The sequence below is a fragment of the Commensalibacter sp. M0355 genome, assembly GCF_016101365.1.
GTDB lineage: Bacteria > Pseudomonadota > Alphaproteobacteria > Acetobacterales > Acetobacteraceae > Commensalibacter > Commensalibacter melissae.
The window spans coordinates 173014-230684 of sequence record NZ_JACFQQ010000001.1; the positions used below are offsets into that span (position 1 = coordinate 173014).

62 protein-coding genes (2 of these 62 only partly in view) are annotated in these 57671 nt (G+C 38.1%); 22 read left to right on the top strand and 40 right to left on the bottom strand.

From position 1 onward, the window contains the following. The 3 genes from H3T44_RS00800 to cydD form a co-directional block, all read right to left on the bottom strand. On the bottom strand, positions 1-138 hold the 5' portion of the coding sequence (locus H3T44_RS00800) for an OmpA family protein (protein WP_122123676.1). The gene continues 252 nt to the left of window position 1, outside the view; only the first 138 of its 390 coding nucleotides appear in the window; its start codon is at positions 136-138; the stop codon falls past the left edge of the window. 76 nt (positions 139-214) lie between these two features. Then, positions 215-1900, bottom strand: coding sequence for a thiol reductant ABC exporter subunit CydC (gene cydC, locus H3T44_RS00805; RefSeq protein WP_198195583.1), 1686 nt, complete (start codon positions 1898-1900; stop codon positions 215-217). Position 1901: 1 nt separating this feature from the next. Further along, positions 1902-3596, bottom strand: a complete 1695-nt coding sequence (cydD, locus tag H3T44_RS00810; protein WP_198195585.1) for a thiol reductant ABC exporter subunit CydD — start codon at positions 3594-3596, stop codon at positions 1902-1904. 264 nt (positions 3597-3860) lie between these two features. Between cydD and H3T44_RS00815 the strand changes: the two genes are divergently transcribed. Together H3T44_RS00815 and H3T44_RS00820 are read left to right on the top strand one after the other, a co-directional pair. Continuing rightward, positions 3861-5675: an ABC-F family ATP-binding cassette domain-containing protein gene (locus H3T44_RS00815; protein ID WP_198195587.1), complete on the top strand. Its 1815-nt coding sequence runs from the start codon at positions 3861-3863 to the stop codon at positions 5673-5675. A gap of 185 nt (positions 5676-5860) precedes the next feature. Then, on the top strand, positions 5861-6919 hold the full coding sequence (locus H3T44_RS00820; protein ID WP_198195588.1) for a tRNA-dihydrouridine synthase: 1059 nt from the start codon (positions 5861-5863) through the stop codon (positions 6917-6919). Positions 6920-7374: 455 nt separating this feature from the next. Here the strand turns inward: H3T44_RS00820 and H3T44_RS00825 are convergent, their stop codons facing one another. Next, complete coding sequence (locus tag H3T44_RS00825; protein WP_122123681.1) at positions 7375-8373, bottom strand: Gfo/Idh/MocA family protein; 999 nt, start codon at positions 8371-8373, stop codon at positions 7375-7377. A gap of 242 nt (positions 8374-8615) precedes the next feature. On the opposite strand from H3T44_RS00825, the gene secD reads away from it, so the two are divergent. Both secD and secF read left to right on the top strand, forming a co-directional pair. Beyond that, a complete protein-coding gene (gene secD / locus H3T44_RS00830) occupies positions 8616-10169 on the top strand; it encodes a protein translocase subunit SecD (RefSeq protein WP_198195589.1) in 1554 nt (517 codons plus the stop codon). A gap of 10 nt (positions 10170-10179) precedes the next feature. After that, positions 10180-11118 carry a protein translocase subunit SecF gene (secF, locus tag H3T44_RS00835; RefSeq protein ID WP_198185258.1) on the top strand — a complete coding sequence of 313 codons (939 nt, stop codon included), beginning with the start codon at positions 10180-10182 and terminating at the stop codon, positions 11116-11118. A 38-nt stretch (positions 11119-11156) separates the two neighbouring features. Here secF and H3T44_RS00840 read toward each other — a convergent pair whose 3' ends face one another. After that, a complete protein-coding gene (locus tag H3T44_RS00840) occupies positions 11157-11489 on the bottom strand; it encodes a hypothetical protein (protein WP_198195590.1) in 333 nt (110 codons plus the stop codon). 51 nt (positions 11490-11540) lie between these two features. Then, positions 11541-12011: a large-conductance mechanosensitive channel protein MscL gene (gene mscL, locus H3T44_RS00845; RefSeq protein ID WP_230880500.1), complete on the bottom strand. Its 471-nt coding sequence runs from the start codon at positions 12009-12011 to the stop codon at positions 11541-11543. Positions 12012-12209: 198 nt separating this feature from the next. Here mscL and rpmE point away from each other — a divergent pair, with 198 nt between their 5' ends. The 4 genes from rpmE to H3T44_RS00865 all read left to right on the top strand — a co-directional run bounded on the left by rpmE (position 12210) and on the right by H3T44_RS00865 (position 14948). Further along, a complete protein-coding gene (rpmE, locus tag H3T44_RS00850) occupies positions 12210-12437 on the top strand; it encodes a 50S ribosomal protein L31 (RefSeq protein ID WP_110438117.1) in 228 nt (75 codons plus the stop codon). A gap of 176 nt (positions 12438-12613) precedes the next feature. Continuing rightward, on the top strand, positions 12614-13282 hold the full coding sequence (locus H3T44_RS00855) for a DUF1013 domain-containing protein (RefSeq protein WP_155565557.1): 669 nt from the start codon (positions 12614-12616) through the stop codon (positions 13280-13282). A 2-nt stretch (positions 13283-13284) separates the two neighbouring features. Then, entirely contained in the window at positions 13285-13794 is a 510-nt protein-coding gene (purE, locus tag H3T44_RS00860; protein ID WP_155569328.1) for a 5-(carboxyamino)imidazole ribonucleotide mutase, read from the top strand. Positions 13795-13820: 26 nt separating this feature from the next. Continuing rightward, positions 13821-14948 (top strand): 5-(carboxyamino)imidazole ribonucleotide synthase, encoded by a 1128-nt coding sequence (locus H3T44_RS00865; RefSeq protein ID WP_198195591.1) that lies wholly within the window; start codon positions 13821-13823, stop codon positions 14946-14948. Here H3T44_RS00865 and H3T44_RS00870 read toward each other — a convergent pair. Then, positions 14911-15591 (bottom strand): RadC family protein, encoded by a 681-nt coding sequence (locus H3T44_RS00870; protein WP_198195592.1) that lies wholly within the window; start codon positions 15589-15591, stop codon positions 14911-14913. The two genes, H3T44_RS00865 and H3T44_RS00870, sit on opposite strands and share 38 nt — an antisense overlap. Before the next feature lie 136 nt (positions 15592-15727). Between H3T44_RS00870 and argH the strand changes: the two genes are divergently transcribed. Both argH and H3T44_RS00880 read left to right on the top strand, forming a co-directional pair. Beyond that, positions 15728-17128: an argininosuccinate lyase gene (argH, locus tag H3T44_RS00875; protein WP_232347466.1), complete on the top strand. Its 1401-nt coding sequence runs from the start codon at positions 15728-15730 to the stop codon at positions 17126-17128. Next, complete coding sequence (locus H3T44_RS00880; protein WP_162988590.1) at positions 17125-17274, top strand: hypothetical protein; 150 nt, start codon at positions 17125-17127, stop codon at positions 17272-17274. The genes argH and H3T44_RS00880 overlap by 4 nt, the downstream gene beginning before the upstream one ends. Before the next feature lie 4 nt (positions 17275-17278). Here H3T44_RS00880 and H3T44_RS00885 read toward each other — a convergent pair whose 3' ends face one another. After that, positions 17279-18031 (bottom strand): serine protease, encoded by a 753-nt coding sequence (locus H3T44_RS00885; protein WP_198195593.1) that lies wholly within the window; start codon positions 18029-18031, stop codon positions 17279-17281. Between the two features lie 132 nt (positions 18032-18163). On the opposite strand from H3T44_RS00885, the gene lysA reads away from it, so the two are divergent. Continuing rightward, the gene (gene lysA, locus H3T44_RS00890) at positions 18164-19489 is read left to right on the top strand and encodes a diaminopimelate decarboxylase (RefSeq protein ID WP_198195594.1); all 1326 of its coding nucleotides are present in this window, start codon (positions 18164-18166) and stop codon (positions 19487-19489) included. A 181-nt stretch (positions 19490-19670) separates the two neighbouring features. Here the strand turns inward: lysA and H3T44_RS00895 are convergent, their stop codons facing one another. Together H3T44_RS00895 and H3T44_RS00900 are read right to left on the bottom strand one after the other, a co-directional pair. Beyond that, entirely contained in the window at positions 19671-20354 is a 684-nt protein-coding gene (locus H3T44_RS00895) for a Fe2+-dependent dioxygenase (protein ID WP_110438124.1), read from the bottom strand. A gap of 26 nt (positions 20355-20380) precedes the next feature. Then, the gene (locus H3T44_RS00900; protein ID WP_232347467.1) at positions 20381-22681 is read right to left on the bottom strand and encodes a TonB-dependent siderophore receptor; all 2301 of its coding nucleotides are present in this window, start codon (positions 22679-22681) and stop codon (positions 20381-20383) included. Positions 22682-22962: 281 nt separating this feature from the next. Between H3T44_RS00900 and H3T44_RS00905 the strand changes: the two genes are divergently transcribed. The 7 genes from H3T44_RS00905 (at position 22963) to hpf (ending at position 28439) form a co-directional block, all read left to right on the top strand. Next, positions 22963-23379 (top strand): EVE domain-containing protein, encoded by a 417-nt coding sequence (locus H3T44_RS00905; RefSeq protein WP_198185249.1) that lies wholly within the window; start codon positions 22963-22965, stop codon positions 23377-23379. A 47-nt stretch (positions 23380-23426) separates the two neighbouring features. Next, positions 23427-24089 carry a ribonuclease D gene (locus H3T44_RS00910; RefSeq protein WP_198185248.1) on the top strand — a complete coding sequence of 221 codons (663 nt, stop codon included), beginning with the start codon at positions 23427-23429 and terminating at the stop codon, positions 24087-24089. Between the two features lie 88 nt (positions 24090-24177). Continuing rightward, positions 24178-25170 carry an SIS domain-containing protein gene (locus tag H3T44_RS00915; protein WP_198185247.1) on the top strand — a complete coding sequence of 331 codons (993 nt, stop codon included), beginning with the start codon at positions 24178-24180 and terminating at the stop codon, positions 25168-25170. After that, on the top strand, positions 25167-25940 hold the full coding sequence (gene lptC / locus H3T44_RS00920) for an LPS export ABC transporter periplasmic protein LptC (RefSeq protein WP_232347468.1): 774 nt from the start codon (positions 25167-25169) through the stop codon (positions 25938-25940). The genes H3T44_RS00915 and lptC overlap by 4 nt, the downstream gene beginning before the upstream one ends. A 5-nt stretch (positions 25941-25945) precedes the next feature. Continuing rightward, complete coding sequence (locus tag H3T44_RS00925) at positions 25946-26908, top strand: LptA/OstA family protein (RefSeq protein ID WP_198195595.1); 963 nt, start codon at positions 25946-25948, stop codon at positions 26906-26908. A 32-nt stretch (positions 26909-26940) separates the two neighbouring features. Beyond that, positions 26941-27720, top strand: a complete 780-nt coding sequence (lptB, locus tag H3T44_RS00930; protein WP_122123696.1) for an LPS export ABC transporter ATP-binding protein — start codon at positions 26941-26943, stop codon at positions 27718-27720. Between the two features lie 143 nt (positions 27721-27863). Next, entirely contained in the window at positions 27864-28439 is a 576-nt protein-coding gene (gene hpf, locus H3T44_RS00935) for a ribosome hibernation-promoting factor, HPF/YfiA family (RefSeq protein WP_198195596.1), read from the top strand. A gap of 58 nt (positions 28440-28497) precedes the next feature. On the opposite strand, the gene H3T44_RS00940 is transcribed toward hpf, so the two are convergent. Both H3T44_RS00940 and H3T44_RS00945 read right to left on the bottom strand, forming a co-directional pair. Beyond that, positions 28498-28764 carry a DUF1150 family protein gene (locus H3T44_RS00940; protein ID WP_110438132.1) on the bottom strand — a complete coding sequence of 89 codons (267 nt, stop codon included), beginning with the start codon at positions 28762-28764 and terminating at the stop codon, positions 28498-28500. Between the two features lie 62 nt (positions 28765-28826). Continuing rightward, on the bottom strand, positions 28827-29345 hold the full coding sequence (locus tag H3T44_RS00945; protein ID WP_198195598.1) for an Hsp20 family protein: 519 nt from the start codon (positions 29343-29345) through the stop codon (positions 28827-28829). A 212-nt stretch (positions 29346-29557) separates the two neighbouring features. Between H3T44_RS00945 and def the strand changes: the two genes are divergently transcribed. Genes def through truA form a run of 3 tightly spaced genes read left to right on the top strand, consistent with a single transcriptional unit; the run spans position 29558 to position 31812 of the window. Continuing rightward, positions 29558-30082 (top strand): peptide deformylase, encoded by a 525-nt coding sequence (gene def, locus H3T44_RS00950; protein WP_198195600.1) that lies wholly within the window; start codon positions 29558-29560, stop codon positions 30080-30082. A 21-nt stretch (positions 30083-30103) separates the two neighbouring features. After that, positions 30104-31033, top strand: a complete 930-nt coding sequence (fmt, locus tag H3T44_RS00955) for a methionyl-tRNA formyltransferase (protein WP_198195602.1) — start codon at positions 30104-30106, stop codon at positions 31031-31033. Next, positions 31033-31812, top strand: a complete 780-nt coding sequence (truA, locus tag H3T44_RS00960) for a tRNA pseudouridine(38-40) synthase TruA (RefSeq protein WP_198195604.1) — start codon at positions 31033-31035, stop codon at positions 31810-31812. Before fmt ends, truA begins: the two co-directional genes overlap by 1 nt. Here truA and H3T44_RS00965 read toward each other — a convergent pair. From H3T44_RS00965 to rpmH, 9 genes are read right to left on the bottom strand one after another with little or no spacing between them, the layout of a single operon-like run. Next, positions 31806-32453, bottom strand: a complete 648-nt coding sequence (locus H3T44_RS00965) for a hypothetical protein (protein WP_198195606.1) — start codon at positions 32451-32453, stop codon at positions 31806-31808. The genes truA and H3T44_RS00965 overlap by 7 nt on opposite strands. Beyond that, positions 32450-33583 carry a succinyl-diaminopimelate desuccinylase gene (gene dapE, locus H3T44_RS00970; RefSeq protein WP_198195608.1) on the bottom strand — a complete coding sequence of 378 codons (1134 nt, stop codon included), beginning with the start codon at positions 33581-33583 and terminating at the stop codon, positions 32450-32452. The genes H3T44_RS00965 and dapE overlap by 4 nt, the downstream gene beginning before the upstream one ends. Positions 33584-33611: 28 nt before the next feature. Beyond that, positions 33612-34460: a 2,3,4,5-tetrahydropyridine-2,6-dicarboxylate N-succinyltransferase gene (dapD, locus tag H3T44_RS00975; protein WP_198195610.1), complete on the bottom strand. Its 849-nt coding sequence runs from the start codon at positions 34458-34460 to the stop codon at positions 33612-33614. A 37-nt stretch (positions 34461-34497) separates the two neighbouring features. Next, positions 34498-35430, bottom strand: a complete 933-nt coding sequence (argB, locus tag H3T44_RS00980; RefSeq protein WP_155566917.1) for an acetylglutamate kinase — start codon at positions 35428-35430, stop codon at positions 34498-34500. A 24-nt stretch (positions 35431-35454) separates the two neighbouring features. Further along, positions 35455-36114, bottom strand: coding sequence for a ribosome biogenesis GTP-binding protein YihA/YsxC (gene yihA / locus H3T44_RS00985; protein ID WP_198195612.1), 660 nt, complete (start codon positions 36112-36114; stop codon positions 35455-35457). Between the two features lie 6 nt (positions 36115-36120). Further along, complete coding sequence (gene yidC / locus H3T44_RS00990; protein WP_198195614.1) at positions 36121-37890, bottom strand: membrane protein insertase YidC; 1770 nt, start codon at positions 37888-37890, stop codon at positions 36121-36123. A gap of 33 nt (positions 37891-37923) precedes the next feature. Further along, positions 37924-38151: a membrane protein insertion efficiency factor YidD gene (yidD, locus tag H3T44_RS00995; RefSeq protein ID WP_198195616.1), complete on the bottom strand. Its 228-nt coding sequence runs from the start codon at positions 38149-38151 to the stop codon at positions 37924-37926. Next, positions 38152-38508, bottom strand: coding sequence for a ribonuclease P protein component (gene rnpA, locus H3T44_RS01000; RefSeq protein WP_110438592.1), 357 nt, complete (start codon positions 38506-38508; stop codon positions 38152-38154). 56 nt (positions 38509-38564) lie between these two features. Continuing rightward, positions 38565-38699: a 50S ribosomal protein L34 gene (gene rpmH, locus H3T44_RS01005; RefSeq protein WP_110438144.1), complete on the bottom strand. Its 135-nt coding sequence runs from the start codon at positions 38697-38699 to the stop codon at positions 38565-38567. A gap of 371 nt (positions 38700-39070) precedes the next feature. On the opposite strand from rpmH, the gene H3T44_RS01010 reads away from it, so the two are divergent. Then, positions 39071-39301: a hypothetical protein gene (locus H3T44_RS01010; protein WP_232347471.1), complete on the top strand. Its 231-nt coding sequence runs from the start codon at positions 39071-39073 to the stop codon at positions 39299-39301. Here the strand turns inward: H3T44_RS01010 and gloA are convergent. The 19 genes from gloA to rpoZ all read right to left on the bottom strand — a co-directional run. Continuing rightward, positions 39298-39687 carry a lactoylglutathione lyase gene (gloA, locus tag H3T44_RS01015; RefSeq protein ID WP_198195619.1) on the bottom strand — a complete coding sequence of 130 codons (390 nt, stop codon included), beginning with the start codon at positions 39685-39687 and terminating at the stop codon, positions 39298-39300. The genes H3T44_RS01010 and gloA overlap by 4 nt on opposite strands. Beyond that, the gene (locus tag H3T44_RS01020) at positions 39688-40551 is read right to left on the bottom strand and encodes an LpxI family protein (protein ID WP_110438147.1); all 864 of its coding nucleotides are present in this window, start codon (positions 40549-40551) and stop codon (positions 39688-39690) included. Positions 40552-40558: 7 nt separating this feature from the next. Continuing rightward, positions 40559-41434, bottom strand: a complete 876-nt coding sequence (gene lpxA, locus H3T44_RS01025) for an acyl-ACP--UDP-N-acetylglucosamine O-acyltransferase (protein WP_155568217.1) — start codon at positions 41432-41434, stop codon at positions 40559-40561. Positions 41435-41519: 85 nt separating this feature from the next. Further along, positions 41520-41975: a 3-hydroxyacyl-ACP dehydratase FabZ gene (fabZ, locus tag H3T44_RS01030; RefSeq protein ID WP_347400847.1), complete on the bottom strand. Its 456-nt coding sequence runs from the start codon at positions 41973-41975 to the stop codon at positions 41520-41522. Between the two features lie 98 nt (positions 41976-42073). Then, positions 42074-43141: a UDP-3-O-(3-hydroxymyristoyl)glucosamine N-acyltransferase gene (gene lpxD, locus H3T44_RS01035; protein ID WP_110438150.1), complete on the bottom strand. Its 1068-nt coding sequence runs from the start codon at positions 43139-43141 to the stop codon at positions 42074-42076. Positions 43142-43167: 26 nt separating this feature from the next. Next, positions 43168-44019 carry an OmpH family outer membrane protein gene (locus H3T44_RS01040; protein ID WP_110438593.1) on the bottom strand — a complete coding sequence of 284 codons (852 nt, stop codon included), beginning with the start codon at positions 44017-44019 and terminating at the stop codon, positions 43168-43170. Positions 44020-44070: 51 nt separating this feature from the next. After that, complete coding sequence (gene bamA / locus H3T44_RS01045) at positions 44071-46494, bottom strand: outer membrane protein assembly factor BamA (RefSeq protein ID WP_198196095.1); 2424 nt, start codon at positions 46492-46494, stop codon at positions 44071-44073. 199 nt (positions 46495-46693) lie between these two features. Then, a complete protein-coding gene (gene rseP / locus H3T44_RS01050; RefSeq protein WP_198195621.1) occupies positions 46694-47800 on the bottom strand; it encodes an RIP metalloprotease RseP in 1107 nt (368 codons plus the stop codon). 25 nt (positions 47801-47825) lie between these two features. Beyond that, entirely contained in the window at positions 47826-48983 is a 1158-nt protein-coding gene (gene dxr, locus H3T44_RS01055; protein ID WP_198185237.1) for a 1-deoxy-D-xylulose-5-phosphate reductoisomerase, read from the bottom strand. Between the two features lie 45 nt (positions 48984-49028). Then, positions 49029-49907, bottom strand: a complete 879-nt coding sequence (locus H3T44_RS01060; protein WP_198195623.1) for a phosphatidate cytidylyltransferase — start codon at positions 49905-49907, stop codon at positions 49029-49031. Next, positions 49900-50673 carry an isoprenyl transferase gene (locus H3T44_RS01065; RefSeq protein ID WP_232342191.1) on the bottom strand — a complete coding sequence of 258 codons (774 nt, stop codon included), beginning with the start codon at positions 50671-50673 and terminating at the stop codon, positions 49900-49902. The genes H3T44_RS01060 and H3T44_RS01065 overlap by 8 nt, the downstream gene beginning before the upstream one ends. 25 nt (positions 50674-50698) lie before the next feature. Beyond that, on the bottom strand, positions 50699-51220 hold the full coding sequence (frr, locus tag H3T44_RS01070) for a ribosome recycling factor (RefSeq protein ID WP_155565942.1): 522 nt from the start codon (positions 51218-51220) through the stop codon (positions 50699-50701). An 87-nt stretch (positions 51221-51307) separates the two neighbouring features. Continuing rightward, positions 51308-52051, bottom strand: a complete 744-nt coding sequence (gene pyrH, locus H3T44_RS01075) for a UMP kinase (RefSeq protein ID WP_110438157.1) — start codon at positions 52049-52051, stop codon at positions 51308-51310. A gap of 115 nt (positions 52052-52166) precedes the next feature. Continuing rightward, positions 52167-53051 carry a GTPase Era gene (gene era, locus H3T44_RS01080; RefSeq protein WP_198195625.1) on the bottom strand — a complete coding sequence of 295 codons (885 nt, stop codon included), beginning with the start codon at positions 53049-53051 and terminating at the stop codon, positions 52167-52169. Then, positions 53051-53803 carry a ribonuclease III gene (gene rnc / locus H3T44_RS01085; RefSeq protein ID WP_198195627.1) on the bottom strand — a complete coding sequence of 251 codons (753 nt, stop codon included), beginning with the start codon at positions 53801-53803 and terminating at the stop codon, positions 53051-53053. The genes era and rnc overlap by 1 nt, the downstream gene beginning before the upstream one ends. Then, positions 53800-54660 carry a signal peptidase I gene (lepB, locus tag H3T44_RS01090; RefSeq protein ID WP_198195629.1) on the bottom strand — a complete coding sequence of 287 codons (861 nt, stop codon included), beginning with the start codon at positions 54658-54660 and terminating at the stop codon, positions 53800-53802. Before lepB ends, rnc begins: the two co-directional genes overlap by 4 nt. Before the next feature lie 69 nt (positions 54661-54729). Next, positions 54730-55152: a holo-ACP synthase gene (acpS, locus tag H3T44_RS01095; RefSeq protein WP_122123716.1), complete on the bottom strand. Its 423-nt coding sequence runs from the start codon at positions 55150-55152 to the stop codon at positions 54730-54732. Between the two features lie 16 nt (positions 55153-55168). Continuing rightward, the gene (locus H3T44_RS01100; protein WP_110438162.1) at positions 55169-57436 is read right to left on the bottom strand and encodes a bifunctional (p)ppGpp synthetase/guanosine-3',5'-bis(diphosphate) 3'-pyrophosphohydrolase; all 2268 of its coding nucleotides are present in this window, start codon (positions 57434-57436) and stop codon (positions 55169-55171) included. Between the two features lie 71 nt (positions 57437-57507). Then, a protein-coding gene (gene rpoZ / locus H3T44_RS01105; RefSeq protein ID WP_110438163.1) for a DNA-directed RNA polymerase subunit omega crosses the window boundary here: on the bottom strand, positions 57508-57671 show its end. Its footprint extends 244 nt past the window's final position; 164 of the gene's 408 nt are visible here — the last part of the coding sequence; the start codon falls outside the window, past its right edge — the gene reads right to left on this strand; it ends in the stop codon at positions 57508-57510.

Consider the following 57671-nt stretch of genomic DNA (forward strand, 5'->3'; position numbering starts at 1 on the left):
AGCCGAATCATCCAGATCCGTGGAAGCAAATGGAAAAAATACAACATAGGTTCTGTCATTCTTTTGCGTTAAAGAACCGGATTGGGAACATGCCCCCAACAAAATGGATGCTAGTAAAACAGGAACAAATCGACGCATTTAATTACTTTCTTTCAAGGCAACATTTTCAAATCAATATATAATATCAACAAGTAATAAAATATATAATTTTCTTTTATTCCGCAACTAGTTGTCCATTAGATAACCGCCATACCTCATCTATGTTTTCAACACCCGTTAAACGGTGCATTATCAAAATCACCGTTCGGTTGCCTGTTATCTGATTTAGGGTTTGAAAAAACGCTTTTTCAGTATCACCGTCTAATCCTGATGTTGGTTCATCCAAAAGTAAAATCGGGGCTTTTAGTAACAATGTACGTGCCAATGCAATCCTTCTTCCCTGTCCTCCGGAAACCTTTACACCACCCTCTCCAAGCCAGGTATCCAGTCCATCCGGCATCTCACGAACAACATTTGCCACTGCAGCATCAGAAAGGGCTTGCCACAAATCTTCCTCTGTCGCATCAGGGTTTCCAAGCAAAAGATTCTGACGAATTGTATCATCAAATAAATGGGTGTTTTGAGAAAGCCATGCTATTCGTTTGCGGACTGATTCATTATCAAACCAGTCAAGATTTTGATCAGCCAATGTTATTGAGCCCTTTGTTGGCTGAATGACCTTTAATAACAAGGCCGCCAGAGTGGATTTTCCCACACCGGATGATCCTATAATGGCAATTTTTTTTCCTTGTGCAATCGTCAGGTTCAAATTCTGATAAAACCATGGTTGTGAATCTCCCCAACGAAACGATACATTCCGAAACTTGATATCCCCGGTTTCAGGTGGAACTTTACCAGATTTAGAATTGTCTTCAACTTTTTTATTGTCATTAATATTTACAACTCTTATGGCGGCATTGACGATTTGACCTGCCAAACCTCCTGCCTTGCTCAAAGGAACGACCAATTCAAATGCTGTAATAGTCAGAAAAAGACAGAAAACCGTGTGAAAAGCGTTCAATCCATGAAAACCAATGTTCAATCCGCTCATCAATACAAATAAAACAGCAACTTGACCAAAAAAATATGCGATGACTCCTATTAACGCTACTTCCCTTGCCTGAATATATTGTTGATCAAAAAGTTCATTCTCATTTTTTTTGATTAATATGGAAACTCTACGTTCTGCTCCAAAGGCTCTTATTTCCCTTAAACCATGAATAAAATCCAGAACTGTTATTCTCAGCTGTGCCGTATCCTGAACAAGTTTTTTCCCTCTTTTCCGGGTTATAAAGCCCGCACCAAATGGGCATAAAAATGCAGAAATTCCATAACAAATCACGATAGATACAGCCAATGCCAAATTATAATGGGCTATAACTGTAAAAAGCACAAAAGATGTCAATATGGAACCGAAAAACGGTAAAATAAGACGCAAATATAATCCGTCCAATGTTTCAATATCAGAAACCAATCGGGATAATATATCCCCACTATGACGGAAACCCAATCCTGCCGCACTCCCCATAGCAAGTGTACGGAAAAACCATATCCTTAAGTCTGCTAAAGCATGAAACATGGCATTATGGGTAAACAATCTTTCCACATATCGCATAATCATGCGGGAAACCCCGACCATTTTTAAAAACAGTGAGCTGGTTATGATTGCACCCATAGCTGTCAAGGCAACCTTGCCCCCGGCAAAGCTCATTAAAGCCAATCCCAATAATACGGCTATCAAGGAGATAAAAATTCCAAAAAGTAAAGCGGGCAACCGTTTATACCATATCGAAAATATTGTTTTAAACGCTGCCGTCACGGAGGATTTTTCAGATCTGGTAATATCTTGAATATTTTGCATATTATCCTTCCTTCTGACAGGAAATTATAAATCCATGATTTAAATTGATGTGTATACCAGGCAATTTTTGCCCCTGTTCCGAATGAGTGGCCATAATGACTGTTCTATTTTCGGTCAGTTTCAACAATTGATTAAAAATATCCCTCTCCGTTTCGGGATCAAGATGAGCTGTAGGTTCGTCAAGCAATAATAATGGAGCGTTTTTCAGATATGCTCGTGCAATAGCAATTCTTTGGGCCTGACCACCCGATAACCCATAACCGTTTTCACCAATTACCGTATCAAGCCCATGCGGTAAATCTAACAAATATCGATCTATCGCCGCCGCTTCAATGGCTTGTTGAAATTCTTGCTCGGTTGCGGAGGGTCTGGCAAACATAATATTCTCACGAATAGTACCGCAAAAAATAACAGGTTTTTGTCCGATCCATGCCATTAATTTTGACAATGAAGCAGCCGAATATTCGGTAATATCCAATCCATTTACCAAAACCTGCCCCTCATTCGGCTTTATAAATCCGAGAATCATTTCGATAATGGTTGATTTTCCTGCACCAGACTGACCTATCAATAAAGCTCTTTCCCCTGCCTTGATGTCGAAATTCAGAGAATGTAATATACGACCTCTTTGAGCGTCCCAATGATAGGAAACATTTTTAAAGCTTATTTCCACTTTATCATTGAAAGGAATATCCTTTACATTGGTTGAAAATTCATTTTTGACAGGCAATTCAACAATAGATGCAGCCGTTCCGCCAAGTCGTGCCCTGTCCTGATAGGCCAGAGCCAAACTGCGTAGAGGACCAAAAAACTCCGGAATAATCAATAAAGTAAAGAGAATATGCGTGACAGGAATAGATTGTATTGAATGAATTTGGACAAATTGACTTCCATCCATCAACACTACCAGAATAATCGCGATAATCATCGCACAATCAATAGAGGCAGACGACAAGAAAGCTACCCGTAATATTTTCATCGTTATCTTACGCAATTCATCTGCTGATAATGCAAGTCTATTGGCCATGTCATCTGATCGACCAGCCAATACAATCGTTGCAATCCCTCTTACTCTATCAAGAAATTGAGCCTGCAAACGGGTCATTGCCAAAAATTGCTTTCTTGCAGCCATGGCTGCTCCAATTCCAAAAATTGCCTGTGCAATAGGAACCATCAAACCACATAAACCCATAATCAACGCTGACCATGGTTGAACTAAATACACGAAAAAAAGAATAAGTAGTGGTGAGACAATCCATAGAACCGATGCCGGCAACCATCGTGAAAAATAACCATCCAAAGATTCAACCTGATCAACCGCCAATGCTGTCAAAGCGCCACTTGATTGTCGCCTTAATATTGAAGGACCGATTTGCATAATATGATTGATAATCAAATTACGTAGGCGATGTCGTGCTTTAAGACCGATTTTGATCGTAAAGTCACCTTCCAAAAAAAATACGCATCCTTTGAGAAGCGATAGTAACAGATAAAATAATATCAGTATTGAAATTGGAAATTGTATTGGTATGGATGGGACCAAGATTTTTCCGATAATTTCAGCAATCACCCATGCCATACCGACAGCAATCAAACTTGAAAGCAATCCTAAAATTACAAGAGGGAAAATTGCCTTTTTGCCAATTTTCGTTTGTAATCTTGTCCAGTTTTTAATTTTTGTTTTTTTATCAGGCATATAATCCACTCTTTATCACGATAAAAAGATGCATTGGCAATTCAATCTGGGTAATTTACAATTTAAAAAGTAAAAAAAAATTATCAGATTATTCAAAATTTCAGTAATTTTATTTATTCCCAAATTTTTAAAAACAAAATCACTTTATTATCAAAATTTTGTCTATTTAATAAAAATATTTACATCTTCATATTTAATAAATATGTTTTAATATACAAATTTACTTATATAGCAAACATTCTGTAAACCACATTATCTCATTATATGTCATCCCCACTTTTGCTTATACAAAATCTTTCTTACAGTTTTGGAGGTCACCCCCTTTTTACCGACCTGAATTTCAATATTGCAAATAATGAAAAATTATGTCTGGTCGGTAGAAATGGATCAGGGAAATCCACCTTATTCAAAATTATAATGGGATTGCAAAATAGAGATTCAGGAAATCTTTTTATACAGCCTGGCACTACCATTCAATGCCTATCCCAAGAACCTGATCTTTCTTATTTCACAAAAACCATTGATTATGTTTGTTCAGAATTACCCAGTCCGGATGATTATTTTCGTGGGCGAATTCTGCTTGAGGCACTGGGATTAACTGGTAATGAAAATCCTGCACATCTATCAGGGGGTGAAACAAGACGCTGTGCACTGGCCAAGGTTTTAGCTCCAAGACCAGATCTATTACTGTTAGATGAACCCACAAATCATCTGGATCTTCCAACAATAGAATGGCTGGAATCTGAATTAAAATCTTTATCTTCTGCGGTTTTAGTGATCAGCCATGACCGTCGATTTCTGGATAATATGGCAAAAGGCATTATCTGGCTGGATAGAGGACAGGCAAGGCAACTTTCCATGAAATTTTCCGAATTTGAATTATGGAGGGAGAATTTTTTCGAACAGGAAGCACTGGAGTATCATAAGTTAAATCGTCAAATTGCAAGAGAGGAGGATTGGGTGCGTTACGGCGTTACCGCCCGACGCAAACGTAATGTTAGACGAATGGCGGAACTTTCAGAACTTCGTCTAAAAAGAAAAAACCATATACAGAATCCTTCCTTGGACACCCTACAATCAAGTGATGCAGAAAATTCCGGTAAAATTGTCATAGATGCAAAAAACATAACCAAATCCTATAATTCAAGAACAATCATAAATAATTTAAATTTACGTATTGTACGTGGAGATCGGCTTGGCATTATTGGTCCAAATGGTGCCGGCAAAAGTACGTTGCTGAAATTATTGACAGAGCAGGAACTGCCTGATCAGGGAGAAATCAAACTTGGAAGCAAACTTGAAATCAATTATCTAGATCAACACAGACAGATCCTTGATCCTGAAAAAACATTGGCAGAAACGCTTACACGTGGACGTGGAGATTATGTAGATATCGGAGGGGAAAAAAAACACGTTATCGGATATATGAAACAGTATCTTTTTCAACCAGAGCAAGCTAAAACACCCGTGAAGGTTTTATCTGGTGGAGAAAAAGCTCGATTATTGCTTGCTTGTGCTTTGAGCCAACCTTCAAACCTGATGATTCTGGATGAACCTACGAATGATTTTGATTTGGAAACGCTTGATTTGTTACAGGAAGTGTTGTCCACTTATAAAGGAACCCTTATTCTGGTCAGTCATGATCGAGATTTTCTTGATCGAATTGCCACTTCAGTTCTTGTAGCTGAAGGTAATGGTATCTGGACAGAATATGCCGGTGGATATTCTGACATGATGGCACTTCGTGAATATAAACAGGAAAATCTTATCAGGAAAACACAAAATAAATCGCAAAAACCAACATATTCAAAAACACCCATTAAACCAAAACCAAAAAAACTTTCATACAAAGACCAGTATGAACTGGATCATTTGCCAGAAAAGCTTCAGAAACTTCAAATCTCTATAATGCAGCTGAACCAACATCTCAATGATCCAGGATTATATCAGGAAGACCCTGATTTATTTGAAAAATTCACACGGCAATTACTGGATAAACAAAAAAAACAAGAAAAACTTGAGGAAAGATGGCTTGAATTGGAAATTTTGCAGGAGAATTTGAAATCAAATGATGAATAAAGTAATCCATTTAATCAGTAAATCCTGTAATTTTAAATTATTTGTTTTACCTGATTGAATTGTCTGTCATGACAGCCATATATTTTGTAATATGTTGTAGGAATGACATGAAATATCAAGCGACTTCCGGCTTTAAATATCAACAATTTGAAAATCACGTATAATTATAAGGAGGAACCCTGTTCATGGAAAATCATAGCCATCCATTTTACAATCCAAGGTTAAGTTATGAGGAAAACTACCAGAAAGGCCCTTTTGGAGATTTTACACAAAAACCGGAAATTTCTATTGTAAACCAACCTACTGTTCATTTTCTGGGAAATAAGATTAATCTACCATTCGGTATTCCCGCCGGACCTTTACTCAATGGCAAATATGTAAAGGCGGCACTGGACTGGGGATATGATTTGTGCGTTTATAAGACGGTCAGAACAAAAAAATATAAATGCCATCCCCTTCCCAATGTCTTGGCTGTCCATCCGGAACATAGACTTTCAGAAAATGTTGATACAGTATTAGCTGATCAAAATTATGATTTGCCTTTATCCATAACAAACTCTTTTGGTGTCCCTTCTTTTGATCCAGATATATGGCAACCTGACATGGAGGACGCAGTTAATTATGCAAAACCTGGACAGGTTGTAATCGGCAGTTTCCAGGGCACATTGGGTGTTACCAATCATATCGAGGAAAATTATGCAGAAGCGGCCCGTTTGGTCGATGAGACAGGTGTTCCCCTTCTAGAGGCAAATTTGAGCTGTCCCAATGAAGGGGTAAATAACCTTTTATGTTTTGATATTGATAAGGTTGAACGGATTGCCCACGCGATCAAGAATGCCGTACCAGATAAACCATTGATGCTTAAATTGGCTTATTTTAAAGATAACAAACTTCTTTATTCTTTTCTTGAAAGATTGGCTCCTATCGTTGACGGCTTTTGCGCAATCAACACCCTTTCGGCAAGACCTGTGACCTCTCAAGGTAAACAGGCTTTGGGAGGGGATCGTCCAACAGGAGGAGTTTGTGGTGATGCAATTCGTTGGGCCGGTGAAGAAATGGTTTCCCGCCTATATGAATGGAGAGCCAATCATAATGAAAAATTTGTCATTATAGGTGTTGGGGGAGTCAATAGCCCAGAACATTATCAAACATATCTTTCCCTGGGTGCTGATGCTGTCATGAGTGCAACCGGCGCAATGTGGAATCCTGCGCTAGCATTACAAATAAAAAAGGCGCTTCAATAATTTTTTACATTAAATCAAGTTATCAAAATAAAAATATTTTCGATAACTTGATTTAAAGGCTTCTCCTGTTAATTTTTCATTTATTTCAAAAACAACAACCTTGTATTATTATAAATGTCATTTAAGCTATATTATGACGATTTTACAGTTCATTTTTTAGTAAATGATTATGTAATATTATCCTGTTTAAAAATTTTAAAATATAATCCTAGATAGCATGAAATCATTTGCCACTGGATCATATCATTTTCACATCAATATTAATTTTTATGGAAAATTAATTGTGAAACTTCAAAAATTAATACTGCAAAACTTTTTATCATGCTGATCATTTCCGTCGATATGAAAAACACATTATTTACCATTTCTTCATAACAATTAGCACAAACCATCAAAACTGCTTTGTTAGATCATGATAAATTACAGAACTATATCCCTTTAAAGATATATTAATATTAAAAGCTATTTGTTTTAGAATTCAATAATCCAGAAACCTGCATTCGCTCTCTTGATTCTTTTATACTTTTGATCACCGCCAATGCTGCATTCAAAGCTCTTCGCCCCGCAACCCCATCCACGAGAACTGGTATTCCATCAAGACAGGATTTTACAAAAGCATGATGCTCAGCCTCCATATTATCATGATCTTTCCATTTCACCACTTCTCTTCTAAATCCATTGGTACCAGGTAAAGGCATACCCTTTTCTTTTCCAATCATGACCAATTGATTTTCCACAAAATCAGCCGATAAATACCCTTCTTCGGAAAAAATTCGCATTTTACGCTCAGTTTTTAAGGAAATACGACTGGCTGCAATGGTCGCAACGCATCCATTTTCAAAAGTAACCCGAGCATTTGCTATGTCTTCGAATTCTGATGTCACGGATGCACCCAACGCATCCACTTTTCGTATATGAGATGGTACGATAGCTAGAACAAGATCGAGATCATGGATCATTAGATCAAGAATAACAGAAACATCAACCCCTCTCGGCTTGAAAGGTGCAATTCGCATGGTTTCAATATATAAAGGCTTCTTTATACGTTCATGTATAACTTTCTGTTCCGCTGAATAACGTAAAAGATGCCCAACTTGCAAGACAAGTCCACGACTATTTGCCAGATCAATGAGATGATCAGCCTGATCAAGCGTTGAGGCAATCGGTTTTTCTATTAGAACATGCCTACCTTTTTCAAGGGCCTCAAGGGCCAATTCATAATGAAATTCGGCAGGTGCGGCAATAATCAAGGCATCACAAGATTGTAACAGCTGGTCAAGTGGCATATAGGGAACATTACCGGCTTCTTTTCCAACTTTTATTGCATTGCCAATTACTGGATCATAGATACCGATCAGATTTTCACGCTCTGCTTTAAAAGATTTTAAAGCATGAAAACGACCAAAATATCCCGCCCCAGCAATACCCACACGCAAAATCGACTGTTCTGCCATTTGTTTTCTCGCTTTATATTAAATTTAAACTTACAATTTTTCTTAAATTTGGATAGAAAATAAAATATTCTTAAACGTATTTAAACATTGTTTTTATTTATAATGCTATATATACCTTGCCATATAATAGTATTATAACCAAAACATATTGCATCGAATAACATGACAACGACCCTGTTGTTAAACGTTCCCTTTAACCATTTTCAGTCCATCGGGACAAAAAGGATTTAGTCGTTACTGCGATGATGTATTACAGTCGAACAAAACTTGCCCTGGTTTTCGCCACTTGTTTCATGGGGCTATTATTATGTTTACCCAATTTTGTTAAACATCCATCTTTTAAGATACCTTGGCATCAGATCCATCTTGGCCTTGATTTAAAAGGAGGATCCTATTTACTGATGCAGGTGGATGTGGAGATCATCAGCAAAAACCGTTTACAGACGTTGAGTGACAATGTTCGGCAAACCCTTATTTCCAAAAATCTGGGTTATCGCAATTTACATATGGTTCCCAAAGATCATACCATTGTTTTTAATTTGCGTGATCCAAGTGAAAAAGAGGGTGTTATATCTGCATTGAGATCAATGCCAAAAGCGGTTCCCAATGAATTTGAGGTTAGTAATAACAATGATCAAATTAGAATGGAACTTTCAACTTATGCAATGCAGCACCGCGCAAGCGAGGCGGTAACTCAATCCATTGAAATTGTTCGCAAACGTATCGATGCAACAGGTGCTGTCGATCCATCCATAACCCGTCAGGGTACAGACAGAATCATTGTTCAGCTACCGGGCGTCAGTGATCCGAACCGGATTAAGCAATTACTTGGTACAACAGCTAAAATGACATTTCACTTATTGGATGAAAATGCAAACCCAAACCTACCTCCACCTGGTGTAACATTTCTCCCAATAGCTGGAAATGAAAATGAAAAATTACCAATACGTGATCATATTGAAGTTGACGGTGCCGACCTAACAGGAGCAAGTGCTGGATTTGATCAGCAAAGTGGCGAATATGCAGTAAATTTCAGTTTTGACAATGCAGGCGCACAATCTTTCGCAAATGTTACCCGTGCCAATATCAACAAACGTTTCGCTATAGTGTTGGATAATAAGGTTATAGAGGCACCTGTCATTCGGACTCCAATCACAGGCGGGAATGGTCAAATTACAGGCGGATTTGATGCGCAAAAAGCCACTGATCTTGCCTTACTTTTACGAGCAGGTGCCTTGCCTGCTCCGCTAAAAGTGATGGAAGAACGTTCAATTGGTCCATCACTGGGGGCTGATGCTATCAGGGCTGGAGGATTGAGTCTGGTAAGCGGTTTTGTCCTTGTGATTATTTTTATGCTTCTATTTTATGGTCGTTTTGGTCTCTATGCGAACATCGCTTTATTTGCAAATCTCGTATTGATGAGTGCCATTTTATCTCTTTTCGAAGCGACACTAACCTTGCCAGGTATGGCGGGAATGCTTCTAACCCTTGGAATGGCAGTTGACGCAAATATTCTTATCAATGAACGCATTCGCGAAGAAACACGTAATGGCCGTACGCCCCTTAACGCTTTACAAACTGGATTTGATCGTGCTCTCAATACAATCATCGACAGTAACGTCACCGCTTTCATTGCACACGTCATGTTATTCATATTTGGAACGGGTGCGGTCAAGGGATTTGCATTGACTATCACCATTGGTATTGTTACGACCCTTTTCACCACCTTATGCCTCTCCTGGATGCTGACAATTCGCTGGTATGCTGTCACCCGCCCTAAAGAACTTCCGATTTGAAAGAAAGAATATGCTTGGTCGTCCTTTATTACATCTCGTCCCACATGGCACAAAAATTCATTTTATGCGTGGACGCTTTGCCGGCCTGATAACATCAGCGGTTTTATCTATTGCATCAATTATTCTTTTCTTTCATCCCGGCTTGACATTGGGACTGGATTTCCGTGGCGGTATTGTGGTTGAAGCGCAAACTCCTGAACCTGCTGATTTTAGCAAATTGCGCAAATTTTTATCTGATGCCGACATTACAGCAGCTGGATTACAACAATTTGGTGGGAAAAATAATGTCCTGATCCGGCTTGACGCACCCAAAGAAAATAATGGCGATGCAACCCAGATATTGATCAGCAAAGTCAGATCAGCCGTTACAAATTATGAAACTGGTACAAAAATTGTACGAGCCGATGCTGTTGGTGCCTCTGTTTCCTCTGAATTATTCAGAAATGGGCTTTTGGCACTTGGAATCAGTCTTTTTATGATTATGATTTATATCTGGTTTCGATTTGAATGGGAATTTGCACTTAGCGCCATTATAACCTTGCTTCTTGATTTAACAAAAACAATCGGATTTCTTGTAATCACACATTTTGAATTCGATCTGGTCATGGTGGCTGCCATCTTGACAATTCTAGGTTATTCAACAAACGATAAAGTTGTCGTATATGATCGAGTAAGGGAAAATCTAAGAAAATATCATTCCATGCCATTTCAAGAATTGCTTGACCTATCAATTAATGAAACGTTAAGCAGAACCCTTGCCACTTCGTTTACCGTGTTTTTAGCCGCCTTACCTCTTGCTCTGTTCGGTGGTGCATCTCTTTCCGGTTTTGCCTGGATAATGTTATTTGGTATTATAGTGGGAACTTCTTCCTCCATCTTCATTGCCGCTCCCCTGCTTCTATTTATGGAAGAGGGAAGCTTGAGAAGAAAAACCAAAAGATCATCCTAGAATTATTTCATGAGCAGTTTAAAAGAACTGCTCAATTTTTAACGAATATTATTTTTATTCAAAGACTGTATCAGTATTTCCACAGAATTTTTTGCATTTTTCAAATTATGATTATTCGGTTTCGATAATGCCATCATAACGTAATGTTTTGCATTTTGATCCTTTAAAAAAATATCCTGGAAATCAGTCAATGAAACAGAAGATAAACTACCTAGATAACCAATACACATTCCATGAGTAAATATGTAATTGTAGGCAATGGAATGTGGGGTTAAGCGTTCAGATGACTTTAATGAATTCTCTTGTGATTGACAGGCACTCAAGGGAAACAAATAAAGGGTTAATCCTAATAAAACATATCGCTTAAACATTTAAAACTTCTTTGTTCCCATAGACTTGTAATCAATTTATCAAAAATTGATCTAGGATTGTTTTCTGTTTGCAAGAATGTCTCTTATTTCCTGCAGTAAAACTTCCTGTTTTGTTGGTTGTGCGGCTTTAACTTCTTGCTGCGTCTTGATGCGATTATAGATATCATTCAACCCTCTGACAATCAGGAAAACAACAAATCCGATAATTAGAAACTGAATAATCGTGTTGAGAAAAACTCCAAAGTTTAAAGTTACCGCACCTATTCTTTGTGCCTCGGCCAGTGTTTTAACATGAGGTCCCTTTAAGGTGATAAATAAATTACTGAAATCGACACCACCTAGAAACAAACCAATAATGGGATTGAAAATATCATTCACCAAACTTTTAACCACACTTGTAAAAGCGGCACCAACGATAATACCCACAGCCAGATCAACAACATTACCCCGCATGATAAAGGATTCAAATTCATGAATCCATTTAATGCTCCTACTTTTTTTAGCCATATTTTCATTACTCATTTTCATTTCCATTCAATTGCTCTAAAAAATAGTTACGTATCAATTATATTTGAAAAAAGAATTTTAAATAAGAAAAAAATGTCAAACAGTAAAAAATAACAAAGAAGAGATTGATTTCGAGCAGTAAAATGACTATAAATACATTTTCTTTCTCCGTCTGTTAACGGAGTTTTTTTTACAATCTGTTAAGAGAAAATCATGAAAAACGATATCCATCCAGATTATCACGAAATTACAGTCGTCATGACAGACGGTACTGAATTCAAAACCCGTTCCTGTTATGGCTCTAATGGCGATACATTGCGTCTTGACGTAGATCCTAAATCTCATCCTGCATGGACCGGAGTTCAGCGTATCAATGATACACGAGGTCAAGTTGCGAAATTTAACAAGCGTTTTGCTGGTATCGGACAAAAAAAGGTTTAAATAATTAGATTATTTTATTAACCTTATTGATGTAAGGGTGACTTCATCACCCTTATCTCAATCAAATAAAATTACTAAATTACAGCTTTTAAAATAGTCTATATTGTTTTAACCTAAAATTTACAGTTTTAAGTTTTTAATAATATTCTACTCTATTTTTATCATACAGGATTGTCATGACCTTACCTCTTATGCCTAAGGCTACCGCAGTATGGCTTATTGAAAAAACTGCTTTAACCTTTAATCAAATTGCAGAATTTTGTGGCATGCATCCTTTGGAAGTCCAGGCAATTGCCGATGGCGAGGTAGCTCAAAGTATCATTGGCTATGATCCTGTTGCCAATGGCCAGTTAACCCAGGAAGAGATTAATCGCTGTGAGGCTGATCCAGATCGAAAGCTAAAACTATCAGCAAATCGCATGCAAATCGTCAAGCGATCAAAAGGCGCAAGATATACTCCCATTTCAAAGAGAAATGATCGTCCTGATGCAATTGCCTTCCTGTTAAGAAACTATCCCCAATTGCTAGATCAGCAAATTGCCAAGCTTTTGGGGACAACTAAAGATACAATTGCCAAGGTAAGAGATAAACAGCATTGGAATTCCGCCAATATTAAACCACGTGATCCAATCATACTGGGATTATGCAGTCAAATGGATTTAAACAGTGCTGTTGCCGAAGCGAACAGACGTGTTGAGAAGGATGAGACGGATACCTCTTCCCTTAATCCCTCAGAAACAACAGAACATCAGGAATCTTCAGAAACAAAGAAAGAAGAGCTAGATATCAATCATATATTTTCCAATTATTCTGAAAAAAACAATCAATCCGACGATCTAAATTAATTATGCCATTACCCCATCCCTCTTCATCAAATATCTCCCTTGCTGTTGGTGTTATTATGGGCAGCCAGTCGGACTGGGATATTATGAGTCACAGTGCTGATATATTAAAAAAACTTGATATATCACATGAAGTAAAAATTGTATCGGCTCATCGTACACCCGATCGATTAAGGGAATATGCAATATCCGCTGTTGAACGGGGAATCAGGGTTATTATTGCTGGCGCAGGTGGCGCTGCACATCTTCCCGGTATGGTTGCCGCCTGGACACATTTACCTGTTCTTGGTGTACCAATGCAAACCCATGCCCTAAACGGTAAGGACAGTTTGTTATCAATTGTGCAAATGCCTGCAGGTATTCCGGTTGGTACCCTTGCCATCGGAAAAGCTGGGGCCATTAATGCGGCACTTTTGGCAATATCTATCCTATCTATCGCTGATCAGTCAATCGCCCAACGCTTAGTTTCCTGGCGCAAAGCACAAACAGATTCTGTCGCTATTTCTCCACTTTAATTATACATTATTAATAAGAGGGACTTATGCTCTTACCTAATTCAACCATAGGAATCGTTGGAGGCGGACAATTAGGCAGAATGTCTGCTGTAGCGGCGGCACGTCTTGGATTTAGAACACATATTTTATCTGACATTATGGATGCTCCTGCCGCTCAAGTGGCTTCTGGCATTACGGTTGGATCTTATCATGATCAATCAATTTTAAAACAATTTGCTGAACAGGTTGATATAATAACATTTGAATTTGAAAATATAAATATAGAAGGAATAGAATATCTTGCTACTGTACGACCTGTTCATCCTTCCAGCAATGTCTTAAAAATCAGCCAAGACAGGTTTCTTGAAAAAGACTTTTTAAATCAACATGATATTCCAACCACTCAATGGATTTCTATTTTTCAGTTAGAAGATGGCATAAATGCGGCAGAAAAACTGGGATTTCCTTTTATCCTAAAAACCACTAGATTGGGATATGATGGTAAAGGTCAGGCCGTTATCCGTACCGACGAAGAATTCAAAAAAGCCTTTAAAAATTTGAATCCTCATCCTCTAATTGCTGAAAAAAAAGTAAACTTTTATAAAGAAATTAGCGTGATGGTTGTTCAGAATGAACATGATGAATTACAAACATTCGATGTTACTGAAAACCGACATAAAAATGGAATTCTTGACCTCAGTATCGCACCAGCCCGAATTACCTCAGCATTGCAAAATAAAGCCAAAGAGATCGCAGTTAAGATAGCCCAGGCTCTCAAACTTGTTGGTATCTTGGGAGTTGAAATGTTCATTGATGATCAGGATAATATTCTTGTCAATGAAATAGCACCCCGTCCTCACAATTCAGGACATTGGACAATGAATGCCTGTCCCTTTGACCAATTTGAAATGCATATTCGTGCTGTCGCAAATCTTCCCTTACCGCCTATAGCTCGACATTCGGATGCCATTATGAAAAATCTTATAGGCCCCCAAACACTGGAATATTGGCCAAAGATTTTAGAAAATGATCGAATGATAGGACATTTATACGGAAAAAAGGAAGCAAAACCGGGTCGAAAAATGGGACATGTCAATATAAATTTTCCATATAATGGTTTACCCGGAGAATTCGGAATTAAAGCGGCATTATCATTTCTTTGTTCGGGGGATTAAGCAATCCACTTTCCACAAAAGAAAAATAGATACCATTCCCGATTATTATATGATCGGCGATATCAATATTAACTGCTTCCAAGGCTTCAACTAATATATATGTTAACTTTTTATCCGCTTCCGAAGGTAACGCTATTCCACTGGGATGATTATGTACCAGAATCAAGGATTCAACATCGAATTTAAGAGCATATTTCGCTATTTCACGGATATGGATGGATGTGGTACTCACGGTCCCTGAAGCTTGATGACTGATTGAAATGATATGGGCATTCCTATCGAGAAGAATAATATAGAAATGTTCAATCGTTTCTCTTGATAAGAAAGCAATTAGATAATCGGTTAAATATTTTTTAAACCGTAGAATATTTTTATTATAAATTTCTGATTTCAAAATACGTATGCTTGTTGCATATATAAGGGAAATAAACGCTATATCCTTTTCAGATAAATTGAATTCCTCAATTAACTGATTTTTGTCATAGGTAAAAAGATGCGGAAAAGATCCAAGTTTTGTTAGAATATTTTCTTGCCAATTTTCATTATGTTGTTCAAATTTTATCCATTGGGATAACAAAGTTAAATATTGTGAATCAGATTTTATATTATCTTGTTTTTCTTTCACAAAACTGTGCATTTTCATATTGAAAACATCCTCAATTCTCAAAATGTTGATTCCTTATGTTCGAATAGGATAAGTTCTTTATTAATACAGTTTAAATATTAATTACGTAAGATTATTAAGATTATATATACCAATAAATTAGGAGATTGAATTCTTGAATCAAAAAACTGCCAACAAACAGTGGGGAGGACGTTTCACCTCTGGACCTTCAGCCATTATGGAGCAAATAAATGCCTCTATCGGCTTTGATAAAAACTTATGGAAACAGGATATACAAGGGTCAATAGCTCATGCAGAAATGCTGGCCAAACAGAAAATAATTTCCGAAGCGGATAAAAACAGTATTCATCAAGGTCTTAGGGAAATTGAGCGAGAAATTCAATCTGGTCAATTCGAATTTAGCAGAGCTCTTGAGGATATTCATATGAATATCGAAGCCCGTTTGGCAGAACGTATCGGTGAGGCAGGAAAAAGGCTTCATACAGCACGCTCAAGAAATGACCAAGTTGCGACAGATTTTCGTTTATGGATCAGACAAAATATCGATGAATTAATTCCAATGATAAATCATCTGATGCTGACCCTTGCTTCCCGAGCTCTGGAATATGCGGAAACAGCTATGCCCGGTTTCACTCATTTGCAATCTGCCCAACCGGTGACGTTCGGTCATCATTTACTGGCTTATACAGAAATGTTGAATCGGGATCGGGGACGATTGATAGATGCACGCAGACGACTAAATGAAAATCCCTTGGGTGCGGCGGCTTTAGCTGGCACCTCATTCCCAATTGACCGCCAATTGACTTCTAAATTATTGGGATTTGACCGTCCCATGGCAAATTCACTTGACGCAGTCTCTGATCGTGACTTTGCCCTGGAATATCTTTCCGCTCTTTCCATCATGTCGATTCATCTTTCACGCATGGCGGAAGAAATTGTAATTTGGTGTTCATCTCCTTTTTCTTTTATCCAGCTTTCAGATGCCTATACTACAGGTTCATCCATCATGCCACAAAAACGAAATCCAGATGCCGCCGAACTGGTTCGGGCCAAAGTTGGACGAATTTCAGGGGCACTTACAGGACTTTTGACCGTCATGAAGGGTCTTCCTCTCGCATATGCTAAAGATATGCAAGAAGACAAGGAACAGGTTTTTGCTGCAACCGAAACTATTATTCTGTGTTTAGCCGCTTGTTCAGGAATGATTGCAGATTTAAAGGCCAATCAAGACAATATGGCCTATTGGGCAGGGTCCGGTTTCTCTACAGCCACAGATCTCGCAGACTGGCTGGTTAAAGAATTAGAATTACCCTTCAGAACAGCTCATCATGTAACAGGAAAAATTGTCAGCTATGCCGAAACACATAATCTTGCTCTTGAGAATGTGCCTTTACAAAAAATGCAGGAAATCGAACCTTTGATTAACAATGATATATATTCAGTTTTAGGAGTTCAGTCCTCACTTGCCTCTCGAACCAGTGAAGGTGGCACCGCTCCCAAAAATGTAAGAAAATCTGCAAAAATATGGATCGATAAATTAAAGGATATATCATGAAACGTTTTTTTTCTCTTTTTTTCGCTCTTGGTAGTATTGCAATCCTCACAATCACACTGTCTGGATGTGGCAAAAAAGCATCTCCTAAACCGGTTGGTCCCCCCGAAAAAGTAATTTATCCCCGAGCCTATCCACCTCAAGACTAATCCATTAATCCCTGGGTGGAGTGGTGAGTAACACGGCCATGCCACCGGGACGATCTGAATAAGCGGCAATCTGAATGGCTGTTATAACCCATTCCTTATTTTTATTTACTGTAAACAAAGGGGCACCACTACTTCCATATGTGGCTTGACAGTCATGCGCAAGAATGGTTTTACCCCCATTATTTTTTAATATATCGGTTACATGACATTTTTGATCAGCATATAAGACTTCCTGACGGTCCTGATCATAACCAGCCAGATATATATTCATACCGATATAAGGTTGATCTTTATTAAAACCGAAAAAATCCTCTTGATTTGTTTTTTTATCATTAAGAACAAGATAGGCCCAGTCATGGTGAATATTGTCCAATGTGGCTTTTTCCGAACCCTCTCCCTTATAATTTTCTGATTTAATAATATTAAGGACATTATAAGCTGATCGATAAGTTTGTCGCTGGTATCCCAGAAGAAAATGAACAGAATGTGGGTTGACAAAATGATTGGTTTTTCTAATCCATAAACAATGAGCTGCAGTTATCACCAATCTTGAACTGACAAGAAATCCCGTACAATGCGTACCAAGCTCTGTTTGTACACGTCCCAAAATCTGCCAAGGTTTCTCTGCAGCATTTACCAATTGTCGATGATTGTTTTTTTGGCTAATGCCTGGCAAATCTTTTGCGGGAACGGAATAGGATAAGGTTGAAATCGATATAAATATCGTACATGCAAATATCCTGATAAAAATATTCAATTTTCCATCCCTTATCGCTATTTCTTTTTTCCTTAATAAAGAATAATTATATTATTCTATCCTACTGTTTTTTATAGATTGTTATAAAATCAGTATAATATTATTTTTTTCCGACTAAAGGCTTTTTGATTAATGTCATCTTCTAAAACCGAACCTGAAACAAATTATCAAACCCTTTTACAAACGCATCCAGACTTTATTATTGATGAAAAGAAGGGGCTCTGTTTTGGTAAAGTTCCACTTCAATCTCTTACTGATCATTATGGTAGTCCTGTATGGGTAATCAATGCAGATATATTAACATCACGTTTTCAAAAACTTTCTAAAGCATTTCTGCAAAACAAAATGGACATTTCTATTCATTATGCCGTGAAAGCAAATGATCATCTGGCCATACTTGATCTTTTGGCAAAAGAAGGAGCGGGAGTTGACATTGTCAGTCTGGGTGAATTAAAGAGAGCACTAAAAGTCAATATCAACCCACAAAAAATTTGTTTTTCAGGAGTGGGAAAAACAGAGGAAGAATTAAAAGCCGCCATTCAATTAGAAATAGGCCAAATCAATGTTGAGAGCCGTGAAGAGCTTCATCTTATTTCTAAAATAGCAATGGATACAGGAAAAAAAGCCGCAATTTGTTTAAGAATCAATCCTGATGTCGATGCCAGAACGCATCATAAAATTACTACAGGTTTGGCGGAAAACAAATTTGGTATCGCTTATGAGCAAGCTCTTCAGGTTTACAAAGAAGCAAGCCAACTGGATAATATTCTCCCATTAGGATTTGATGTCCATATTGGTAGTCAGATTTCATCTGTAGAACCCTATAAAAAAGCTTTTTTAAAAATGGCGAAACTTGTTAAACAAGCACGTAAAGAAGGATTAGAGGTCTCTGTTCTAGACTGTGGAGGTGGTTTTGGCATTTCTTACTATGACGAAAAAGAGTCCGACCCATATGCTCTAGCTAATTTAATGCAAGGAATTTTCTCTTCCCTTAATATCCGTATTTGCATTGAACCTGGCCGCTGGCTGGTTGGTCCGGCAGGCATCCTGATCAGCAAAGTCGTCAGAAGAAAAAACAATGGGCCTGAGGCGGCCCCTTTCATTATTCTTGATGCTGCCATGAACGACCTTTTGCGCCCAGCGATGTACGATGCGTGGCACGGTATCTTACCTATACAGGCTGAAATATATAAGCGTCCCTTGGAAAAACAGAATATTGACGGTCCAATATGCGAATCCAGTGATATTTTTGCTCGCCAACGGTTACTTCCCCAATTAAGGGAAAATGATGAAATTGCCATTCTGGATGCCGGTGCCTATGGACACGTCATGAGTTCCTCTTATAATGCCCGTCCCCAAGCTTTACAATTGATGATCAAGGATAAAAGATTATTTGTTATCAAACCACGACAAACATTTGAATCCTTATGGAATAATGAAACTATACCCAACGGATAATTGATTTATATTATACCGAACATGTAAGCACAGTCAGTCATTATGGCATTCAGATTGGTTTTCTTTTATTTATAAAGGTCAATAAATAAAAATATATTTAATAAATATGTTTTTATTTCATTAGGTTTTAATCAAAAAAAGCACTTTATTTTTTTAGTGCTTTTTTAAAAATTATTTCAGTCTATAGCTCACACCATAATCGCATCAAATTATGATAAACATTTGTCAACTCTAAAATCTGAGGATCATTATCATCCATTCTGGTTCTTAACTTAATAATCGACATATCCAGATCAAATAAAACCCGCCTCTTGTCAGAATCTCGAATCATTGACTGGGTCCAGAAAAAAGATGCCCAACGACTGCCACGCGTTATTTTGCTGACAGAATGCAAGCTGTAGGTTGGGTAAACAATCATGTCGCCAGCAGGAAGCTTGATTGATTGCGCACCACTTGGATCATGCATGATCAGCTCTCCACCATCATAATCCTCAGGATTATTTAAAAACAAAGTCGAGGATACATCCGTTCTGATACGCATATTGGCTTCATGAATTGGACGTAACGCATTATCAACATGATCGGGAAACTCCATGCCTTCATCATAACGGTTGAATAAAGGCGGGCAAACCCGATAAGGAACAACTGCGGAATTGAAAATCGGATTACGTCCCAGAGCTTTCAATATAATTTCTCCCAATTCTTTACTTTCGGATGATTTCTGGTCAATTTGTATATTACGCTTGACCTGGGCAGATTGTTCACCTGCTGTTACCTTACCATCTACAAAAGGCGCCCGTCTATAAACAGACTGAACGTAAGCCAACTCTTCTTTATTTAAAACTTGAGGAATATGAATGATCATCAAACTAACCTAATTATATTTTGAAGTTATTCTAACATGTTCAAACTGAACATGAATGCTCTACCATTAGATGGTGTCACACGATTACTGAATAAAGAGTCATAATTCAAACGATTGGTCAGATTGTAAATATTGAACGACACTTTCCAATGATCGTCGAATTTATGAGAAAGCATGGCATCAATCGTTACATTTGATGGTACTTTTGCATTGTTTCTGTTATTCAAATAAACTGGTCCACGCCATGTTACACCTCCACCAATCAACAGGTTGTATGGTGTATTGGGCATTATATTATACGTTGTCCATAAATTTCCCTGATGAGAGGGAACATAGAACATGCGATTTCCCTTGATATTAGGTGTTAAAGAACCTGTAACTTTGCTATGATATGCAGCAAAGGCACCATAAACGCTCCAATTATTCGTGATATTACCGGATATACCCAATTCAATCCCCTGATTGTAACCTTTGTCACCCGTACTTGTCACCGCTCCTGACAATGGATCACTAACCATCTGGTTGCTTTTTTCAAGATGGAACAAAGATGCTGTCAGTCCCAGTCGCTGATTCAAAAGGCTCCATTTTCCACCCAGTTCATATAAATGGCTTTTTTCCGGTTTCATTCCATTTTGACCATCCTTCATCGGTGCATACGAATTCGTCAAATACATACCCAATGGCGTTGTAGAGGATGACCATGTGAAATAGTAAGCCTGATTTTCATCTGGATTGAAGAGCAAGCTTACTGTCGGGTTGAACACATTATCGTTCGTTGACATACGGTGCGTTGTAAAGGATTTGCCCCCTTGGGTATTATAAAACGCTTCCCAGTTGTCATAACGGAAACCACCCTTAATTGACCAGGCTTTGGTGAACCATATCTGGTCATACAAGAAAACACCAACATCACGGGAATGCCCATATCTACGGGATGGATCCCCTACTTTACTGTTGGGATCACCAGGCATGATATGTATTGGATAATCAATCGCATCCGTTGGATGAACAAGATTGTTGTTTGGCAGGGATGCGGAAAATTGTCCGTAATGACGGCTTTCATGAGCATAGGCAATATCAACACCAGCCGTTAATTGATGTTTGATAAAACTTGTATTGAAATTGGCAATAGTTGATAAAACATTTTGGAACGACCAGGTGCTCTGTTCATATGGACTTGGACCTGCCGTTTGAATAATAGCGTCCTGAGGACGACCATCAAAATATGGGTCACTACAATCTGCTGGCGTACATTTAGGTCGTGTAACAGAAAACTGACGTTGATAATTACCATATCGAGTATCGTTATGGATAACAATATCAGGAGTAATGTTATAGGTTAAACGTCCCGTAACCTGGTTATCCTGGGTTTGGTCCTTATCCATTTTGTTACCATACCAATTTCCCCTTCTTATTCCATATTCGGTCGCAGGTCTACCAATTGTATGACCAGGTTTTGTAATTACAGGAACGCCATAATCGGGAATGCGATCATCCTGTTGATGTACAAATTGCAAAACATAACTTAAATCTGTTCCCAGACCAAAAGCTATGGATGGCGCCAGACCCCAACGATGGGAATATAAATTATCTCTTCCCACAACATTATTGCTGTTGGCCATACCTTCCATACGAACAGCAATATTATCATTAATCTGCTTGTTCAAATCAAAAGTGCCACGGTAATAATCACCGTTTCCACCAGTAAATTCAGCTTTATATTGATCTTTCAAAATTGGTTTTTTTGTTACAACATTAATGGCACCACCCGTAGTTCCATTCCCAAATACAGATGAAGATGGACCCTTAATAACCACAACATTTTCATAATTGAAACTGTCACGGCTATAGACACCGAAATCTCTCAGGCCATCTTCATAAATATCATTCTGGGCCTGAAAACCGCGGATGAGAAACTGATTTCCGGACATGCCGCCACGTCCCTCCCCAACGGAAGAGGTTACCCCCGGTACATTTTTTAATGCTTCATCAAGAGATTTGACATTTTGCTCTTCCATAATTTTGGCCGGAACAAGATTGATATTCTGAGGGGTATGCATGATATCCTGTGGCATCAAACTGACACCTGTATTCTGCGTCAGAATATTATCATTCTTTTTTCCACGAACAAGAATATGCTCATTCGTTGTTGACTGGTTATCTGTTGTTTGATCTTTTGTTATTTGTTGATTTACTTTATTTGCTGATGCTGCAACAGCATTGTTCGATTTTTCTGCATTTGCAGATTTGGTGATAGCGGCATTCCCTAATAATCCGACCATTACTGCCAATGATACAGGTTGAAGCGTCCTTTTTATTCCTGACAATTTAAAAATCCATCCAATAAAATACTGATAATGATAATTAATAACATGAGATATTGAGAATCATTATCAGTATACAGATACAATTGCAACTGGCGGAAATCAAATAAATCATGATGGTTTGTAAATGATTAAATAGACAACAAAAATTGTAAAATTATTTTTTACATATTTTTAAAGAGTTATAATAAATTTCATCCGTTTGAGATTGACTGAATTTTAATTCAAATTTTCAAAATATGTGATAATAATACAATAGGTATAAAAATAAATGTTTTATAAATATGACAAATTATTGGTTAATTAAATCGGAACCTTCTGCTTTTTCATGGCAGGAACAATTGAAAAACAAAATCGAACCCTGGACAGGGGTGAGAAATCATCAGGCAAAAAAAAATCTACAATTAATGAAAAAAAATGATCTGGCTTTTTTCTACCATTCCAATGAAGGTAAGGAAATTGTTGGTATTGTCAGAATTGATAAAGAGGCCTATCCCGATCCGACCGATACAGAACATAAATGGTTTTGTGTTGATGTAGAGACAATATGTTCGGTACCTGTACCCATTACCCTAAAAAAAATCAAATCCATTCCTGAACTGGAAGATATAGCACTTATTAAACAATCCAGATTGTCAGTAATGCCAATCAGTTCAAAACATTGGCAAATTTTATGTGATCTTGGAAATGTGAAATTATAAGTAAATTCATTTTTCTTGCTAAAATTTAATAAACACTTGGACAAGTTATGAAAAACAACAATAAACAAATTCCCGATCATATTCATCTTTACCAGCATGACATACCTTCCGGACTAGATCTTGGAAAAATAGTCGCAATTGACACTGAGACCATGGGATTAAATCATGATCGAGACCGGCTTTGTTTGATTCAGTTAAGCAAAGGGGATGGACAGGTTCATATTGTCCAGTTTGTACCCGAACGGCTTGGTGGTAAAGGGTTCAATTCCTGCCCCAATCTAAAAAAATTACTTACTGATCTCTCCATTGCAAAATTAATGCACTTTGCCCGATTTGATGTCGGGATATTACAAAAAACCTTTCAAATAAGTATGAAATCCGTAATTTGTACAAAAATTGCAGCTAAATTGGTCAGAACTTTTACGGATAAACACGGACTGGCTGTTCTATGCAGAGAATTACTTGATATTGAATTAAGTAAACAGCAACAAACTTCAGATTGGGGTTCACCAACCCTGAACATTGAACAATTGACCTATGCAGCTGCAGATGTTCTTTATCTTCATCAATTGTGGGAAATCTTGAAAGTTTTATTAATCAGGGAAAACCGTTTGGAAATTGCAGAATCCTGTTTTTCATTTTTACCAACAAGAGCCACCCTGGATCAGCTCGGATATCTAGATCCTGATATATTCGATCATCGCGGTTAAGAATTTAACAGTTTCATTTCATTTTGAAACTCTATATATATTATTATATCTGTTTTAATAATAATTAAATTTAATCAAGTGCATTGAAATGACCAAAATTGCCTCATCAGAGATTGATACAGCTCTTGAAGCTCTATCTATAGAATCTAATGGCATCCTGGATTTGATTAATGCACTTCGAGACAAAACCGAACTTACTCAATCTTTCTTGGAAACCGCCAATCTCATATCTGAAATTAATGGTCGGGTGGTATTAACCGGAATTGGCAAATCTGGGCATATTGCAAAAAAAATTCAATCAACACTGGCCTCCACTGGTACACCATCTCTCTTTGTTCATCCTTCTGAGGCTTCCCATGGAGATCTGGGAATGATTCAAAAAGATGACATCATTCTGGCTGTATCCGCTTCTGGTGAAACCCAAGAATTATTCAATATAATTATTCATGCAAAACGATTCAGCATCCCATTGATTAGCATAACAACCAATCCACAATCGACCTTGGCAAAAAATTCCAGCATAATTCTTTCACTTCCCCATTCAAGGGAGGCATGCCCACTGGGTTTGGCACCAACGACCAGCACGTTAATGCAACTGGCAATAGGAGATGCCCTGGCAATAACATTATTGAAAATGAGGCACTTCACCGCATCAGATTTCGGTATTTATCATCCTGGTGGTAGATTGGGCAGCAGACTTAAGATTGTTGAAGATTTAATGCACACAGACAAGGATATCCCCTTGGGGCATTCAAGGATGCCTATCACCGATGCAATCATGGAAATGACTCAAAAAGCCCTGGGTTGCATTGGTATTATTTCTGAAAATGGGAGGCTGATCGGGCTGATAACAGATGGCGATCTAAGGCGAGCATTCAACAAGGATATAAGAAAATTGACAACTCAAGAAATCATGAATCCCTCGCCTCTTACCATTAAATCCGATATGCTGGCTGCTGAAGCGCTGAAACTCATGAATAATGATAATCATCCCATTACCTGTTTATTTGTCGTGGATTCCAGAAATCATCCAATAGGGGTTTTGCACATTCATGACCTTTTACGAGCGGGCATTGCATGAATATGTCAACAAACAGTCAACCAAATGAAGAATCTAGTTCAAAAAACAAAATTGAAAGAACCGATTTTCAGGACAAGGAAAAATATTTAAGTCATAGATCACAAAATATCATTGAAAGACGGCATATTCCTAAACCCGCAGAAATGGAACGCCGGAACACCATTATGAAGTGGGTTAAATGGGGCCTACCAATTACAGCCCTTGTTTTGTTAAGTTCCATTGCTGTCTGGCCGGAGATTGATCGGGCTTTGCATACCAACAAGGAAGTGATGAAACAGCTTTCCCGTATCAAGATTGAAAGTGGAACCATGATCGATGCTACTTTTCATGGCTTGGATACACATAATCGACCCTATACCATAACATCTGAAAAAGTTGTTCAGAAATCTAACAATAGCAATCTTATCCATCTAGGCAATCCAAAAGCTGATATTTTATTGCAGGACAATGTTTGGATGATGGTCACAGCAGACAAGGGAAATTATACACAGCATGAACAGGATTTAGGATTGATTAAACATGTTGTTTTATACCGAAATGATGGAGTTTTCATGTATAGCGATATGGCAGACGTTGCTTTAAAGTCTTCTGTTGTGACTGGCAACAATTGGATTCATGCTGAAGGACCCTTTGGCATCTTGGATGCCCAAACCTATTTCCTTGACTTGCATGCCGGAATTGCCCAATTTAAGGGACCAGGTCGATTGGTCTTGAATGATGATAAAAAAAATAATTCCTCCAATCCTACTCAAGCTAAATCATCGGAATAAAATTGATGAATAAACGCAATTTATTACCTTTTGCCATTTCTAGTATCTTTTATGGCTTTTTCAACATCCATACTATCCATGCTCAAAGTATTGATCTATCACATGGTGGACAGATTACGGTTACAGCTCTTGGAGGATTTGACTGGGATCAAAACGCCAAAAAAGTGACCGCCTATACTCAAGCCAAGGCAGTTCGTGAAAATGTAACGGTTACAGCAGACAGACTTATCGCCTATTATCGAAAAAAAGCTGGCGATACAGAACCAAAGTCCTCTCAAAACCCCAATCCTCAACAAAAAAGCGGTGATATAACTCAAAGCGATTCAGGTTCAAATGAAATATATCGTCTGTACGCTTATGGTCATGTTCATATTTATACGAATACCGATCAGGCCTGGGGAGATAAAGCAGTTTATGATATTGATCAGGCAACCCTGGTTTTAACGGGTAAACATATGAAATTAACCACCCCTCAAAATGTCATGACCGCAAAAGATGCCATGGAATATCACTCCCAAACCAGAATGTCAGTTGGTCGGGGTGATGCAACCGTAATTAATATCAAAGATGGTCGACAAATCAATGCGGATGTACTGGTTGGCTATAGCAGCGCTGATGATCAAAAAAAACCTGAACAAAAAAATAACGTGACTGACAATAAAAAATCTGATGACCTTACCAAATCCGGAAAGTTGGAAAAAGTCAACGCATTTGGTAACGTTGTCGTGCGAACCCAATCTGAAACTGTTCGTGGAGACCGCGGTGTTTATGTTCCCAATACAGGAATCGCCCGCATCGTGGGCAATGTTCATATCACAAGAGGCCAAAACCAGCTAAATGGTCATGCTGCCATTATCAACATGCATACCGGTATTGCTCACATGACAGAAATGCCTGGTCAAAGAGTCCAGGGACTGGTCGTTCCAAACCAAGCAAATCAAAATAATCAACCAAGCGATAAAAAATAGTTTTTAATTTTTATAAGTGAGTTTCAAATTCCATGCCTGAAACCGAATCTGCTTCCAATAATACATCATCAACCAAAAATTTACCTGATAATGAAGGGCTATTTGCAGACAACATAGGAAAAACCTATAAAAAACGACAGGTTGTCAAAAACGTGTCATTACGCGTTCATCGAGGAGAAGCTGTCGGTCTTTTGGGCCCAAATGGTGCTGGCAAGACTACAAGTTTTTATATGATTGTTGGGTTAGTTCAGCCAGATACAGGATCAATTCGCCTTGATAACACAGATATTACCAAATTGCCAATGTATCGGCGAGCAAGACTTGGCATTGGTTATCTGCCTCAAGAGGCAAGTATATTTAGAGGGTTAAATGTAGAACAAAATATTATGGCAGTTCTGGAAGTTGTTGAATCCAATGCCGATAAAAGACATGAAACGCTTGATGGATTATTGGCAGAGTTCGGAATTTCACATTTACGACATTCCCCCTCCCTTTCCCTATCTGGTGGAGAAAGACGCCGTTTGGAAATCGCCCGAGCGCTTGCCAGCGATCCGAATTACATTCTTCTGGATGAGCCCTTAGCTGGAATTGATCCAATTGCTGTCGGAGAAATTCGTGATCTTGTTTCCCATCTCAAAGATCGTGAAATTGGTGTGTTAATTACGGATCATAATGTAAGAGAAACCCTGGAAATTATTGATAGGGCATATATCATGAACAGTGGCCAGCTTCTTATGGAAGGACGTCCTGAAGAAGTGGTCGCTCATGAAGATGTACGTAGAGTTTATTTGGGGGAAAAATTCACATTATAATTCACCTTAACGGTTAAAAATTAACTATAGATCTTACCATTAATCAAAATAATAGAACAATTACCACCCACGCGTTGATAAAGCTTTAATTTTGAAAAATTAGATACTAGAATAGTAAGGAATATAACTAAGGGAGAACCGTAATGGATATTTCCATCTTTGGTAATAAAATTGATATTCCTGATTGGTTTAAAAACAAGATTAATCAAAATCTTCAAGAAATCACGCAAAAATATTTTAAAAATATCGTTGATTGTTCAGTAACATTTAACAAATCCCCATCCGATTATCGTTGTCAGATACATATCCATGCTTCTCGATCCCTTTCATTACGTGGAGAGGCAAATGCAGATAATGTACAAGAATCTTTTAATATTGCCCTTGAACATTTACATAACAGACTAAAAAAATATAAGGGAAGGTTGATTACAAAAAGAGATCATGCCTCTCCCGCTCATGAATTATTCGAAGGTAACCAATATATTATTGATAATGATATCCCCTTGGAAACATCGGTGGAATCTCAAAAAGATGCAAAAATCATTGATAAAAAAACGACTCATATAGACACATTATCGCTTCAAGATGCCATCATGGTTCTAGATTTATCAGAAAGACCGGTATTGATGTTTAAAAATCTGGATAATAACCGTATCAATGTCATATATAAGCAAAATGAAGATAGGATAATCCTACTGGATTCAGGAATGATATCTTGAACAAAAAACAGGGAGTTATCCCTGTTTTTTATATTGAATATTATCTTGTTATTATCAATTAATGAACCATGATAGGCATCATTTCCTGCTGCAAGATCGCAGCATATGCTGTCTTGGCATTATCCGTCACTGCCATAGGTGTCCCATCAGCCGCATGAATGGCAAATGCCTGTTCACCATTGATCGTGATTTCCTTTACGTAAGCCAATTGGGACACACCCAAGGCTTTTAGCTGATTGTCTGTTAAATGACGAACATCAACAACGTCACTACCTTCCTTGGTCGCAATTAATTTAGATTTTTCTTTGATGTCGAAATCTTTCATAATTGATCAAGACCTCCTTTAAAAACAGATGGCAAGATAATCCTGCATCTTTCAATATAATATCATTCTTTTTCTGTAAGTTGCAAACTTCGTATCGCACCAGAGCGATAGGCATCTGATGTGCCAACTTTCTGTGACATAACTTTATTATATGATTTACGCCTTGCATTAGAATTTTGTACTATTTCAATATGGCGAATTCTTGTCTCCGGTTTGGGACGGATAATATCAATATGAAGCAAACCATTATCCAGCCATGCTCGTTCAACCTTGATACCCTCAGCCAAAATAAAAGCTCTCTGAAATTGCCTTGCCGCAATTCCTCGATAAAGAAATACATGCTCTTCATTATCTTCAAGCTGCCTGCCACGAATGACCAGCTGATTATCTTCCTGCGTTATTTGCAAATCTTCCATCATGAAACCAGCCACAGCCAAGGTAATCCGTAAACTGGAAGATCCAATTTGTTCTATATTATAGGGCGGATAACCATCAGAAGTCGATTTTGCCGCTCGTTCTAAAATCTGTTCCAAATGATCAAAGCCCAGGAACATAGGCGATGTAAAAAGCCTTCCTGACATGAAAGCCCCCTCCTTTAATATATTGAAGCGAGACATATAACTAGGCCCAAAATGGCACCTGTCTATTTTATTATATGGAATAATCGCCAAGGACTACAAGTATTATATCTTTTAAAATTAGATTTCGCACTATAACAAAATATTGTATTAATATATTAAATCTTTATATAGACAATGATAGAATAATTTAAACTATGGCACAAATTTAGAAAATGAATGACGATATTGAAACAAGACCTGTTTTACTTGCAACCAACCCTTTTTTACGTAAAAAAACCAAAATCGTTGAAAAAGAGGATTTGAAAGACGTAAAAGAACTTTTACCCATGATGTTTGAAACCATGTACAAGGCAGGTGGTATCGGTTTGGCTGCTCCTCAGGTTGGAATTGGGCTGAGATTTTTCGTTATTGATCTCATGCATAATAATCAGTCAGAAAAAATTGTCATTATAAATCCTGAAATTATTGAGAAATCAGAAGAATTGGAAAGTTATAAAGAAGGTTGCCTGTCTTTTCCAGATCAATATTCCGATGTAATTCGCCCTGAAAAAATTAAAATCAACTATATGGATATCAATGGAAGTCGCCAAGAAATGGAGGCTGATGGATTGCTTGCACGTTGTATTCAACATGAAACAGATCATCTTGATGGAATATTGTTTGTGGATCATATTTCAAGCCTTAAACGTAACATTATTATGCGTAAAATTATCAAAGAGCAAAAAAGACACCGCTAATTATATATACGAGAAGCTAGGATGCGTATTGTCTTCATGGGAACACCGGATTTTGCTGTTCCCGCTTTACAGGCACTTTATCAAGCCGGACATGAAATTGTTGCCGTATATTGTCAACCTCCCCGCCCTGCTGGCAGAGGGAGGAAAATAACCCCCTGTGCCGTGCAAAATATTGCCGAGCAATTGGATATTCCCGTCTTTTCACCAATCGAATTAAAAAACCAGCCAAAAGAATTTGAACAGTTCGCCTCTTTTAATCCTGATATAGCCATTGTTGCAGCTTACGGACTTATTCTACCTGAGGAAATACTTACACTACCTAAATTAGGCTGTATCAATATCCATGCAAGTCTTCTTCCACGCTGGCGAGGAGCCTCGCCCATTCAGACGGCAATCTGGTCAGGTGACCAAAAATCAGGTGTCAGCATAATGCAGATGGACAAAGGTCTTGACACAGGAGCCGTTTATATTGAAAAGTCTATTCCAATTACAAAAAAAACGACAACTCAAATCCTTCACGATCAACTTGCGCAATTAGGGGGTGAACTCATACTTGAAACCCTTTCAGAATTGACAAAAAATCCAAATTCAAAACCCGCTCCACAATTATCAGGGCTCGCAACCTACGCTAGGCAATTGACAAAAGAGGATGGCAAAATTGATTGGAATCAATCAGCTGAATCTATTGATCGACAAATTCGTGCCCTGACACCCTGGCCTGGGACATTCTGCTTTCTAGAAGGAAAATTACTTAAGATTCTTAAAGCTGAGCTCAGCTCTCAATTAAGCATGGCAGAATCTGGAACAATTATACATCCTGATTTTTATGTGGCATGTGGTAAAAATCAGGTCCTTAAAATTCTGGAATTACAATTGGCTGGAAAGAAAAAAATGCCAATCAATGAATTTCTCAAAGGTTATCATCTCAAATTAAATACAAAACTTGTCTAATGAATTTTACCATACAAAGATGGGCCGTCAAAATCGAATATGATGGTACAGGTCTTGTTGGATGGCAACGGCAGGATAACGGCCTTTCTGTTCAGCAAATATTAGAAGAGGCTGCCTGCAAACTATGCAACGGTCAATTTAAAATAGCCAGCATTACCGCCGGCCGGACAGATGCGGGTGTTCATGCCTTGGGACAAGTGGCCCATCTTGATTTTCCGGCACATATACCCTTAACAGCCAAAAAAATTCGCGATGGCTTAAATTACTATATGAAACCTCATGCCGTTACAATCTTGCAATCAGGGCTGGTTGATGCAGAGTGGAATGCACGTTTTTCTGCAATAAAACGAAAATATATTTATGTCATCCTCAACCGTCAGAGCCGTCCTGCTTTGGATATTAAGCATGTATGGCATGTACGAAAGAAATTAAATGTCGATGCTATGAACGAAGCTGCTCAAACCTTATTGGGAAGCCATGATTTTACATCATTCAGAGCTACTGCATGTCAGGCAAAGTCACCAATCCGTATTTTGGACAAATTTAACGTTTATCAAATTGATGATAAAATTTATTTTGAAACACAGGCCCGTTCATTTTTACATCATCAAGTACGTAATATGGTAGGAACCCTTAAAATGATTGGAGACGGATATTGGCCAATAAAACAGGCCTATGCAATTTTACAGGGTAGAGATAGAAAATTGGCAGGAATCAAAGCTCCTGCAACAGGTTTGTTCCTCAAGGAAATAACCTATCCGGATGACCCTTTTCAGTGAACAGCTGACAATTCATGTGATAATCTGACAAGTGTATCACTGTTACAAATTGACAAAACAAACAACAATATTACTTCTGAAAAAAACAAACTGATAACAACGATTAGAGATTGTCTATTGTTAATCTGTAATCCCACTTTAATTGTCATCCATGATATCCAGATCATGTAAGCCAGATATAAAATCATTAAAACCGCCATAAAGCCCAATATAATTGATGGCGTAAAACCAGGTAACGATACAATCATCATACCTATAATCAAATCTAAAATTGGCATCCATTGACACCAACAATAACTTGAAACTGTTCTTTTCCAAAATCTTTCCTTATGCCAAAGAACGGAAAAAGAATGAATCAAAATCGGTATAAGTAATACTGTACATAATTTATACAAAAATAATGATATGGTAAAAATAAATAAATATGCTTTTTTTGCCTGAACAACACTTAATATATTAAAACCATCAATGACCACCAATAATGCTATCCACGGTGCCAGAGCACTTAACACTCCATCTGTTGAAGAAGGAAACAAATTTATCCCTTCTTCCTTACCACCACCCAGAGCAAGCATTCCCTTGAAAATATCTTTGAGCTTTGAATCAGAAGATTTTTTTTGATTATTTGAATTAAGTGTCATAGGAAATAATTTTTCAAAAACTGTGTGTAAATTGAACTTAATTTTTTTAAATCTTCAGTGGGTACAGCTTCATTCGCTTTATGCATAGTTTGCCCGACAAGACCAAATTCAGCAACATTACAATAATTTGAAATAAACCGAGCATCGGAGGTTCCCCCCCCTGTATCCAGACGTGGTTTAACAGATGATATTTTTTCAATTGCCAAACGAATTGCCTGCACTTCATTTCCTGGTTCAGTCAAAAAAGCCTCACCAGATACAACTATATCTATTTGACAATGTTCTGCAACACGTCTGGCTTGAGTTTCAATCCAGCCTATTAAAGAATTCCCATTATGTAAATGATTAAAACGAATATTTAATCGCGCTGTCGCAGTGGCAGGAATTAAATTTGTCGTTTTATTCCCTACATCAATAGATGTCACTTGAACAGATGAAGGCTGAAACCATTTATTCCCCTTATCCAAAGGTAATATTGTTAAAGATGTTAATATTTCCATCAATTTATGAATTGGATTATCTGCAAGATGAGGATAGGCGACATGTCCTTGGGTACCTTCAACAGTAATAACCGCATTCAAACTACCCCGACGCCCAATTTTAATTACATCGCCCAACTCCTGTGCTGATGTTGGTTCACCCACCAGACAAAAATCAGGAATATGATTCTTTTTCTTCATCCACTCAAGCACTTTAACAGTACCATTAACACCAGGCCCTTCTTCATCCCCGGTAATCAAAAAACTTAATGACCCAGTAAAATTAACTTGAAGAGATAGGAAATTTTCAACCGCTGTCACAAATGCAGCAATGCCACCTTTCATATCACAGGCACCACGTCCGTAAATGATATTATCTTCAATAACGCCTTGAAAAGGATTATGTTGCCAATGATTATTTCCCGCAGGAACAACATCTGTATGACCAGCAAAACATAAATGTGGCTTTCCTGTCCCGTAACGCGCAAAAAAATTCAAAACGTTGTCATTACCTTCACCATAAGGCAAATCATATATTTCAAAACCAATCTTTTTCAGTCTTGTTTTTAAAATATCCTGCGCTCCAAGATCTTGTGGTGTAACTGACGGACAACGAATCAGATCTTGCAATAGCTTCACGGGATCGTGCATATTAAATGGAACCAATCTTTTTCAGTATTTAACTTCTTAACAGCTCATTGATTGAAGTTTTTGAGCGTGTCCTTTCATCTACACGTTTGATAATAACCGCGCAAGCCAATCCAGGTAAAGTATTGCCGTCTTCACTTATCGCTTTTTTAGGCGGAAGGGTTCCGGGAACAACAACTGAATAAGCTGGTACCCGTCCCATGAACACTTCTCCGGTATTACGATCAATTACTTTCGTTGACGCACCTAAAAATACACCCATTGAAAGGACACTGCCTTTTTCAACAATAACTCCCTCTGCCACTTCACAGCGGGCTCCGATAAAACAATCATCTTCAATAATGACTGGAGCAGCCTGCAGGGGTTCCAATACTCCACCAATACCCACACCACCACTGATATGACAGTTTTTACCGATTTGTGCACAGCTCCCAACCGTTACCCAAGTGTCAATCATGGTTCCACTATCCACATAGGCACCCACATTGACAAAACTTGGCATCAAAACGACATTTGAAGCAATATAGGCTGAACGACGTACAATTGATCCTGGAACAGCACGAAAACCGGCTTTGGCAAAATCGGCATCCCCCCAGTTGTTAAATTTTAATGAAACTTTATCATAAGCGGCAATGCCAATTTCACTTTTCATCGCATGATTATCGTAAAGACGAAAAGACAAAAGTACCGCCTTTTTAATCCATTCATGTATTGTCCATTTTTGATCGGCTTGTGTTGCAACCCGTAACTTGCCAATATCAAGAAGATTTAATACTTGATCGACCGTTTCCCTTGCAACTCCCTGTGTTGTGGGCGATAATTGGGCCCGATTTTCCCATAATTTATCAATTTCATTTTGCAAGGCATCTATATCTGTCATAAATTTTTTCCCTTATCAAATAATAAAATAATTTATATTATAATACTCTACCAGAACGAATTAAGGTCCCTGATCCACCCTCAGTAAATAATTCCAGTAAACAGGCATGTGGTACTCGTCCATCCATAATTACTGCAGCTTGGGCGCCAGCTTTAACTGCCTCTAGACATGTTTCAATCTTTGGAATCATTCCACCTGTTATAATTCCTGATGCTATTGCTTCCTTGGCTTCCTCTTCCGTTAATTCAGAAATAAGATTTCCATCTTTATCCAAGACACCCGGTACATCAGTTAACATAAATAATCTTGATGCCCTGACTGCCCCGGCAATTGACCCTGCGGCAATATCGGCATTAATATTATAGGTTTGCCCCTGTTTATCGGTTCCAATAGGTGCGACAACAGGAATTAGTCCAGAACCAGATAAAGCATATAAAACCCTAGGATCAATATGAACAGGTTCACCAACCAGTCCCAAGTCAATTGTTTTCTCACACTGGAGAGTTTCATCCCAGACATGTTTAACAAGCTTGTGCGCCTCGATTAAGCCGCCGTCCTTACCTGATATACCCACTGCCAAAGCGCCAGCCTGATTAATGAGGGTCGCAACCTGCTTGTTGACTGTCCCGGCCAGAACCATTTCAATCACATCAATTATAGCCTCACTCGTAATACGCAAACCATCAATGAAATTCGATTCAATTTCCATCCGCTTCAGCATTTGATTTATTTGGGGACCTCCCCCATGAACAATTATTGGATTGATTCCAACCTGTTTCAAAAGCGCAATATCATGACCGAAATCGTTTGACAAGTGATTGTCAACCATGGCATGACCACCATATTTGATAACAATCGTATCACCCGTATAGCGTCTTAAATATGGCAGGGCTCTTGCAAGCGTCTTGGCTTGTTCATGCGCCTCTTTGGCAGCTTCCTTAACTGACTCTAACGATTGATGATTACCCATAATAGTTAAATCCTGATGATTCTCTTAGATAAGCTGAGCCAAATCAGCCCGAAGTTCTTGAATACCTATATTTTTTTGACTGCTTGTAAAACGTATATAAGGATAGGCAGCAGTATGTTTTGCAATCAAGTCCTTTATCTCTTGTTCTTTTTGTGAAAATTGAACCGAGCTCAAACCATCACATTTTGTCATTACAATCTGAAATGTAACAGCCGCTCTATCCAATAAATTCATAATCTGATGATCACTTTCTTTTAGCTCTATACGAGCGTCAAGCAAAAGCATAACCCTTAAAAGCGTTGGTCTTCCCCTTAAAAAGGAAAACATCATCTTTTGCCAATCTTTTTTAACGGATTGAGAGGCCTTGGCATAACCATAGCCTGGCATATCAACAAAGACCAAACAACCACCAATATTGAAAAAATTCAATTGTTGAGTTCTTCCTGGCTCTGAAGAAGCTCTTGCCAGCGTTTTTTGCCCTGTTAACGCATTAATCAAACTCGATTTACCTACATTTGAACGTCCGGCAAAAGCAACTTCCGGTAATAAGGAAGGTTCAAGCTGATTTAACCGTTGTGCACCAAAGAAAAATTTTGCTTCTCGAGAAAAAAGAAGCCGCCCAGCTTCAATAAACTGGGCATTTTCATCATTTTGATGAGTGGATATGCCATTTTTTGAAAACATGGCTACCTATCCTTTTTTTGATTTAGAAATGGCTTGTTTTTCCTTGATTGCCATATGTTTTTGAATAACAAGCTGCTGAATTGCTGTTAACAGGTTGTTCCAACTATAATAAATTACCAATCCAACAGGTTGCGTAGCCAGTACAACCGTAAAAATAACTGGCATCAATTGAAACATTTTCTTCTGGACAGGATCAATTACGGCAGGATTCAATTTTTGCTGCAAGAACATTGTTGTCCCAAATAACAAAGGCCAGATACCGACATGCAACAAAGGTGAAATAACAGAAGGATCAAAAGGAATAAGACCAAATAAATTCAGTATATTCGTTGGATCCGGGGCTGACAAATCATGAATCCATCCAAAAAACGGCGCATGGCGCATTTCAATTGTGACGTACAAATCCTTATACAAACACCAGAAAATCGGAATCTGAATTAACATCGGCAAACAACCACTGGCAGGATTTACCCCCTGCTCCTTGTACAATAGCATCATCTGCTGATTCATCTGTGTCTGGTCGCCTTTATAGCGTTCACGAATTTCTTTCATTTTTGGCTGCAATTCTTTCATCTTGCCCATCGAATGAAATTGTTTTGAAGCCAAAGGATAAAAAACAAGTTTTACAATCAAGGTAAATGTTAATAAAGCAAGACCGAAATTACCCCATAAACCATTTAACCAATCCAGAACGATAAAAATTGGATAGGTAAGAAATGAAAACCACCCGAAATCAACAGATTTCCAGAAATTGGGAATATGATATTCTTTTTCATAGCGGTTAAGAAGGTGAAGTTCTTTCGCGCCAGAAAATACATTTCCATCCGTTACGACAACCTCACCAGGTCCTACAGAAATTGGCTGTTGTGAAGTAAAACCAACCTGGTATGTCCCTTTTTGATTTTCTGAATTTCCTGAATTATCTGCATGATCTTCTGGAACAAATCCATAATGAACTGTTACATTCTTATCCTGTTGTGGAACAATGGCATTTAACCAGTATTTATCGGTTATACCCGCCCATCCCCCTTTACTGTTCTGACTCCAGGCAATATGATGTTCCCCTTTGGAATTTTCCCGCAGATATTTATAGGAATTTTGTTCCAGACGATCATTTATAATTCCTAATGGCCCTTCATGCATTAAATATCCACCAACCTCTTTTGGTGCATATCCACGATTAACACGTCCATAAAAAACAAAATGAACAGATTGACTTGATTTATTTTTAACCTTTTGCTCAACATGAAAAAGATATTCCTTATCAAGTGAAATAATTTTCTGGAATTCAATTCCTGCACCATTATCCCAAGTCAGGGTTAAAGGATGGCCAGGAGTTAATTTTTCTTCATCTGCCTTCCATACAGAAGTTGAATCAGGAAATTTAACAGACGTATTATCCGTATTAAACCAACCTGTTTCAATATAATTGGGTTCTTTACTATCTGCCTTGTCAAGGACTCTAACCAATGGTGAATCAGCTTTAACCGTTTCATGATAGTTTTTTAAAACCAAATCATCGAAAACAGCACCCCGAAGATTGATTGATCCTTTTACAGCGTTTGCCTCAAAAGGAATTCTTATTTCAGGACCAGTCACTTTTGCTATTGTTTTAATTTCATGAGGAATATTGGATTGGGACTGTCCGGTTCCAGTTTGTTGAGTCACCTGTTTTTCATTTTCATGCACTGAAGACGTTTGAGGCGTAAAATATTCAAATGCAAAAAGAATTAAAACAGAAAGTAAAGTCGCCAGAAAAAAGCGCTTATTATCCATTCAAAGCCAGCCAATCATTCTTTGTTTTAAAAACTAATAACTTGTTTTTTTGGGAGGAACAGGGTCATGTCCACCCGCATTCCAAGGGTTACATCGCAAAATGCGCCATCCACCCAATAAAATGCCCTTTACAACACCATGTTGTTCTATAGCTATCTTCATATATTCACTACAACTTGGATTAAAACGACAATTATGTCCCAAAAATGGGCTTATACACAACCGATAAAAATCAATTGAATGAATAAGCATTTTTTTCATTTACGCATCAAATTTCATGCCAGCCTTCTTTAAAGCCTGGTAAAAATCGTGGACGATATGGGGATAAGGTTTTGAAAAAGTTTTATTACGTCCTATTAGAACCAAATCAACCCCACATAGACATATTTCTTTTCCAGCTTGATAAATCACGGCTCGTAACCGGCGTTTTATACGGTTTCGTACAACCGCGTTTCCTACTTTTTTTGTTACGGTAAACCCTACCCTTCCCGGTTGATTATCATGCCTGTTCAAGAATTGTAATACCAAACTGGATGTAGGGATTTTTTGCCCTTGAGCAGCCACTTTCAAAAAGTGCACTCTTTTTTTCAAGTGTAAAAGCTTAAAATCGGATTGAATTGACTGAACCCTTTGTAACCTTATCTTTCTAAAAAGTCGTTCTGACAAAGCAGATCTTACGCAGAAAGACGTTTACGACCTTTGGCCCTACGACTTGAAATAACCTTACGACCGCCAACAGTAGCCATACGTGCACGAAAACCGTGGCGATGTTTACGAACAATTTTGGAAGGTTGATAGGTACGCTTCACGAAATTTCTCCTTAAAAATATTGCAAATTGTATTTATTCCAGAATAAGCCATCAAAGGTCAACAGAATAATAACTCTTAAAAAGCTGTTTATAATCTGATTATGGGAAATCGTCAATCAAACTCAATAGCCATAAAATGTTTTTTATGATATTTTAAGAGAATTACTCAATATATATAATGCTTGAAAATGACATTTCATAAAAATCAATTCCATTTATGCAAAAATTTATTAAATTATGTTGTCTATTTGCTTGAAGGCGTTTTGGTTTATTTAATTTTAATGTTACTCTATAAATACAATTTAGATATAAAGCTGATTTTGCTGTCTGGTTGCCTGATTTTTTGCGCAACTCTTTTTCTAATGAATTTCTTGTTTCAATCGCAAATATATAAAGTTAAAAACAATCATTATCGACAACTTTCACTTTTAAGACATGATGTTAAGGGTTTGTTATCGCCAGCCTTATTACAGGCCGATCGCATCATCCTCCATAAATCTGCTGATAAAAAAATTATTCAATCAGCAGAATCAATCGCCAGTTCTATTGAAAAAACTTCTGATTATCTAAATGCCACAAAAAAGATTGATAATTTATTCTAATCATTTTGAATGAGTTCAATTTTGTAACCGTCTGGATCCTCCACAAAAGCTATGAATGTTTTTCCAAATTTAACGGGTCCTGGTTCACGAGTAATTTTGCCACCCGATTGTCTAATTTTCTCAACCAATTGGGTAACATCATCAACACCAAAAGCAAGATGACCAAATCCTGTTCCCACATTATAAGGCGTTTCACATCCCCAATTATAGGTCAGTTCGAGTTCTGCCACACCTTTGTCATTACCTTGATAAGCCATATAAACCAATGTATACTTACCCTCTGGCACATCCTTACGACGCACTTCATGAAGCCCCAGCATTTTATAAAATGAAATGGACTTGTCAAGATCGAAAACCCGAAGCATTGTATGTAAAAACATTGACATTCAATTTTCCTTACGCAAATATTTTTGTTCAAATGTCACAGGATTATAGCTTAACAGAAACAGGCCTTTTTGATTTGCAATTGCAACCATTTCGTCTTTGTGGATTAATAATGTTCCCTCTGCCTCGAAGGCGATACCTCTTAATCCGGAATAATGGGCATTATATACCGTTTTTGGACCAATGGTTGGCATATCGGCTTTTCGTTCCTGATTCGGTTTGACCTGTTTGATCAAAATGCCGCCCAAACCTGGTTGCTGACAGTCTTTTGCCCGTTTTAACATGGCATCAGTTCCTTCCATGGCTTCCACAGCAATAACCAATTCATTTTGAACAATACATGCCTGTCCAATATCAAGCTCTCCCATAACTTTATTAATTTTAATTCCTTTAGCAATATCCTGTAAAGCCAATTTATCTGGAATAACATCTCCTAAAATTCCCTCATATACAGGCTGTAAAAATTCATGAGCTCCTCGTACTGTAAACCCTTCCTCATTTAGCACACGAACAAGGGAGGCAAGCAATCCATCATCTCCAGCAAAAAGGGCCTTACCTATTTTTCCTAATATTCTTACCCCTTCCGGGTCTGGACGAAGATCAAAAAACGATGGTCGTTTCACTGGTCCAATCAAGACAAGTTCTTTACAATTATTCTGGCGTAAAGTATTTAGAATATGTCCTGCAGCGGCTAATCTTACATATTCATGTGGCCAAGAGCTGACAATATGAGGTTCTGCAAAATCCTTAAAAGCCACAATAAAAATAGAATATCCTTTTTTCTTTGCAGCTTCTGCAACCTTTCCTGGCAAAGGTCCTCCTCCTGCCAAGATACCTAAAACAGGCTGTTGTCGGTTTTTATCCATCTAATATTTAATCATCATTTTCAGAAGAGGAAATCATGCGTCCAACTTTAACCAATCCACGTCGGCTCGGATTCTGAATAAAATCCAGTATTTCCTTTACACGCTCAATATGTCCATATTTTTCGTGCACTAATTTCAACCGTTCATCAAAAACCATTTCTTGTTCATTTTCTTTCGGGAAAAGAATTCGATAAACGCCTCTTAAAGCATGCAACTCCTGATTTTTAACCCCATTTCTTTTCAGCCATATCCAATGCATTCCCACCAAACGGGCCCGATTACCTATTACACTACCGTAGGGTATGACATCAGATTCAACTCCTGTTACACCCCCTACCAATGCCCCTCTACCAATTCTTACGAATTGATGAATAGCTGCACATCCCATAATTCGAGCATCATCATCTATGTGAACATGTCCCCCTAGGACAACATTGTTCACAATGATCACTCTATCTCCTAAATAGCAATCATGTGCAATATGAGAGTTAACCATTATCAGACAATCGGAACCTACGCGGGTCACCCCATTTCCGATAGCTGTTCCGCGATGAATTGTCACTTGTTCCCGAACAATGGTACGGGCACCAATGATACAGCTTGTCAACTCACCTTTATATTTCAAATCTTGCGGGGCCAGACCAATTGTAGAGAATGGATAATAGACTGAATCTTTACCCAAAACAGTTTTTCCCTCGACAATGACATTTGCTATAAGTTTTGCACCATCTTCAACAACAACATCATCACCAACAATACACCATGGACCAATATGTATTCCCTGTCCCAACTTAGCTTTTTCAGACACAATTGCCGATGGATGGATATAACAATCACGAGAGGAACGATTTATTTGTATATTTTTTGTCAGAGTTTCCTCCATCCCCTTAAAAAACTTTAAAACAACTCAATACTTATAATTATGATAAAATTAAGTTTATATTTTAAATATTTCCATAAATGAATTTTTAGCCAACAATCATGGCACTGAAAATTGCCTCAGCCACTGAAACTCCATTAACTTTTGCTATACCGCGAAATTTCCAGACATTTGCACGGTTACGTTCTTTTTCCACATGAATATGCAATTGATCCCCTGGAACAACCGGCTTTCTGAATTTCGCGCTATCCACAGTCATAAAATATACGAGTTTACCTTCGAATTCACTTCCAAGTGTTTTTACGACCAAAACCGCTGCCGTCTGAGCCATAGCTTCAATTATTAAAACACCAGGCATAACAGGATGTCCCGGAAAATGCCCAATAAAAAACTGATCATTTACCGTAACATTCTTAATCCCTGTTGCAGAGCTTCCCAATTTTACATCGACTACACGATCAATAAGCAAAAATGGATATCGATGTGGAATAGCCTTCATTATTCCCTCGATATCAATAACAGATATATCGATTTCACTATTTATTGTATCTGATTGAACTGTAGAATTTTCTGGATTTTTATTCACGTTTTCAAACCATTATAAGAACGAAAAAATTAATTATTATTGCAAAACAAGAATGTTCATTCTTTTTCTTTTGAAGACGACTTAACAAGACGCCTTAAAAAAGCAACATTTCTGAAAAACTCTCGAAAAGGCATTGCCGGACTACCAATTACATCAGATTTAGCATCAATATCCGACATTACACCACATTGTGCACCTATTCGGGCATGTTCCCCAATATGGATATGTCCAATCAAACCTGCCTGTGCAGCAATTGTAACGAAATCCTCCAATCGGGTCGAGCCGGATATTCCAGCCTGGGCTACCACAATGCAGCATTTTCCCATTTGGACATTATGTCCGATTTGAACTAGATTATCTATTCTCGATCCCTCACCAATAACCGTATCTCTTACCGATCCCCGATCAATTGTTGAGTTAGAACCAATTTCAACATCGTCTTTCAGGATAACTTTACCAATTTGAGGCACACTTAAAAAACCATGTTCACTAATGGCAAAACCAAATCCATCCTGTCCTATCCTAACTCCTGGATATAATGTAATTCTATTCCCCAAAATTGCACAGCTCAAAGAAACATGACTTCCAATTCGACAGTTTTCACCAATTTCCACACCCTGTTCAATGACAGTATGTGACCCAATAATTGAACCCTTTCCAATTTTCACGTTTGCCTTTATCACTACAAATTCCTGGATTTCAACTTCATCATCAATCTGGGCAGTTGAGTCAATACAGGCAGAAGAATGAATACCGGCTTGAACCGAACTTTTAGGATAAAACAAAGATGCTATTCTCGCCCATTCCAAATACGGGTTTTTTGTTACCAATGCATGAGAATGATGGGGTATTTTATCTGCAAAAGCAGGTGAAACAATTATTAATCCGGCTTTTGTTTGAGATAGCAAGTCAATATATCGTTTATTATCAAGAAAACTAACCTCATTTTGCGTGGCTGATTGCAAAGGTGCAATTCCCATTAAATCAAAAGATTTATCTCGACCATTGTATGCTGGAACAAATTTGGCTTCAGAAGTCCCAATAATCTGTTCCAAGGCAATAGGCGCAGACTTTTTAAAAAAACGAGAATCACCAGGACAATTATTAATCGTATTCAGATTCACTTTATAATAACACCTGATTTTATTAATTATTTAGTTGTTTTCTTTGGTTCAACCGCTTTGGTCTGAGGTTTTTGAAGTTCAGGATTCGCTGTTGTTGGCATTGTTCCACTTTTTGCCAATTCTTCAGGATCGACATTTGCCGCAGGCACAAAAACAGATGGTAGATTTTTATTAAGCTCTTTTAAAACATCATTTGTAATATCGAGCTCATTAACGCTTAATGCGACTTGTTCACGATGTAGTACCAAATTCATATTATGACTGGAAGCCACATTCTGAATAATCTGGATCAATTCACGTTCAATCTGTCCAAAAGAAACTTGTGCCGCCTCTTGAATAATTCTGCTTCGATTGCGAAAATCCTTTTGTGCCTTTAAAACACGTGCCTGTAACTGACGTGCACGCGATTGAATTTGTTCAGAAGTCATTGTTCTAGCTTTTGCCTGAATTTGCTGCTGTTCCGAACGCCAAACTTTTTGTTCTTTTTGAACATCCTGTTGCAGATTGTCCCTACGAGCTTCCAATAATTTTGAGGCTTCAAGATAAGCGGTTGATTGACGCATAACATCCGGAACACTGATTACCCCAATTACAGCCTGTGGTGGTGGATTGGATTTTGCAATAGGGGCTGGTGTCGGAATTGGTGGTAATGGCAAAACAGGCTGATTTTGATTCTGCATGTCGGTTTCATCGGAATCATCCGTGTCAGGAACAGAAGCAACCGGTACAGCTTTACTAACATTAGCAGTGGAATGCTTTACTGTTTTTGGCGTATTGATAACAGGTTTTGTCTGGCTCCCTTTAGGAATGAACCATCCATTATTCTCGTCTGCGGCATGAACAGAATTATTAAATCCAGAAAATGAAGGAATAATCATTAACCCTGTCACTGCCAAAAAAAGCTTTAAATTTTTTGCCATTATAAATCCTTAAAACTGTTGTCCAAAACCAAACCTTAATAGTTGTACCCGGTCACGTCTCTGTTTGACAATAGGTATACCAACATCAACATTCAACATACCGAAAGGACTTTTCCATGAGATACCAGCACCAGTACTTACACGCGGTGTCATTGAATTTCCCCAAATCGGTGTATAACGATCTCCATCAGTCGCTTTATTGGTATAACGACGTTTGACACGCATTCCTCCCAAAGCACCCATATCCACAAAATAACGACCCATTAAACCCAGATCACGTGAAGCGGGCATGGGAAAATTAATTTGTGCTGAAGCCGTGTACATGAAACGACCTCCCAGGAAATCTTCTTCACCATGGGATTTACCCTCAACCACATGACTGATTGGATGGGTTCTTGGTCCAACTCCACCATCATAGAAACCACGCAAATTGTTACCACCAAGATAAAAGTTATCAATAACACTTCTATGATTATGTCCTGAAATATCGCTTATATACCCTGCACCACCACTGATACTCAATGTCCAATCACGATTACCGGTAAAATCATCCAGGGGGAAATACTGGGCAGCATCAATTTTACCGCGAACATATTTCGTGTCACCACCGACACCAGCAAAATCACCACCCAAGCGAACCAAGGTTCCACTGTGAGGATTCATTCTCGAATCTCTCGTGTCATAAGTAATCGTCGTACCAATTTGCGACAAGAATGAATAGCCTTTTTGATCAAGAATATAGAAAGATGAGTGGCTCCAAATATCATGAACCCTTCTTTCCATAATCGAATATGTCCATTGCTGTGACAGAACGTTATTAAACGCGTATCCGATACGGAAAGTTGCGCCATACCTGTTTTCAGCATAGTTCTGATAAGTCTGATAATTATTTTCAAGATAGAATATATCAATTCCCGCAACCATATTTTTACCCAGAAAATATGGATCTGTTATCGAAAAATCAGCTTGTCGAGCATAATAGGCCATCGTACCGTTAATTCCCGCATCAACCCCTGTTCCAAGGAAATTACGCTGCCTTAACCCTATATTTCCCAACACACCGGAATCCGTAGAATATCCTCCCCCTAGTGAGAATTCACCTGTTGGTTTTTCCTGAACATTTACAGAAACCATTCGTTTATCAGGAGCGGAACCTTTACTTTTTTCTACTTTGACAGTTTTGAAATATCCCAAATCCTCAACTGATTGCTTTATATATTTTTCGGTTGTATCAGTAAAAGGATCATTTTCAGCTATAGGCAACTCACGACGGATAACCTTATCCTGAGTCACCGTATTACCGTTAATGTCTATTCTCTCAACATAAACCCTCGGCCCTTCCATAACATCAAAAAGCAGATCAACAATCTTTTTTTCCGGGTTACGCGCAATTTCAGGTCTTACCACGGCAAAAGGATGCCCCTGTGACTGCAATGTCTCCTGAATATCTTTAGCTAAGTCATCAATTTCCTTGCCATCATAGATTTGCCCTTTACGTATTGGAATCATCCGTTGAACTTTTTCAGCTGTCACATTTTCAACATTTGAACGGGCATCAACCTTACCCAGACGATATTGAGGCCCCTCTTCCATTGTATAGGTGATGTAAAAAGATTTATGGTCAGGTGATAATTCACCCGTAGCATTGATCATTTTGAAATCGACATAACCGTTACGTAAATAAAATCTTCGAATCAATTCCGCATCATAACGGACACGTTCCGGATTATACTGATCGGAAGAGGAAAAGAATCGATACCACGCAGCTTCTTTTGAAGAGGTTACCTGACTTAAACGTGCCTCACTGAATGCATGGTTACCAACAAAAGTAAGTTTTTTAATTAAAGTTTTAGGACCCTCATCAATTCTAAAAACAACATCAATACGATTATGAGACAGGTTGATAATTTGTGGCGTAACAGTTACTGAATAACGTCCTTTTGCACCATACATGGCTAGGATACGCTGACGATCAGAAGCAATCAGTGAAGGGGAATAAACAGAACGCGCCCTCAAGGAAGTGTATTTCTGAATATCCGTATCCTTGAGTTTGGAATTACCCTCATAAGCTACACGATTGATAATCGGATTCTCTATAACCTTGATTTGTAACGTACTGCCGGAACGATGCAGACTTATATCTTTGAATAAACCTGTGGCATAAAGTGTTTTTAAAGAACGATCCAATAAATCCTTATTAAATGGATCACCTGGTTGAGCCAGCATATAAGAAAGAACTGTCGGGGTTTCAACTCGATCATTTCCATATACTTCAATTGATTGGATAATGCCGCCCTGTTTCGTTATTTGATTATCAACAGAACGCTTTTTATTACGGGATTTTTTTATAGAACTTCGACGATAATCCGCTTTTTTATGATGAGATGCATAAGAAGTTTTACTTGTTGTTTGAGCATGTAACGATACGCACATAAAAAGAAATATGCATACAGAAGCAAACAACGCCGAACGTTTACCGGACAAATCAGCCACCCTTTATTACCAAAACAAATCCATTCAATTCAATATCACAAGAAATACAACAATTAAATCAAATTTTATTTCTTAAACTAAAGGGGTAACGATTTTTAATCCTTTTTACAAGTTTTTGATTACAGAAATTGAATAGAATTTATTTACTGTGGCTTGTAAACCAGCTTATCAAACCCAATTGTGATATATCGTTATATGTTGAAAATAAAAAAAGCAACAAAATCAATCCGAAACCGATTTGAAATGCCCATGCCTGAATTTTTTTATGCACAGGTTTACGATATACAGCTTCAATAACATAAAATAATAACCGTCCTCCATCCAACATTGGAATCGGAAACAAATTTATAAGGCCTAAATTAATGGATAAGACTGCCATCATTAAGATTAATTGATCAAAACCTTTTTCAGCAACTTGACCAGAAATCTGGGCTATTTTTATTGGTCCGCCCAGTTCATTCAAGGAACGTTGTCTGGTAACCATCTGCCCCAGTCCAATAACAGTGTCAGCGGTTATATTCCATGTTTCTCGGAATGCATACACGACAGAATCTTCGATTGACAATCGATGTTTTTCAACAAAAATCCTGCCCATGACAATCCCCAACTGCCCTACTGATTTATGGTCAATTAATTTTGAACTAATTGTGATCGGTAATGAAACTTCCTTACCTTCTCTCTTCACAATCACCGTTGTCATCATTCCCGGATGCTTTTTCGCAAATAAAGCCAGGGATTGAGCATCAGGATTTTTATATCTGTCAATTTGAATAATAATATCATTAGGCTTCATACCAGCTTGGCTGGCAGCACTATTGGGAACAATATTTTCCACCACTGGTTTAATAAAAGGTTTACCTGAAATTGCGAATACACCGGCAAACAGGATCACGGCTAAAACAAAATTAAAAAAAGGTCCTGCAAAAATAACGATTGAACGATCCATTACAGGTTTTGCATGAAATGTCTTCCCCGGAATCCAATTTGCTTTTTGTTCATCCGTGGCATCTTCCGGATCTTCAAATCCATGCGGTTTTACGTAACCACCCAACGGAATAGGACATAATCGCCATTCGGTTCCAACCTTATCACGCCATTTATATAGCGGTTTGCCAAAACCAATTGAAAATACGTCGACATGAACCCCACGCCAACGTGCAGCCAAATAATGACCAAGTTCATGAATGAATACAAGCACTCCTAATACAAATATGAAAGAGATAATTGTTACTATAAACGCATGCATCCAGTCTTACCCTATATTTCTTAGATTAGTTATTGTAATTGTTCAGCCACTCTTTTGCGCAACGACGAGCTTCCATATCCCAATGCAACACATCTTCTAGTGAATTCGCCGTCGGTGCACCAAGTTTTTGCATGACGGTTTCAACTAGAACCGCTATATGGAGAAAACGAATTTTTTCATGAAGAAATGCATCAACTGCCACTTCATTGGCTGCTGATAGAATAGTTGGCGCACATTTACCAGCTTTCAAGGATTCACGCGCCAATCTTAAAGCTGGAAATCTTGTTTCGTCAGGTGCTTCAAAATCCAACTTTCCTGCCTTGGCAAGATTCAATCGTTCAACATTTGAATACATTCTCTTCGGCCACGCCAGAGTATGAGCAATTGGAATTCTCATATCTGGAGAACCAAGTTGCGCCAAGATACTTCCATCTTCATATTGTACCATACTGTGTACAATGGATTGAGGGTGGATTAAAACATCAATTTTATTCTCGCTTACGGAAAACAACCTAGCCGCCTCAATAATTTCCAATCCTTTATTAAACATTGTTGCTGAATCAATGGTAATCTTGGCACCCATCGTCCATGTCGGATGTTTTAAAGCCTGATCTAGTGAAACATTTTTCATCTCTTCAAGGGAAAATTTTCGAAATGGCCCACCAGAAGCGGTTAGAATGATTTTTTCAATTGCATTATATTGTTTGTCCGCCATTGACTGAAAAACAGCATTATGCTCGGAATCAACAGGAAGTAATGTCGCGCCAGCCTTTTTCACGGCCTTTAACATCACATCTCCAGCTGAAACCAAGGCCTCTTTGTTAGCCAAGGCAACATAACGACCGTTTTTAACGGCGGCCAAAGTTGGTTCCAAGCCAATGGCACCAGTAATAGCCGCCATTGTCCAATCAACAGGAATAGCTGCCGCTTCCAAGACAGCCTGACGCCCTCCCATTACCTTTACAGGGAAAGAATTCAGCAATTCTTTCAATTCTGGTAAAAATTGATCATCTGCAATAACAGCATATTCAGCATTAAGCCTAATTGCCTGTTCAGCAAGTCTTTTAAAATTCTTGCCCCCAATCAAGGCAACCGTTTTGAACGCCTGGGGATCTTGCAACAAGAGATCAACTGTCGAACACCCAATACTTCCTGTACAACCCAATATTGAAACCGTCTTCATTTCCTGAAAATCCTCATCATGTCCAAAACCAGAATGCTCCCTTTATTATTTAAACAAATATAAAGGTATATTAGGTTTTATATTAAATATTAATTGATTATTAGCTAGCGATCCACCATTCCATTTGACACCCTCTATTTCAGATGGCAGGAAGAAAGTAAGAAGAGCGACCAAAATTGATACTGTCAACAAAGCATCGCAACGATCCAGAACCCCCCCATGTCCCGGAATGATTTTGCCTGAATCTTTAACACCTAAAATACGTTTAAGTTTACTTTCAAGCAAATCACCAATTTGCGCCATAATACCGATAAGAACACTCAAAACACATCCGATAAGATAGGAATGTCCTATTCCTTGATTCAAATATCCAATGATACAGGCACCGACGCAGCCAGCACCAATCAATCCACCTATAGCCCCTGACCAGGTTTTGCCAGGAGAGACAGAAGGAATGAGTTTGGGTCCACCAACAAGCTTTCCAACAAGATAGGCACAACTGTCACTTGCAATAACAACCGAAACAATCCAGATGATCATCCAGGTTTGAAAGCCTGTCATAAATCGTAGCCATAATAAAGATAAACCAGCGCCACCGATAATCACTGATCCCAACCATAATTGTGGTCCAAAGATAAAGGCAAATCCCAATATGATATAAAGCGATTGTGTCCACATCCCTTCAAGGGCGGCGCAATAGGCTATAACAGGCCAAAATAAAAACAGGCACCCCTTAAAATTTTTATAACTAATTTTAAAAAGATTTTCCCATTCATATACCATTACGATACTTATAATGGAAATCATACCGATGTAATACCATTCACCCCATACAATACAAATCAAAGCAACAGGAACAATAATCACTGCAGAAACAATTCGTACAGGCAAATCCTGCCAGGAAGCTTGCTGATTATTATTCACTATCTTCTAATCCCGGTCTGGCACCAAAACGTCGTTCCCGACGAATATAAATATCTATAACCCTATCAAAATCCTCTTTGTCAAAATCTGGCCAAAGCGTATCAATGAAAATTAATTCAGCATAAGCGGCCTGCCATAAAAGAAAATTCGATAATCTGCTTTCACCACTTGTTCGTAAAATAAGATCTGGATCTGGTATATCTGCCGTAAAAAGATATGATGCAAATAAATCTTCCGTTATGTCCCGTGAATCAAGCAACTTATCAACCCGATCCTGACAAATTCTCTTAACTGCCTGAATAACCTCTCCTCTCCCTCCATAGGAAAGAGCCAAAGTCAGGACAAGCGCATCATTATTCTTTGTCAAATATTCCACTGCATGCAAATCGTTTTGAAGATTTTGGTCAAAACGTGTAATATCACCGATTATACGAATACGAATATTCTGCTTATGAAGCTTTTTAACTTCGCTTTTAAGGTAAAATTTCAAGAGGCCGGTTAAATCTGATACTTCCTCTGGTGTTCTTTGCCAATTTTCAGAAGAAAACGCATAAAGAGTCAACCATCTTATCTTTTTTTCAATAGCAAATTCTATACTGCGTTTGACCGCCTGTGCACCTGCACGATGTCCGGCAATTCTCGGCAATCCTCTTGCAGCCGCCCAACGACTGTTGCCATCCATAATGATCGCAACATGTTGGGGTATTTCACAATCATCCATTGTTGATGATATTTTGACATTATCATGAACAGTAGGTAAAACCATTAATTATCAACCTGATGTTTATGATCTATACCTGTTTAATGTCACGTTCTTTTTCAGCAAAAACCTCATCAATTTTATTGACATACTGATCTGTTATTTTCTGAATTTCATCAGACCAATCTTTTACATCATCTTGGCTGATTTCACCTTTTTTTTCAGCAGCTTTGGTTTTGTCCATTCCATCACGACGAACACCCCTCACCGCAATTTTTGCATTTTCAGCATACCGGCTTGCAGCCTTAACCATTTCATTACGTCGCTCTTCGGTTAACTGTGGAATAGGCACCCTAATTAATTGCCCGTCAGGAATAGGATTCAATCCCAACCCACTTTCCCTTATCGCCTTGTCTACAGCGGATGCTAGCGTCTTGTCCCATACTTGAACAGATAACATTCGTGATTCTGGCGCTGTAATGGAAGCGACCTGAGTAATTGGTGTAATGCTTCCATAAGCATCAACGCGAATAGGCTCCAGCAAGGCCGGAGTTGCACGTCCCGAACGCAACCCTGCCAGATCATGCTTAAAAGATTCAATAGCGCTCTGCATACGTCGTGTCAGATCCTGCTTTAAACTATTAATATCATCAACCACATCAACACCTTTTAAAATTATTAAGATTATTTAATTTATCTTTTACTTATGATTTGAAGAAGAAGCAACCACTCTGGTACAAACACCATTACCCAACAACACATTTTCAAAATTGCCCTCTTTGTGTACATTAAACACTATCATTGGCAACTTATTATCCTGAGCCAGACTGAAAGCCGTTGCATCCATGATATTTAATTCCTTGATGAGAGCCTCAGAATAGGTGATTGTATCATATCTTTTGGCATCAGGATTGTTCTTGGGGTCGCTATCATAGACACCGTCAACCTGTGTCCCTTTCAGCATAATATCACATCCCATCTCTATGGCTCGCAACGCTGCAGCTGTATCCGTAGTAAAATAGGGATTTCCCGTACCCGCCGCAAAAATAACCACCCGTCCCTGTTTTATATGTGAAATGGCCTTGTTTCTTACATAATTTTCTGCAATCTGAGGAATATCAATCGCCGACATGATACAGCTTTCAATATGATGCTGTTCCAAAACATTATGCAAAACAATTGCGTTAATCACTGTAGCCAGCATTCCAGCATAATCACCATGAACACGATCTATTCCCTTGGAGGCTGCAGTCATGCCACGAAAAATATTGCCACCACCGATTACCAAACAAACTTCCACACCAGACTTAACAACATTGGCGATATCGCTTACAATAGCGTTTGCAACTTTTGGATCGATACCATAACTACCTTCACCCAGTAAAGCCTCACCTGAAATTTTCAATAAAACTCGTTTAGGAACAATTTTTTCTGAAGAAACCATTATAAATTCACATTGTAAATAAAGTTTTTTTTAAGTGGTTAAAGATATTATATCAGCCATTAAAATTTTGAAAGAATGAAAATAAATTTTAATTGATTAACAAACAATGCTTACCCTATGAAAGATCAAGCCCTATGGCTTTTAATCGATTATTTTCACTATCCCAATTCTTTCTTTCCTTAACTGTTAAAAAAACGTGACATGGCCGTTCCAATAAACGAGAAAGTTCTTTTCGGGCCCGTTCACCGATCATTCGTATTTTTTGTCCTTGATGCCCAATTATAATCGCTTTGTGATTGGGTTTAGAGACATATATTACCAAATCAACCCGTATTGAATGATCAGATTTTTCTTTGTAACTTTCTGTTTCAACGGTTATTGCATAAGGAATTTCTTCATGAGTCTTCATAAAAATTTGTTCACGCACCAACTCGGCAGCAAGCAACCGGTCTGGCAAATTGGTCAAATCATCATCTGGATATAGCCATGGCCCTTCAGGAACCTCTTTTGCCAGTGCTTCCATTAAATCATTTACACCATTCCCCTTTTTCGCACTCACCATAAAACTACGTTCTATTGAAAGTAAACTATTAACCTGATCTGCAAGAGGTAACAGTTTCTGGGGGATAATTTTATCAATTTTATTTAATACCAACCAAATACGGCGGCTAGTTTCCTTCAATTTTTGAATTATAAGGTTAATCTCTTCATTTAATCCATTATGTGCATCCAGAATAAAAAGGGTTATATCTGAATCCACCGCACCGGTCCAGGCATTTGAAACCATCAATTCGTCCAGACGTCTTTTAGGCTTAAATATACCTGGTGTATCGACCAAAAGAATTTGAGATTGCTGATGCATAACAATTCCCAATATCCTCATTCTTGTTGTTTGTGCCTTAGGGCTGACAATTGACAATTTCGCCCCTACCATTTGATTTAACAAAGTTGATTTACCAGCATTTGGTGCGCCTATTAATGCAACAAAACCGCAACGCATCACTTATTATCCTGTCTCTTGATTTTATTAACCTTATTTAGTTTGCCCAGCAAATCCTTGGCTGCCGCACTCTGTGCACTTCTTTTGCTTCCCCCTTTACCTTGTCCCTCCATATTTTGTGCCTTGACGTTTATAATAAATACAGGCGTATGGGACGGACCCTCTTGGGAAACCAATTCATACACTGGTAAAGGCAATCCTCTTGTCAACAGCCATTCTTGCAATGCTGTTTTTGAATCTTTGGGAGGCAGCGCCTGCGCTTTCATAATATCAACCCATAATTTACGGACGAATTTTCTGACAGGTTCAAGTCCTCCATCAAGATACATCGCCCCCAAAATAGCCTCTACAGCATCAGCCAGAACACTTTCGGTATAATTGACCCCGGCTTTTTCTTCATGTGACGCAACATGAATACTGTTATGAATTTCAAGTTTTGATGCTATTTTTGCCAAAACTGTTTTGGACACAAGATTGGCATGACGAGGTCCAAGATCACCTTCCTGCTCATCCGGAAAACGTTCCAATAACCATTCCGCCATCACCAATCCTAAAACACGGTCACCAATAAACTCTAACCGTTCATTTGACCGGGCCCTTTTCCTTTTTTTATGTGCATATTTTTGTTCATACACTGCGGAACGATGGGTTAAAGCCTTTCGGAACAATGACTTTTTTACAAATTCATATCCCAGTTTATTTTCAAGTTCTTTTTCAGAAAAATTCAGGGAGTTAATAGTTATTTTTGTCATTTTACCGCTTTAAACAATCTATCCCAACGTATTTCAACTGGCCAATACCAAAATTGCCAAACTGGATGCTGACCATCATAAGAATAAAAAATAAACTGCACTTTCCCGATTAAGTGATCAATTGGGACATATCCAAGATAATCTGGCGAATTAGGATCTGTGAATCGACTGTCCGCACTATGTTCACGATTATCACCCATAGCGAAAAAATGTCCCTGAGGCACCTTGTAGATAACAGTATTATTTACGTTTAATTCCCCATTCCATAAATAGGGAGATTGTTCATATTCATCAAAATCTTTTTGCAGAATATCGTGTTTAACAATTTTACTATTGGCTGGTAGGAATTCAGTAAATCGATGATCCACTTCAACAGGAACAGAAGAATTCTCTTTATAGTGATATTCTCCTCTAAATTGACGTTCAACGGCCTTGCCATTTACGTATAAAACACTATTTTTTACCTGAACAGTGTCTCCCGGCAAACCGATAATTCTTTTTACGTAGTAATCGTAGGGAGGCTTAGTACTTCTGAAAACAGCTACATCTCCTCTTTTCGGAGCTTTATACCATAGCCTGCCTTTAAGATCCGGATGATAGAAAGGTAAGGAATAGCGAGAATACCCATAACTGTATTTACTAACAAAAATATAATCCCCAACCAGAAGGGTCGGGATCATTGAACCAGATGGGATATTGCAGGGCTCGAATAGTAAAATGCGTATAACAAGAATAATAAGACCACCCCAAAAGATAGTAGAAATCAATTCCTTGATCTGATGCCATATTGAATCATGTTTTTCATTATTTCCTGTATCTTTTACAGGTTTATTTATCTTATCCTGATTATTTTCCATATAAACAATCTATCTTGTTAAATTCCTAATAGGTGCCCGATTTAGATGCGGTATTTCAAAGTGTCACGATCACTGTTCATTTACGGTATTCATTGGAAGCATTTCAATAATAACTTGCGCAAATGCATAAGGATATTCATCACTCATGGTCAGTAAAATATTCGTTTTTTTATTTTTATCAATTAATTTTTGTAAAGATCTGAAAGCGCCATTATATAATCTTAATGTTGGTTTACCTTTTTCGTTATTGACAATTTCAATATCCTTGTAAAAAACCTCTTCTGTAAATCCCGTACCCAATGCCTTGGCACAGGCCTCCTTTGCTGCCCACCGCTTGGCATAAGTCCCAGACTTAAGTTTGTCTGATCGCATTTCAGCCTTTTTTATCTCTTTATCAGTAAATATACGATGAAGAAAACGTTCCTTATGGTGTGTAATGACTTTTTCGATACGACGAATGTCACATAAATCTGACCCAATACCAATAATCACTTTATTTCTCCATTAATCATGAACATGATCGTTCAACATGGACAATCCCCTTGACCATTTGCAAACCATTGATAACCTGATTTAAATGTGTAAGGTCTTTAACTTCCACATCCAAAAGAATTTCGATAAAATCCATATGTCGGTTAACAATTTTCAAATTTATCAAAGAGCCATCATACTGAACAATACGATTGGCAATAGTTGCCAGAATGACGTTGTCGTTTTCCGCCACAATTTTAATACGCGCTGTATAATTTTTCTGTCTATTCACCTGGTTTAATATATCATAGTCCCAGTCCAAACTCATAAAACGTTCTGGGGTAGCAGAAAAACTGTTTAATGTTGAACATTCCTTGCGATGAATAGTGATCCCCTTGCCTGTTGCAACAATACCAACAATGGCATCATCGGGAATTGGATGACAGCAACCCGCAAAATGAACCACAATTCCCTTATCCATACCTTTCAATGGGGAAGAGAATTTATGATCGTCTTTATTTTTATTTTGGCTAATACGGCCTTTATCACTTAACCCGGGCACAAAACGAGGGGCACGTTTAATAGGTTTTAATTCTGGGTAAGCAACATATACTATATCTTTGGCAGAAATATTATCGCTACCCACCGCTATATATAATTCATCAAGAGAGGTTTGTTTAAAATTCTTTAAAACAGTTTCAAGAATTTTTTGTGATCCATCAACACCTTCCTGCCGAAAAGCCTTAGCCAACGCAACGCGTCCAGCTTCCATTTTCAATTCTTTTTGTTGATTACTTACAAAATGACGAATTCGAGCTCTGGCTTTTCCAGTAACTACAAATCTTTCCCAGGATGGAGAAGGGTTACCTTCCCGTGCAGTCATAATTTCCACTTGATCACCATTTTTTAATTTTTGGCGCAAGGGGATAAGTCGTCCATTCACTTTTGCACCAACACAACGATCCCCAACCTGACTATGAACCGCATAGGCAAAGTCGACAGGTGTCGCTCCTCTTGGTAGCTGGATCAATTCCCCTTTCGGTGTAAAACAAAAAACGAGATCCTGATATAATTCCAGCTTCGTATTTTCCAAAAATTCATCTGGAGCTGTTGAATCTTCAAGAATTTCAAGAAGATCCTGAACCCAGCGTAATTTTTTCATCTTGGCAGCAATGCCAATAACCTGGTCATTATTTTTACTGTTTTTGTTAATAATCGGCAGCTGCTTATATATCCAATGAGACGCAACACCATTTTCAGCAATATCATGCATCTCTCTTGTACGGATTTGAATTTCAATTTTCTGATTGCGAGGAAAACGCAAGGTTACCCCCGTATGAATACTCTGATAACCATTGGCCTTGGGCGCTGAAATATAGTCTTTAAAACGTCCGGCTACAACAGGGTAGTGACTATGCACTATACCAAGGGCTGTATAACAATCCTCTTTGGTTTCAACCACAATTCGAAATGCCATTATGTCGGAAAGCTGTTCAAAGGTAACCTGCCTTCGCTGCATTTTTTCCCAAATAGAGTAACAAGATTTTTCCCTTCCCGTTACCTCGACCTGCTTCAACCCACCCTTTTGGCAGATTGCCTTAAGCTCGGCACAGACTTCCTCAATAATATCTGCACCCTGTCCACGCAAGAAATTTAAACGCGCTTTAATAGAAGCATCTGCCTCAGGTTCCAAAACAGAAAATGCAATATTTTGCAATTCCCTTTTCACATTATCCATTCCGATACGTTCGGCCAATGGCGCGTAAATATCCATTGTTTCACGAGCAATACGCTGCCTACGATCCAGTCTTTGAACATAGTGTAAAGTACGCATGTTATGCAGACGATCAGCAAGCTTGACAATCAATACACGTATATCCTTGGACATCGCCAAGACAAGTTTACGAAAATTTTCAGCTTGTTTTGTCTTATCAGATTGTAATTCAAGCCTTGTCAGTTTGGTAACGCCATCCACCAAATCTGCAACAACCTTGCTGAATTCTTTTTCTATAAATTCTCGGGTAATTTCTGTATCTTCTATCGTATCATGCAAAAGACCTGTTACGATAGAGGCAATATCAACTTTCATATGAGCCAAAATATTTGCCACAGCCAAAGGATGTGTAATATATGGGGCCCCATTGTCACGATACTGTTTCTCGTGTGCTTGAACAGAAATTCTAAAAGCTTTCTCTACACAAGCAACATTCGCCTCCGGCTCATATTTCCGAATACGATCAATTAATCCAGCGCAATCAATTTGATTGCTTTCACTCAAGGCTATGGGAAAGCTGATATTTTCCACTTATAATCCAAAAAATTAAATGACACTCTTATTTAATTTTATAGATTATAAAACTGAAAAATAAAATTAAATTATTCCTCTTTATTTTCAGAAGCCATACGACGACGATCCAATTCATGCATGATCTGATTAATGTTCTCAAAGGAATTTGTTGGTTTGGCCTGCTCTTCCTCGATTGAAACATCTTGAAGGCCAAAGATATTTTTTTCCGCTGGGATCAGATCTGCAACCTCCT

What these genes read in the sequence shown, in the direction of transcription:
- bamA (WP_198196095.1), bottom strand. Translation starts at nt 46,494, where the DNA reads ATGTGCGTATCGTTACATGCTCAAACAACAAGTAAAACTTCTTATGCA.
- lptC (WP_232347468.1), top strand. Translation starts at nt 25,167, where the DNA reads ATGAATATGTCAACAAACAGTCAACCAAATGAAGAATCTAGTTCAAAA.
- mscL (WP_230880500.1), bottom strand. Translation starts at nt 12,011, where the DNA reads ATGAGTAATGAAAATATGGCTAAAAAAAGTAGGAGCATTAAATGGATT.
- yidD (WP_198195616.1), bottom strand. Translation starts at nt 38,151, where the DNA reads ATGAAAAAAATGCTTATTCATTCAATTGATTTTTATCGGTTGTGTATA.
- H3T44_RS00925 (WP_198195595.1), top strand. Translation starts at nt 25,946, where the DNA reads ATGAATAAACGCAATTTATTACCTTTTGCCATTTCTAGTATCTTTTAT.
- secD (WP_198195589.1), top strand. Translation starts at nt 8,616, where the DNA reads ATGATGTATTACAGTCGAACAAAACTTGCCCTGGTTTTCGCCACTTGT.
- H3T44_RS00825 (WP_122123681.1), bottom strand. Translation starts at nt 8,373, where the DNA reads ATGGCAGAACAGTCGATTTTGCGTGTGGGTATTGCTGGGGCGGGATAT.
- lpxA (WP_155568217.1), bottom strand. Translation starts at nt 41,434, where the DNA reads ATGGAGGAAACTCTGACAAAAAATATACAAATAAATCGTTCCTCTCGT.
- secF (WP_198185258.1), top strand. Translation starts at nt 10,180, where the DNA reads ATGCTTGGTCGTCCTTTATTACATCTCGTCCCACATGGCACAAAAATT.
- fmt (WP_198195602.1), top strand. Translation starts at nt 30,104, where the DNA reads ATGCGTATTGTCTTCATGGGAACACCGGATTTTGCTGTTCCCGCTTTA.
- H3T44_RS00865 (WP_198195591.1), top strand. Translation starts at nt 13,821, where the DNA reads ATGCTCTTACCTAATTCAACCATAGGAATCGTTGGAGGCGGACAATTA.
- dapD (WP_198195610.1), bottom strand. Translation starts at nt 34,460, where the DNA reads ATGACAGATATAGATGCCTTGCAAAATGAAATTGATAAATTATGGGAA.
- H3T44_RS00855 (WP_155565557.1), top strand. Translation starts at nt 12,614, where the DNA reads ATGACCTTACCTCTTATGCCTAAGGCTACCGCAGTATGGCTTATTGAA.
- hpf (WP_198195596.1), top strand. Translation starts at nt 27,864, where the DNA reads ATGGATATTTCCATCTTTGGTAATAAAATTGATATTCCTGATTGGTTT.
- purE (WP_155569328.1), top strand. Translation starts at nt 13,285, where the DNA reads ATGCCATTACCCCATCCCTCTTCATCAAATATCTCCCTTGCTGTTGGT.
- H3T44_RS00815 (WP_198195587.1), top strand. Translation starts at nt 3,861, where the DNA reads ATGTCATCCCCACTTTTGCTTATACAAAATCTTTCTTACAGTTTTGGA.
- yidC (WP_198195614.1), bottom strand. Translation starts at nt 37,890, where the DNA reads ATGGATAATAAGCGCTTTTTTCTGGCGACTTTACTTTCTGTTTTAATT.
- dapE (WP_198195608.1), bottom strand. Translation starts at nt 33,583, where the DNA reads ATGCACGATCCCGTGAAGCTATTGCAAGATCTGATTCGTTGTCCGTCA.
- cydD (WP_198195585.1), bottom strand. Translation starts at nt 3,596, where the DNA reads ATGCCTGATAAAAAAACAAAAATTAAAAACTGGACAAGATTACAAACG.
- lepB (WP_198195629.1), bottom strand. Translation starts at nt 54,660, where the DNA reads ATGGAAAATAATCAGGATAAGATAAATAAACCTGTAAAAGATACAGGA.
- gloA (WP_198195619.1), bottom strand. Translation starts at nt 39,687, where the DNA reads ATGTCAATGTTTTTACATACAATGCTTCGGGTTTTCGATCTTGACAAG.
- H3T44_RS01065 (WP_232342191.1), bottom strand. Translation starts at nt 50,673, where the DNA reads ATGGTTTTACCTACTGTTCATGATAATGTCAAAATATCATCAACAATG.
- truA (WP_198195604.1), top strand. Translation starts at nt 31,033, where the DNA reads ATGAATTTTACCATACAAAGATGGGCCGTCAAAATCGAATATGATGGT.
- H3T44_RS00945 (WP_198195598.1), bottom strand. Translation starts at nt 29,345, where the DNA reads ATGTCAGGAAGGCTTTTTACATCGCCTATGTTCCTGGGCTTTGATCAT.
- era (WP_198195625.1), bottom strand. Translation starts at nt 53,051, where the DNA reads ATGCGTTGCGGTTTTGTTGCATTAATAGGCGCACCAAATGCTGGTAAA.
- H3T44_RS00905 (WP_198185249.1), top strand. Translation starts at nt 22,963, where the DNA reads ATGACAAATTATTGGTTAATTAAATCGGAACCTTCTGCTTTTTCATGG.
- dxr (WP_198185237.1), bottom strand. Translation starts at nt 48,983, where the DNA reads ATGAAGACGGTTTCAATATTGGGTTGTACAGGAAGTATTGGGTGTTCG.
- H3T44_RS00820 (WP_198195588.1), top strand. Translation starts at nt 5,861, where the DNA reads ATGGAAAATCATAGCCATCCATTTTACAATCCAAGGTTAAGTTATGAG.
- frr (WP_155565942.1), bottom strand. Translation starts at nt 51,220, where the DNA reads ATGCAGAGCGCTATTGAATCTTTTAAGCATGATCTGGCAGGGTTGCGT.
- lysA (WP_198195594.1), top strand. Translation starts at nt 18,164, where the DNA reads ATGTCATCTTCTAAAACCGAACCTGAAACAAATTATCAAACCCTTTTA.
- H3T44_RS00910 (WP_198185248.1), top strand. Translation starts at nt 23,427, where the DNA reads ATGAAAAACAACAATAAACAAATTCCCGATCATATTCATCTTTACCAG.
- H3T44_RS00895 (WP_110438124.1), bottom strand. Translation starts at nt 20,354, where the DNA reads ATGATCATTCATATTCCTCAAGTTTTAAATAAAGAAGAGTTGGCTTAC.
- def (WP_198195600.1), top strand. Translation starts at nt 29,558, where the DNA reads ATGAATGACGATATTGAAACAAGACCTGTTTTACTTGCAACCAACCCT.
- pyrH (WP_110438157.1), bottom strand. Translation starts at nt 52,051, where the DNA reads ATGGTTTCTTCAGAAAAAATTGTTCCTAAACGAGTTTTATTGAAAATT.
- rpmE (WP_110438117.1), top strand. Translation starts at nt 12,210, where the DNA reads ATGAAAAACGATATCCATCCAGATTATCACGAAATTACAGTCGTCATG.
- H3T44_RS01040 (WP_110438593.1), bottom strand. Translation starts at nt 44,019, where the DNA reads ATGATTATTCCTTCATTTTCTGGATTTAATAATTCTGTTCATGCCGCA.
- cydC (WP_198195583.1), bottom strand. Translation starts at nt 1,900, where the DNA reads ATGCAAAATATTCAAGATATTACCAGATCTGAAAAATCCTCCGTGACG.
- H3T44_RS01020 (WP_110438147.1), bottom strand. Translation starts at nt 40,551, where the DNA reads ATGGATAAAAACCGACAACAGCCTGTTTTAGGTATCTTGGCAGGAGGA.
- yihA (WP_198195612.1), bottom strand. Translation starts at nt 36,114, where the DNA reads ATGTTTTCAAAAAATGGCATATCCACTCATCAAAATGATGAAAATGCC.
- H3T44_RS00840 (WP_198195590.1), bottom strand. Translation starts at nt 11,489, where the DNA reads ATGTTTAAGCGATATGTTTTATTAGGATTAACCCTTTATTTGTTTCCC.
- rnc (WP_198195627.1), bottom strand. Translation starts at nt 53,803, where the DNA reads ATGACAAAAATAACTATTAACTCCCTGAATTTTTCTGAAAAAGAACTT.
- H3T44_RS00880 (WP_162988590.1), top strand. Translation starts at nt 17,125, where the DNA reads ATGAAACGTTTTTTTTCTCTTTTTTTCGCTCTTGGTAGTATTGCAATC.
- argB (WP_155566917.1), bottom strand. Translation starts at nt 35,430, where the DNA reads ATGGGTAATCATCAATCGTTAGAGTCAGTTAAGGAAGCTGCCAAAGAG.
- H3T44_RS00940 (WP_110438132.1), bottom strand. Translation starts at nt 28,764, where the DNA reads ATGAAAGATTTCGACATCAAAGAAAAATCTAAATTAATTGCGACCAAG.
- H3T44_RS00915 (WP_198185247.1), top strand. Translation starts at nt 24,178, where the DNA reads ATGACCAAAATTGCCTCATCAGAGATTGATACAGCTCTTGAAGCTCTA.
- rseP (WP_198195621.1), bottom strand. Translation starts at nt 47,800, where the DNA reads ATGCATGCGTTTATAGTAACAATTATCTCTTTCATATTTGTATTAGGA.
- H3T44_RS00870 (WP_198195592.1), bottom strand. Translation starts at nt 15,591, where the DNA reads ATGAAAATGCACAGTTTTGTGAAAGAAAAACAAGATAATATAAAATCT.
- lptB (WP_122123696.1), top strand. Translation starts at nt 26,941, where the DNA reads ATGCCTGAAACCGAATCTGCTTCCAATAATACATCATCAACCAAAAAT.
- H3T44_RS00965 (WP_198195606.1), bottom strand. Translation starts at nt 32,453, where the DNA reads ATGACACTTAATTCAAATAATCAAAAAAAATCTTCTGATTCAAAGCTC.